This is a genomic window from Pseudoruegeria aquimaris, from assembly GCF_900172235.1.
In the GTDB taxonomy this organism is placed as follows: Bacteria; Pseudomonadota; Alphaproteobacteria; order Rhodobacterales; family Rhodobacteraceae; genus Pseudoruegeria; species Pseudoruegeria aquimaris.
Genome location: NZ_FWFQ01000006.1, coordinates 1 through 55,784, shown reverse-complemented (window position 1 = coordinate 55,784; position 55,784 = coordinate 1). Strand labels below are relative to the sequence as shown.

Genomic DNA, 55,784 nt, shown 5'->3' with positions numbered 1-55,784 from the left:
CCCGGACCGCGGAACCATCATCCCGCTCGCCAGCGCCCTGCTGATCATCTCGGGCTTCTTCCAGCTCGTGGACGGCGCACAGGCCGTGGCGCTCGGCCTGCTGCGCGGCGTGAAGGACACCCGCGCACCCATGGTGATCGCGGCCTTCAGCTACTGGGGCGTGGGGATGCCCGGCAGCTACGTCATCGGCTTCGTGCTGGGCTACGGCGTACACGGGGTCTGGTACGGGCTGGTGCTGGGGCTGGCTTCGGCCGCGGTGCTCCTGCTGGCGCGCTTCTGGATCTGGACGGTGCCGCGCCTCGCCGGGGCCGCGGCCTGACAATGCCCTGACACGGGCCGGGCCGATGCGAGGCTCTGCCTCGCGCTCCGGGATATTTGGAGAACAAAGTCGGCCGCTTCCTCTCGCCCCAAATACCTCGGGGGGAGGCGCGCCGCAGGCGCGACGGGGGGCAGAGCCCCCCATGGCGGGCTCAGTTCTTGCCGCCCATCAGGCGGTCGGCCTTCTTGCGCACCAGCACCGAGCGCAGATCGTGCATCGCCAGCAGCAGCGCATCGGTGACCGCTTCGAGATCCTCGTCGCTGGCCTTGCTCTGCACCCAGTGGGTGGTGGTGTTGAGGTAGTCCACCGCGCGCAGGATGTCGTCGATGTCGCGCTTGGCCAGGAGCGCGCGGCGGGCCTCGATCCACTCCCGGATCACGCGCTGGTCCTTCTCCGAGAGGCTGCGGTCGCCGTGGGGTTTGATCTGGCCGTTCTTCACGTTGGCCACGGCGATCTGATCCATTTCGATGCGCCGCTGCCGGTTCTCGGTGTCGACCCTGAAAACGGTGGCGCCGTTTTCCCGGATCCGGAAGTAGTACTCGGGCAGTTCCGCTGCCATGTGAACCCCTTAACTCAACGCAATGCCTTGCAGAATTCCTGAATGCGGCGGCAGGCCTCTTCCAGCGCCGCTTCCCCGGTAGCGTAGCTGACGCGGAAGTTGGGTGAAAGGCCGAAGGCGGCGCCGAAGACGACGGCGACGCCGCTTTCCTCCAGTAGCGCGGTGGCAAAATCCTCATCCGTCTCGATCCTGCGCCCGCCGGCGCTCACCTTGCCGATGCAGCCCGCGATCGAGGGGTAGACGTAGAACGCGCCTTCCGGCACCGGGCATTCGATGCCGTCGGCGGCGTTCAGCATCTCCACCACCAGATCGCGACGGCGGCGGAACAGCTCGGCATTGGGTGCGAGGAAATCCTGCGGCCCGTTCAGTGCCTCCACCGCGGCCCATTGGCTCACCGAGCAGGGGTTGGAGGTGGACTGGCTCTGGATCTTGCGCATGGCGGCGATCAGATGCTCCGGCCCGCCGGCATAGCCGATGCGCCAGCCCGTCATCGCGTAGGCCTTGGACACCCCGTTGACCGTGAGCGTGCGCTCGTAGAGCCCCGGCTCCACCTGCGCGGGCGTGCAGAATTCGAACCCGTCGAAGGTGAGGTGTTCGTACATGTCGTCGCTCATCACCCAGACGTGCGGGTGGCGCATCAGCACGTCGGTGAGCGCCTTCAGTTCGGCGTGGCTGTAGCCCGCGCCCGTGGGATTGGACGGGGAGTTGAAGATCAGCCATTTCGTCTTCGGCGTGATCGCGGCCTCAAGCTGCTCCGGCGTCATCTTGAAGGCGGTCTCCATGCCCGCTTCCACGACCACCGGCGTGCCGCCCGCGAGCAGCACCATGTCAGGGTAGCTCACCCAGTAGGGCGCGGGGATGATCACCTCGTCGCCCGGATTCAGCGTGGCCATCAGGGCGTTGTAGAGCACCTGCTTGCCGCCGGTGGAGACGGAGATCTGCTTCGGCGTGTAGGTGAGCCCGTTGTCGCGGGCGAACTTGGCGCAGATCGCTTCCTTCAGTTCCGGGATGCCGTCGGGCGCGGTGTATTTCGTCTTGCCCGCATCGATGGCGGCCTTGGCGGCGGCCTTGATGTTGTCCGGCGTGTCGAAATCCGGCTCGCCGGCACCCAGGGCGATGATGTCGGCGCCTGCGGCCTTGAGTTCGGCGGCCTTCGTCGTCACCGCGATGGTGGGCGAGGGTTTCACGCGGTCTAGTGTCGCGGAAAGGAAAGACATGGCGGCCTCCGGTTTGTATCTGCCGGAGCCATGTCTTAGGGTGCGCGGGAAGAGCGATCAAGCCGCCATTTCTTCAAAAGGAGATCCCATGAGCGACGCCGAACAGCCCGAGATGCAGGCCGCCGAGAGTAGCTGGTTCGGCGCCGATGCCGCCACCTTCGGGGATCGGCTGGCCGGCGCACGGGAGGCCATGGGCATGAGCCAGGGCGATCTCGCCAAGCGGCTCGGGGTGAAGCTCAAGACGATCCGCGTCTGGGAAGAGGATCTCCAGGAGCCGCGGGCCAACAAGCTGCAGATGCTGTCGGGCGTGCTCAACGTCTCCATGCGCTGGCTTCTGACGGGCGAGGGCGAGGGGCTGAGCGGCCCGGTCGAAGAGGCGGAGATTCCGTTCGAGGTCTCGGATCTGCTGGCAGAGCTGCGCCAGCTGAAGGCCGAGATGAGCCGCTCCGCCGAGAAGCTGGCGATGTTGGAGAAACGGCTGCGTGCCACGCTGAAAGGGCCTATGTGATGAGTGAGATCCGCGAAACCGCCGAAGCCCGCCTGAAGCGGATGAAGATGCGCTCATGGCGCCGGGGCATGAAGGAGATGGACGTGATCCTCGGCCCCTTCGCCGACAGCGAACTGGAGCGCCTCGGCGAGGCGGATCTGCAGCTCTATGACCAGTTGCTTTCGGAAAACGACCAGGATCTGCTGCGCTGGGTCACCGGCCAGGCGCCGACGCCCCCGGAATACCTCGATCTGCTGACGCGGATCTCCCGCCATGCGCGGGGCGAAGGCGCCGCAGGTGGCGCGGGCTGATCGGTCGGAATTTTCGGCACATTTTTCTCGGATTAACCGGATCTTCGGCTTTCCCTCCGATTCTCCTCCAGGACCGAAACTGGCGGGAGAAGAAGATGACGATGCACAATTCGGTGTCGGTGCCTGGCAATACGGGCTACGTCGCCGGCTACCTGGAAGCGCTTGCGCTGGTGGAACGGCTCCACCGCCTGCTGCTGGACGTGATCAAGGATGAGTTCGAGCGCGTCGGAATCCTCGAGATCAACGCGGTGCAGGCGTTGCTGCTGTTCAACATCGGCGACAATGAAGTCACCGCGGGGGAGTTGAAGAGCCGCGGCTACTACCAGGGCTCCAACGTCTCCTACAATCTCAAGAAACTCGTGGAAATGGGCTACATGCACCACCAGCGCTGCGAGGTGGACAGGCGCAGCGTGCGGGTGCGGCTGACGGAGAAGGGGCGGCGGATCCGCGATATCGTCGCGGCGCTGTTCAGCCGCCACGCCGATGGGCTGCAGGCGCGCGAAGTGCTCAGCCTTGAAGGACTGGAAGACATCAACACCGCCCTGCGGCGCGTCGAGCGCTACTGGAGCGAGCAGATCCGCTACATCTACTGAACGGGCGCCCCGGCTATCGCGCCGGCGCCTCGGCCGGCGATCGGCTCGGGGCTGGACCGCTGACGGGCAGGTGAAAGGCTTGGTGGGCGGTGTCCTTTCGTCCCGCGGCAGGCAGGGCGCCGAAGACGAAGCCGTCCAACTCCTTCAACAGTTTGCGCACCATCGCGGCCTCGAAATCCTCGAAGCCCAGGGCCGCCTCCACGAAGGCGCCGGGGCCGAGGATCACGTTGTGCTGGAAATAGGCGACGAGCTCTCCGATGGAGGCGGATCGGTCGTCCCGCGTGGAGGGGCTGTCGCCGCCGATGACGAGCCCGTTGATGCCCACGCCGGCGGCCGCGGCGAGGGCATGGGTATCGCGCGGCGGTGGCCAGCCGTTGTTCTTGCCGTCGCCCGAGAGATCCAGCGTGCGGCGAAAACAGCGGGGCCCGGCCTCGAAGGCGGCCACGGCGAACTGGATGGCGCTGCCGATCGCGGTGGTGCCGGCGGCCGGACGGCCGTCGGGGTTGGCAAGCTCGGTGGCGAGGGTCTCGATGTCGGCCTCGGTTCGGATCGAACGCCAGCCGGTGAGATCGTGCTGCGCGTCGGCGCCGCTCCATTCGAAGACCATCAGCGAGACGGGCAGGCCGGGCAGCTGGAGCAGGGCGGCGCGCACCTCGGGGTGGCGCAGGGCCCCGGCGAGGCCGCGGCGCTGTATGGCGTATTCGGTGGCGTCCACGGAGCCGGAGACGTCCAGCCCCAGCGCCAGAGCCTGCCGGCAGCCGTTGAACTGTGTATTGGTGGCCTGCGTCTTGGAGGCCTGCGTCTGGGCGGCCCGTGCCTTGAGCGGAAGTGCCGGGATGGCCTGCGCTGACTGGGCCGGCGTCGCCGTGGCCTGTGCGCTGGCCGGGGCGGCAAGGGGTGCCGCGCCGAGCAGAAGCGCCCCGGCCAGCACGGCCGGGGCGGAGGGCGCGCGCCGGCTCACCAATGGCCGGTGTTTTCCATGCTGGCCCAGGGCTCGGCCGGAGGCAGGGCCTCGCCCTTCTGCAGCAGCTCGATCGACACGTTGTCGGGCGAGCGGACGAAGGCCATGTGGCCGTCGCGCGGCGGGCGGTTGATGGTGACGCCGTTATCCATCAGGTGCTGGCAGGTGGCGTAGATGTCGTCCACCTCGTAGGCGAGGTGGCCGAAATGGCGGCTGTCCGAAGGCAGGCCCTCGTCACCGTCCCAGTTGTAGGTGAGTTCCACCGGGCATTCGGGCTGCTCCGGCGGCGCCATGAAAATCAGCGAGAACCGGCCGGCCTCGTTGTCGTACCGGCGGGTCTCTTCCAGCCCCAGCAGCTTGTAGAAGGCCATCGAGGCCTCCAGATCCTTCACGCGGACCATGGTGTGCAGATACTTGATACCCATCGGGGGCTCCCTTCGTTGGTTCGTTTCAGGCCGTCGACACGACAGCTAATCACTCCGCCGGCTCAAGGAAACCCGTTTCGCCGTCGCGCCGCAGTTTCCGCGGCTTCAGCAGATCGCGGTAGACGAGCGTGACCGTCACGAAGGAAACGTAGAGCAGCAGATACCAGCTGCCCATCTTGTGCAGCGAAACCATCTGCCACGGGCGCTGCCCGGTGTAGACCCAGGTTTCGCTCCAGGTGCCGATGTTCTCGGCCACCCAGAGCGCGAAGCTGCAGGTCAGGATCGCGACGGGCAGAGGCACCCAATGGGCGCGGCTGGAGGTGTAAAACCACATGCGGGTGCGCGCGAACAGCAGCACGGTGGCGGCAAAGAGCAGGTAGCGGGCATCCCAGATGAAGTGGTGGGCGAAGAAATTCACGTAGATCGCCGCCGCCAGCAGCACCGTGGCCCGGAAAGGCGGGTAGGGGGCCAGCTGCACCCGGAAGAGCCGGAACAGCCGCGCGATGGTGGAGCCGACGGAGGCATACATGAAGCCCGAGAACAGCGGCACGCCGAAGATCTGCATCACGGCGGGCTGCGGGTAGCTCCAGCTTCCGGCGTTCACCTTGAAGATCTCCATCACCGTGCCGGTGAGGTGGAAGAGGAAGATCACCTTTGCCTCCTCCCAGCTTTCCAGCCGCAGCCAGAGCATCAGCCCCTGCACCGTGAGCGCGTAGAGCAGCAGCGCATCGTAGCGGGTGAGCCACCAGTCGGGCTGCCAGATGGCCTGCGTCACCACCAGCGCGATCAGGAAGAGGATGCCGAAGAGCGCCGCCCAGAGGAATTTGAGCACGAAGACCAGCGGTTCGGCCAGCCCGCGCGGCAGGCGTGCGCGCAGCGGGCGGCTCACCCGTGCATCGAATGCGGCGTGGAGGTCTGTCGCCATGGGGCCTCGAGGCTCAGAACGTGGATCTCAACCCGATGTTGACCCCGATTTCCTCGGTGTCATAGAGCGAGATGTTCGATTTCGTCCGGGTATAGGACATGTTCAGCGTCGGCGCGAACCCATAATATTCAAGCCCGTCCAGAAGCAGGGTCACGCCGAGGCGCGTTCTGGTGTCTTCGCGCATGGTGCCGAACAGGGGCTTGTCGTAGCTGCGCTGCTCCACGTCGAGCGAGAGCACGCCCCGCGTGCCGAAGATCTCTGCCCGGGGCTGGTAGCTGATCCCGGCGATGAGCGCGTTGTGGGAAATCGTGGCGGACTGCGAGCGCATGTCGCGTGCGCCGAGGTTCCAGCCCAGTACGCCGCCGCTCTGCCCTGTCATCGCCCAGTTGCCCAGCACGAAGAGATCGGTGGAATCCTGGGTGGAGCTGTCGAGCCGCTGCTGGCTGGTGAGCGAGAGGCTGTAGGTGCCGGTGATGCTGCGGCCCAGCCGCTGGCGGTGCTCGATGGTGCCGCGCAGGAAGTTGGCGAGCGGATCGCCGCCATACCATGCCCGGCCGATGTCGAAGCTCAGGTCGGTGATGCCGAGGCGGGGATCGCGCAGTTGCGTGGCGCCGATAGTGGCCTCGATTTCAGTGTAGCTGTAATCGCTGGCGTCCTGATCGGGGGCCTGCGCCTTGGCCTCGGAAGAGAGCGCGTAGTGACGGGTTTCGAAGCGGCCGCCGAAGCGCAGCAGCCGGTTTTCCGACACCCGCCGCGTATAGGCCGTGCTGGCGCCGAGCACCACTTCCAGCCCTGAAAGCGCGCGGGCATCGCCGCTGATCACGAAGGGCAGGCCGTCGATGATCAGCGTGTCGGATTTCGAGCCGTTGTTGATGTTGGAGGAGGGGCGCGAGGTGAAGGAGAGCGTGGTGGAAAAGGGATTGCGCCCGCGCACGTAGCGGAAGTCGCGCATCGCCTGTGCCTTGCGGGCCTCGTCGGGCGCTTCCTGCGCGGCGCGGCGCAGCCAGAGCATGGCGCGGGTGCGCTTGCCCTCCGACGAAAGCGCCTGCGCCGTGACGAGCGCGGCGGCGAAGCGTTCCTCGTCGGTGTCGGCCAGCGCCCAGGCGGATTTGCCGGCCGCGGTGGCGGCTTCGAAATTGCCCAGAACCCGCTCCGCACGCGACAGCGCGAGGTGGGCTTCAAGATCGGACGGATCGCGTGCGATCAGGGCGCGGGCCAGGTCCGCCGCGGCCTGGGCGTAGCCGTTGTAGAGTAGGGTGAAGGCGGCGCGGGGGCCGTCCTCGGCCGAGATGCGCAGGCTCTGCGCCGAAAGCGGCTGCGCGGCGCAGAGGCAGAGGGCCAGCGCGGCGAGGAGAGGCGCGCGCCGGGCCATGTCAGTCGTAGACGAAGAAGCCGCCGGTTTCCTGCACGCCGTTGCCCGTTTGCGGATCCGACGACGTGACGACGATCACACCCGCGATTTCTTCGGCATCGTCGCCGGCGATCACGGCGTAGTAGTTGCCTTCCTCGAAAGTTGAGCTGGTGGTGCCGCCCGCCGGCACGCGCTCGCTGCTCGCTGTGCCCACGATCTCGCCCGCGGTGGTGATGGAGCCGGTGGCCAGAACAAGCGTCGGCAGCGAATAGGCCGTGACGCCGTCGTTCTCGAAGAGGGTCACCGGGTTGCCGTTCAGATCGAAGACCTGCCGGTTGATGATCGCGCCCTCAACGGCGTTGGTGGCCGCGAAATCGGAGAAATCCACTTCGAGAACGGCGTCGCCGGTGGTGTATTGCTGGCCGCCCATACCTTCGAACACACGTGTGCCGGCGTATTGGCCGGTGAAGGTGGCCTGCCCGGAGCGGGGCAGGTTCACGCGGCCGTCGCGGGTGTAGACGAAGCCACCGAAGCCGTAGCCGTTGTAGCTGCCGGTGCGGATGATCGATACGGAGGTCTTGCCGGAAGCGCTTGTGCCATGCAGAGCCTTGTAGGCGCGGCGCTCGGTCAGGTTGTTGTTCTCGTAGACGTTGAAGCCGTTGAGTGAGGCGACCACGTCGTCGCGGTCATAGACTCCGTCGCCGTCGAAGGGCAGATTGTCCACGGTGAAGGTGTCGGCGCCGGCATTGTAGCTGACCGTGCTGACGGAGCCGTCTTCCTCGTAGCGCAGGATGTCGGCGTCGGCCGTGGGGTTTTCGGTTCCGGGCAGCAGAAGGCCCTCGCCGGTGAAGGTGTCGCTGCTGCCGTCGCCATCCTCCGTGGAGGGGCCGGTGCAGGCCGTGACTGCCGCGAGCGCCGCGGCGAGGATCAGGGGTGCCCTGTGATGTGCCATGTGGTTTGTTCTTTTTGTGACTGCTGCCTCGGTTGCGTGAAGTATTGAGGCGCAAGCGCGCAAGTCAACGCCCGCGTGCCTCCGTGGCGCATTCCCGTTGCGCGTGTGGCAAATTCACCCTGCTGCGAAGCCACCCCATCCTGTGGTTCCCCTGCCAATCTCTGCCAGATATAGTATCCGGCGAGTCACCACCCTTGAGGAGCCCCCGATGCCGCTGACGCCCGAGCAACAGGAAGAAATCGACGCCCTGCGCGCCACGCCGCGCCAGACACTCCGCGCCGTTTCCGAAGGCATGGAAAAGCACCTCTACACCGCCTACCCGGTGCTGGATCACGGTTTCGTCCGGGTGATCGACTACATGGGCGATGACAACGCGATCACGCAGGCGGCGCGTGTCTCCTACGGCAAGGGCACGAAATCGGTGTCCAACGACGAGGGGCTGATCCGCTACCTGATGCGGCACTGGCACTCCACCCCCTTCGAGATGTGCGAGATCAAGCTGCACGTGAAGCTGCCCGTCTTCGTGGCGCGCCAGTGGATCCGCCATCGCACCGCCAACGTGAACGAATATTCCGCGCGCTACTCCATCCTCGACCGCGAATTCTACATCCCTCAGCCCGAGCAGCTCGCCGCGCAGTCGGTGATCAACAACCAGGGCCGGGGCGAGGCGCTTTCGGGCGAGGAGGCCGCGCGGGTGCTGGAGTATCTCAAGAGCGACGCGGCGCGCTGCTACGATCACTACGAGGAGATGATCGGGCAGGAGGGCCAGCAGGGGCTGGCGCGCGAGCTGGCCCGGATGAACCTGCCGGCCAACATCTACACGCAATGGTACTGGAAGGTGGATCTGCACAACCTGTTCCACTTCCTGCGCCTGCGCGCGGATTCCCATGCCCAATACGAGATCCGCGTCTATGCCGAGGAGATCTGCAGGATCGTGGCGGACTGGGTGCCCTTCGCCTACGCTGCCTTCGAGGATTACCGCATGGGCGGGGCGACGCTCTCGGCCAGGGCGCTGGACGCCCTGCGCCGGATGCTGGCGGGTGAGACGGTGACGCAGGAAACCTCCGGCATGAGCAAGGGGGAATGGCGCGAGTTCGAAACCCTTCTGTCGGCAAAGGGCTAAGGCGGGGCTTTCGGCTCTTCGCAAATTCCAAGTATGGGTATGGCCACCCGGACGGGCCCGCGATCTTCGCGGGCCTTCGTGTTTCGTGGGGTGCCGCAAGGTGGCGGTTGGGCGTTTTCTCTTTCTGCCACCGTCTTGCCCGGATCCGGCGGTGGCGCGCGCTGCCCGAAAGATTCGCGCGGGGGGCGCGGGGTGGGAAGTTGGGCTGCCATCTGCGACAAGGGTATAATGTATTCCAAATGGGAATACACGCCTTGCGCGAAAGGGTTGGCGCATTCAGCGCGTCATAGTGGCGGGCCGCGTGGGTGCGGGGCCGCAGAAATCGTTCAATGGCAATGAAATAGGGGTGTGTGGGGTATTGCTGCCACAGAAGTGCCGCATATTTGGCGGCCTCGCCACAATGGTTAACGCTGGGTCAATGCTCCGTGATACCATCGCAGTATTGAATTCAATGAATACCAAAGTTTTGTGTGAGGTGTGCCATGCGTGGCAAGGTGCTTGGAAATATTTTACAGATTGCGACAGGAGCAATCTTCCTCGGAACGACGGCGCTGTCCCAATCGGCGGACGTGATCTTCCTTGTGGACGAGTCCGGTTCGATGGGTGGAGAACATGCCTTCCTGCCGGGTTTCGTGACCGCGCTGGACACGCAGCTGGCCTCGGCCGGCGTGGTTGACCGAAATTATGGCCTTGCCGGCTTCGGCGGCGGCGGCCCCGGCAACCTCGGCCGCACGCTGCCCGTGGGCGGCGGCGATCTCGGGAGCGCGGCGGATTTCGGGACGGCGGCGGGCAGCCTCGTTCTGACGGGCGGCTTCGAGGACGGCTATTCGGCCATTGACTACGTGCTCAACAACTACACCCTCACACCCGGCGCGACGACGACCTTTGTGCTCGTCTCCGACGAAGACAGGGACAACGGCAACGCCGCGCTCACCTTCGGCTCCATTTCGGCGGATCTGAACGCGGCCGGAGTCACGCTCATCTCGATCGTCGATGCGAACATCATCGACACCAACGGCGATTTCGCCCTCGGATCGGACGGCACCAACGCCTTCGTCCAGGATGGCTCCTCCTTCGTGGTCACGCCGCTCGACAGCACCTCGGGCGTCGGCACCACGGATGCGGATTACATCCAGCTGGCCTTCTCAACGCCGAACGGCTGCGTTGGCGACCTCGGGTTCCTGCGCAGCGGCGGCGACGCCGCGACGGCCTTCGCGGAGTCGCTTTCGACCTGCGTCTTCGTGTCGGCGGTGGGCACGGGCGCGCTGACGCTTCCGCTGAACCAGTATCGTGACACGGCATCGGTGATCGCGCGCACCCACCACAGCGCAACGCGCCGCATGGCGATGGCCTCCGATACATACTACCCGACGGGCGGCTCGGTGGACGTGTCCTCCAATGCGCAGGTCTATGACGACATGATGGGCGTCGAAGGCCTGCGCGGCTACGCACAGGTCACGGGCTACAACGGCAACTACGATGCCTTCGGTGCCAACGTGGCGCTGGATTACTCCGGCGGTGGCATCCTTGTCGGGGTGGACCACACGCGCGCGCTGAATGGCGACGTGCTGAACGAGGGCGAAGTGTCGATGCTGCGCTACGGTGCGTCCGTGGCCTACAACAACTTCAGCACCGATCTCACGGGCTCCAGTTCGTCTCTCGATACGCGCAACTACATCCTCGAACTCTATGCCGTCTACGAGAACCGCGCCGGTTTCTACGGTATCGCCGATCTCCAGTTCGGCAGCTACGATTTTGAGAACCGCCGCGTGGCCGGGGCGACGGCCTACGTCGGCAATACCTCCGGCACGTCCTACCAGGCCGAGATCGAGATCGGCCGCCGGATGCCCAAGCACATGACGAACCCCGGTGTGCATGACGGCTCGATCCAGTTCACGCCCTTCGCGGCTCTGGGCTGGGAGAAATACGATGTGGACGGCTACACCGAATCCAACGGCGGCGTCACGGTCGACGGCTTCGACGAGGACACCGGCTACGGCCGCATCGGCTTCCGCCTTGCCAACAGCCGCACCCGCGGCGATACCCTCTACTTCGGCTCGATCGAAGTGGCGGCGGCGCGGGCGTTCAACGACACCTACCAGATGGTGCCTCTGAACGGTGGAAGCTCCTTCGCGGTGATCGAGGGCATCGATCAGAACCGGCTCGAGGTGATCCTTGAAGGCGGCGTGAAGCTGGACAACAACAGCAGCCTCTTTGCCAATTACGAAGGCCGCTTCAGCGACAATTCCGATCAGCACGCGCTTTCCGCCGGGTTGCGCATCCGGTTCTGACGCCGACGCCGGATCAGGAGCGAAAGGGGGCCACGCGGCCCCCTTTTTCATGTGCTGGGCGTGGGGTCAGGGCAGGGCCTTGGCCTTGGCCGAAAGGCTTCGGGCGGCATTGGCCAGAAGCGCCATGTCGGCGCCGACGGCCACGAAACTCGCTCCGAGCTGCAGGAAATGCGCCGCGCGGTCCAGATCGAACACGAGGATGCCCGCGGCCTTCCCGGCGGCAACAATGCGCGTGATCGCCTCGTCGATCGCGGCGGTGACCTCAGGGTGATCGCCCTGCGCGAGGTGGCCGAGGCTGGCGGCAAGATCGGCGGGGCCGATGAACACGCCGTCCACGCCCTCCACCGCGAGGATGGCATCGAGGTTTTCGAGCCCCTTTCGGGTTTCGACCTGCACGAGCAGGCAGATTTGCGCATCCGCCGTTTCACCGTAGTCGGGGATGGCGGCGAAGCCGGCGGCGCGGGCCACGGCGTAGCCGACGCCGCGGATGCCTTCCGGCGGGTAGCGGGAAGCGGCCACGAGGGCGCGGGCCTGTTCGGCGGTTTCCACCATCGGGATCAGCAGGGTCTGGGCGCCCACGTCGAGCGCCATCTTGATCATCCACGGCTCGCCCGCCGTCAGCCGCACCACCGGGTGCACGCCGGTGCCCCGCAGGGCCTGCAGCTGGGCCAGCGTGCTGCGCAGATCGTTTGGGGCGTGTTCGCCGTCGATCACCAGCCAGTCGAAGCCGGTGGAGGCCATCAGCTCGGCGGCGTAAGGATCGGCGAGGCTCATCCAGCAGCCGATCTGGCGCTCCCCGCGCTTCAGGGCCGTCTTGAAACCGTTCTCCGGGGCCGGCATCAGCCGATCCCGCCGAGGCAGACGTATTTCAGCTCGGTGAAGTCGTCGAGCCCGTGCCGGCTGCCCTCGCGCCCCAACCCGGAGGACTTGACCCCGCCGAAAGGCGCTTCGGTGGTGGAGACGAGCCCGGTGTTCACGCCCACCATCCCGTATTCCAGCGCTTCGGACACGCGGAAGATCCGCGCCATGTCGCTGGCGTAGATGTAGGAGGCGAGGCCGAACTCGGTGTCGTTGGCCGCCTTGATCACCTCTGCTTCGCTTTCGAACCGGAACAGGGGCGCGACGGGGCCGAAGGTTTCCTCGGTCGTCACCTTCATGTCGCTGGTCACGTCGGTCAGGATCGTGGGCTGGTAGAAGGTGCCGCCCCTTTCGTGCCGCGCGCCGCCGAGGATCACTTTCGCGCCCTTGGCCTTGGCGTCGGCCACGTGGTCCTCGACCTTGGCCAGCCCGTCTTCGTCGATCAGCGGGCCGAAGGTGACGCCGTCTTCGAAGCCGTCGCCGGTTTTAAGGGTGGCGATCTTCGCGGCCAGTTTCTCGGCGAAAGCATCATAGACGCCGGACTGCACGTAGATCCGGTTGGCGCAGACGCAGGTCTGGCCGTTGTTGCGGAATTTCGCGATCACCGCGCCTTCCACGGCGGCATCCACGTCGGCGTCGTCGAAGACGATGAAGGGCGCGTTGCCGCCCAGCTCCAGCCCCAGTTTCTTGATCGTCGGCGCGCACTGCGCGTAGAGGATCGCGCCCACTTCGGTGGAGCCGGTGAAGGTGAGCTTGCGCACCACGGGGCTGTCGGTCATCACCTTGCCGACCGTGGGGCCATCGCCGGTGACGACGGAGAACAGGCCCGCCGGGATGCCGGCGCGCTCGGCGAGAATGGCCAGCGCCACGGCGGAGAAGGGCGTCTGCTCGGCCGGCTTCAGAACCATGGCGCAGCCGGCGGCCAGCGCGGGGCCGGCCTTGCGGGTGATCATCGCGTTGGGGAAGTTCCACGGCGTGATCGCCGCCACCACGCCGATCGGCTGGCGCATCACCAGCAGGCGTTTGTCGGGCTGGTGGCCGGGGATGATCTCGCCATACATGCGGCGGGCCTCTTCCGCGAACCAGCGGATGAAGCTGGCGCCATAGGCGATCTCGCCCTTGGCCTCGGCCAGCGGCTTGCCCTGTTCGGCCGTGAGGATGCGGCCCAGATCCTCCTGGTTGGCCATCATCAGGCGGAACCACTCCATCAGGATGTCGGCGCGCTCCAGCGCGGTGCGCGCGGCCCAGGCCTTCTGGGCGGCCTCGGCGGCCTCGATGGCGGCGGTGACCTCGGCCTGCGTCAGCTCGGGCATCTTGCCGATCAGCGCGCCGGTGGAGGGGTTGCGCACCTCGGTCGCGTCGCGTCCTTCCGCGGCGATCCAGGTGCCGCCCACGCAGGCAGCTTCGCGCAGCAGGCTCGGGTCGGACAGGGTGAGGCTCATGGTGGTGTTCCCTTTCGTGGCGGCGCCCTTGGGCCGGGCCGCATCGTGATGTCGCACAAGGGGTAGCGCGCGGGTCAGCCCGCGTCCAGCGCCAGACGCCGCCGGCCCGCCGGTGCGGCTGGACTGCCCCGAGGGGCGGGCGGGCATAAAAAAACGGCGATGCCCGGGAGGAGGAGGGGGCATCGCCGTTCGTCATCACGCAGGCCCGAAAGGGAGGAGGAGCGAGCCACGCGTAACCTTGCGGGCCGGTGGGCCCAATTTTTTTGGAGCGGCGGCGCCAGGGAGGAGGAGGGCGCCGCCGCCCGGTTCACGTGGCCCAAAGGGAGGAGGAGGGGCCGCGCAACCTGTTCGGAGCCGAAGCCCCGGAATTTGTGCGATGGCGCCAGGGAGGAGGAGGGCGCCATCGCTGACATGCAGGCAGGCCTAGGGAGGAGGAGAGGGCCTGCCGCATACCGGTGGGGGCGTATCGCGCCCCCGAAACTTGTGCGGCAGCCCCGGGGAGGAGGAGGGGCTGCCGCGGTTCACGTCGGGCCCAAGGGAGGAGGAGGGGGCCCTTCGCAAGCATGTTCGGAGCCGCCGGACGCCCCGAGAAAACTGGCCGGTGACACCCAGGGAGGAGGAGGGGTGCCACCGGTGAGAGCTTGGGATCCCAGGGAGGAGGAGGGGATCCTTCGCGTTTGCGCGGGATCCCAGGGAGGAGGAGAGGATCCGTTGCATGACACGGGCCGAGGCCCGGTATTGGGGGCGGTGATGCAGGGAGGAGGAGGAGCATCACCGCCGATTTTCAGGGGCCCCAAGGGAGGAGGAGCGGGGCACCCGAAAGGAAACTCAGTGTTCGTAGGCCGCTTCGTAGGCCAGGCGCTTGATCATGGAGCGGCTGATGCCCAGATCGGCAAGCTCACGGTTGGAGAGCTCTTGCAGTTCGTTGATGGTGGCGCGGTACACCTTGTACTGGGCGACGCGCTCGGACAGGGCGCGGAAGGCAGCCTGGATGCGGTCGAATGCGCCAGCATTCGTGGTGGTGATGTTCGATGCGATGGCCATTGGCACGTCTCTCTCGATTTTGGCGGGTGCGCTCGGTGGCGCTAACGAGATTGAATTTAGGCGAATGCTGCGGATGCACAATCCCAATCCGGCTCAACGCTGCTATGCAGCAAATGCATATGTCGTGCTGACCTATTTTTTAATCGTCTGGTAGGAAATTTGCGCGCGTTCAGATTGCGGCCCTTGCTCTTTCACTGTCAGGTCGCAACTAAAGCGCGAAACAGTCGGAAGGGACTCGGAAATGGCGATCTCGCGGGAAGAAGTTGTCAAGGCATTACGCAGCGTTTCGGCTGGAGGCGTGAGCGATCCGGTTTCGGCGGATCTGGTGCGTGCGCTGCAGGTGGAGGGCGACTCGGTGCGCTTCGTGATCGAGGCGGAGACGGCGGAGGCCGCCCGTGCGCTGGAGCCGTTGCGCGCCGCGGCGGAGGCCGCGGTGCGGGCGCTGCCGGGGGTGGCGCATGTCTCCGCCGTGCTCACCGCGCATGGCCCGGCCGCGAAGCCTGCGCCCCAGCCCAACGCGCAGGGGGGCGCGCCGAGCCTGAAGCTGGGCCGCCATCCGACGCCGCAGCAGGGCCCCATGAAGGTGGCCGGCGTGGACCGCATCATCGCCATCGGCTCGGGCAAGGGCGGCGTGGGCAAATCCACCGTCTCCTCCAACCTCGCCGTGGCGCTGGCAAGGCAGGGCCGCAAGGTCGGCCTGCTGGATGCCGACATCTACGGCCCGTCGCAGCCGCGGATGATGGGGATCAACCAGCGGCCCGCCTCTCCCGACGGCAAGACGATCATCCCGCTCAAGGCCCATGGCGTCACGCTCATGTCGATCGGCTTCATGGTGGACCCGGATCAGGCGGTGGTCTGGCGCGGGCCGATGCTGATGGGCGCGCTGCAGCAGATGCTCACCCAGGTGGCCTGGGGCGAACTGGACGTTCTGCTGGTGGATCTGCCGCCGGGCACCGGCGACGTGCAACTGACGCTGTGCCAGAAGACCCGGCTCACCGGAGCGATCGTCGTCTCCACCCCGCAGGACGTGGCGCTGCTGGATGCGCGCAAGGCGCTCGACATGTTCGCCAAGCTCAAGACGCCCGTGCTCGGGCTCGTGGAGAACATGTCCACCTATGTGTGCCCCAACTGCGGGCACGAGGCGCATCTGTTCGGCCACGGCGGCGTGCGGGCCGAGGCCGAGCGGCTCGGGGTGCCCTTCCTCGGGGAGATGCCGCTGGATCTGGACGTGCGCCTGGCCGGGGACGGTGGGCGCCCCGTGGCGCTGGGCGACGGCGCCCCGGCAGAAGCCTACGCCCGGCTTGCCCACCGCCTGGTGGAAGGCGGCATGGCCTGAGCCGGCCGGATCTGGGAATTCATGGGCCGCGCCGCCGGTGCGGCCCATCCGTGGGAAATCGTGGGAGCGAGTGAGAAGCCGGCGCTGCTCCCGGCCCGAACAGGGTGATTTGCGCCGAAGCAGACGCGCAAATCAGTGTCTCTTCTCTGAATTCATGGGACTTGCTCCGCCAATTGCGGCGGAAATGTGGCGAAATGCGTGGCCTCGTCGCAACAGCCCGCCTGGGCACGGGTTGAAGTGGGAAAAAAATTGGGAAAAAGTGGCCGGATTCTCGGGCCCTACATCTAGGCGCGAGCAACCCTTCCGAATCATACATCTAGTGTAATTCCCCGGATTTTCGGGCGGTATCGGCGATTCCAGCCGAGTCTCCTGGGGCGAATCTTGGGCGGGTTTCCAAAATTAGGTGTTGATTGCCATGAATTCCCATGTCATTCCTAAACCCACGATGAGGACGGGCTCACAAGGGGCAGCAAAGAACCCCGAACAAGGCACCAAGTCAGGTTTCATACAGGCACCCGATTTCATCGAACCAAGAGATCCGGCGCGCGAGCGAGCAGACATCCCCCCCAGGTGGCGCGCGTAGCTGGACACCCCAGAAATGGGACGAGGGCGGCGGATTGGGCAGTGGCAGCAGCCCAACCCGCCGTTTTCCATTCAGGGCCCCGGAATGCGGGGTCGGGAAACAACAGTGAAAGGCCGCGAGGGACAGTGGCAGCGAGTTTTAGAGGCGAACACCTGAACAAGGTGGATACGAAGGGCAGGATGTCTATTCCGGCCCCGTTTCGTCGTGTGCTCGAAGCCTGTGACCCGGAATGGAAGAGCGGCGATGCGCCCCGGCTGATCGTTGTCTACGGCGACAAGCGCCGCAAGTTTCTCGAATGCTTCTCCGTCGAGGCGATGGACAGCGTGGAGCGCAAGATCGCCAAGCTCCCGCGCGGCTCCAAGAAGCGCAAGGCGCTGCAACGCCTCTATCTGACGCAATCCATCGAAACGACGATCGACGAAACCGGCCGTCTCGTGCTCCCCAAGGCGCTGCGCGAGAAGATCGGCCTGGAAAGCGGCGTCATGTGCGCCGGCAACGGCGATACCTTCGAAATCTGGAACCCCGATACCTACGAAGAGGAAATCTACGCGGGCCTCGAGGAAGACGAGGATTTCGACCCGGACGTGGATCCCTCCGAGTATCTGGAAGGTGACGAGGAGGATTGAGACGTGGCCGCCGCCGGATCCTCCGCCAACGCTCCCCACATTCCCGTTCTGTTGCGCCCGCTACTCGCGGCGGTGGCGCCGGTATCGGGCACCTGGCTTGACGGCACCTTCGGCGCCGGCGGCTACACGCGCGGCCTGATCGAGGCCGGGGCCGATTGCGTGATCGGCGTGGACCGCGACCCGATGGTCTTCGAGATGGCAAAGCCCTGGGCGGCGGGCTACGGCCCGCGCCTGAAGCTCGTGGAGGGCACCTTTTCCGAGCTCGACACCTATCACGACGCACCGCTCGACGGGGTGGTGCTGGATCTCGGCGTCTCCTCCATGCAGCTCGATCTCGCCGAGCGCGGCTTTTCCTTCAACAAGGACGGCCCGCTGGACATGCGCATGAGCCAGTCCGGCCTGTCGGCGGCGGATTTCGTCAACGAGGCCGAGGAGGCCGAGATCGCCGACGTCCTGTATCTCTACGGCGAAGAGCGCGCGTCGCGTCGGATCGCGCGGGCGATCGTGCGGGCGCGCGAGGCCGCGCCCTTCACCCGGACGCTGCAGCTTACCGAGGTCATCGAAAGCTGCCTGCCGCGCGCCAAGCCTGGTCAGAGCCACCCGGCGACGCGCAGCTTCCAGGCCATCCGCATCCACGTGAACGATGAATTCGGCCAGCTCGTTGAAGGGCTCGAAGCCGCGGAGCGCGCGCTGCGCCCCGGTGGCCAGCTCGCGGTGGTGACCTTCCATTCGCTCGAAGATCGCGTGGTGAAACGCTTTTTCCAGGCCCGCTCCGGCGGGGGCGGGCGGGCCAACCGCTACGCGCCCGAAGCCGAGGCCGCCGTGCCGCAATTCACGATGAAGACCCGGAAGGCCGTCGGGCCTGACGATCAGGAACTGGAAGAGAACCCGCGCTCCCGCTCGGCCAAGCTGCGCGTCGGGGTGCGCACGGAGGCGCCCGCCGGGCCGGTGGATCGCGCCGTGCTGGGGCTGCCGGGGGCGAAACGGAAATCAGGGGGGCGCCGTTGATGCGTATCATCATCATTTGCATGGCCGTTGTTTCGTTGGGCTGGATGGGCTTCAAGGCCTACAGCGAGACCTACGTCACCAAGCAGGCGCTCAAGGAGGTCGCGCGGCTGCAGCAGCAGATCGCCGCCAAGCGCGAACGCCTCGCCGTACTCAAGGCCGAATGGGCCTACCTGAACCGCCCCTCCCGGCTGCGCGAACTGGCCGATCTGAACTTCGACACCCTCGGCCTTCTGCCCCTGCAGCCGGCGCATTTCGGCACCGCCGACCAGGTGGCCTACCCGCTGCCCGACCTGCTGCCGATCACCGATCCGATCGAAGTGGCCGGCATCGTGGAGCAGCAGCAATGACCCGCATCCCCCTGCGCCCGCTGGCCCGCATCCTCCAGGCGCGGGAAAAGGGCGAGAACCCGGACGCGATCGAGAAGGAAAACATCCGCCAACGCCACGAGGAAATGCGCGACAAGGCCCGCCGCCGCGCCGAGGGCCGGCTGCTCGTGCTGGGGGTGGCCTTCGTCTGCGCCTTCGCCGTCGTCGGCCTGCGCATGGGCGCCATCGCCGCCAGCGAGCCGCGCGAGCCCCGCGCCGCGGCCAGCGGCTCCGAGATCCTCGCGCAGCGCTCCGACATCGTGGACCGCAACGGCAAGGTGCTGGCCACCAACCTGTTCACCCACTCGCTCTACGCCCAGCCGCCGGTGATGATCGACAAGGAGCGCGCGGCGCGCGAGCTGGTGAAGATCTTCCCCGACCTGAAGGAAGAACGGCTGGTCAAGGATTTCACGGGCAAGCGCAAGTTCCTGTGGATCAAGAAGAAAATCAGCCCCGAGCAGATGCAGGCCGTGCATGACATCGGCGATCCGGGCCTGATGTTCGGCCCGCGCGAGATGCGGCTCTATCCCAACGGGCGCCTCGCTGCCCACATCCTCGGCGGGGCCTCCTTCGGCCGCGAGGGGGTGCATTCGGCCGAGGTCGTCGGCGTGGCCGGGGTGGAGAAGGTCTTCGACGACTACCTGCGCGATCCCGCCAACGAAGGCGCGCCGCTGCAGCTGTCCATCGATCTCACGGTGCAGGCCGCCATGCGCCACGTGCTGGAAGGCGGAATGAAGCTGATGCAGGCCAAGGGCGCGACCGGCATCATCCTCGACGTGCACACAGGCGAAATCATGGCCATGGCGTCGCTGCCCGATTTCGACCCCAACAACCGCCCGCGGCCCGCCGTGGAAGGGGCTGCCTCCGACAGCCCGCTGTTCAACCGCGCGGTGCAGGGGCTCTACGAGCTGGGCTCCACCTTCAAGATCTTCACCGTCGCGCAGGCGATGGAGGAGGGGCTCGTGAACCCCTCCACCATGGTCGATACCAAGGGGCCGATGACCTGGGGCCGCTTCCGGATCCGCGATTTCAAGAACTACGGTCCGGAGCTCTCCGTCACCGACGTGATCGTGAAATCCTCCAACATCGGCACCGCGCGCATGGCGCTCATGGTGGGCACGCCGCGCCAGCAGGACTTCATGAAGAAGCTCGGTTTCTTCGATCCGACGGAGGTCGAACTGGTCGAGGCGCCCGGCGCCAAGCCTCTGCTGCCGAAGAAATGGTCCGACATCTCCACCATGACGATCTCCTACGGGCACGGGCTGTCGGCGAGCCCGCTGCACCTGGCCGCGGCCTATGCCAGCGTGCTCAACGGCGGCACCCGGATCACCCCGACGATTCTGCGCCAGGAAGGCCCGCAGCGCGGCGAGCGCGTGGTGAGTGAGCAGACATCCGCCGCCCTGCGCGACATGCTGCGCCAGGTGGTGGTGCGCGGCACCGCCAGCTTCGGCGAGGTTCCGGGCTATTTCGTCGGCGGCAAGACGGGCACCGCCGACAAGCCGAAGGAGAACGGCGGCGGCTACTACAAGGATCGCGTAATCGCCACCTTCGCCTCGGTTTTCCCCACGAACGATCCGAAATACGTGGTGATCGTGACGCTGGACGAGCCCAAGACCCACGCGCTCGGCGAGGAGCGGCGCACCGCCGGCTGGACGGCCGTTCCGGTGGCGGCGGAGCTGATCGAACGCACCGCGCCGCTGCTCGGCGTGCGGCCCCAGATTGCACCCCTGCCGGAAGTTGGGATAACACTCACCTCGAACTAACGAACAGGGGCGAGGGCATGGCCGGGCAGGCTGAGGCAAGATCGCTCGCGGCGCTGGGGCTGAATGCCCGCGGCGGGCGCGAGGCGCGGATCACGGGGCTGTCGGTGGACAGCCGCACCGTCAGGGAGGGCCATCTTTTCGCGGCCCTTCCGGGCAGCAAGGTCCACGGGGGCGAATTCATCCAATACGCGCTGCGCATGGGCGCCGCGGCGGTGCTGACCGATCCCGAGGGCGCCCGGATCGCCGAGCGGGAACTGGGCGAAAGCGGCGCGGCGCTCGTGGTGGTGGAAGATCCCCGCCTGGCGCTGGCCTATGCGGCGGCGCTCTGGTTCGGCGCGCAGCCCGAGAGCATGGTCGCCGTCACCGGCACCAACGGCAAGACGAGCGTGGCCACCTTCTGCCGCCAGATCTGGAACCTACTGGGCGAAGAGGCCGTGAACCTGGGCACCACCGGGATCGAGGGCAGCTTCACCGCGCCGCTCGCCCATACCACGCCCGAGCCGATCACCCTGCACCGGGCGCTTGCGCAATGCGCTGCCGCCGGCGTCACCCATGCGGCGATGGAGGCCTCCTCCCACGGGCTGGACCAGCGTCGGCTTGATGGCGTGCGGCTCACCGCGGCCGGTTTCACCAATTTCACCCAGGATCACCTCGATTACCACGAAAGCTTCGCGGCCTACTTCGAGGCCAAGATGGGCCTGTTCACCCGCGTGCTGCCGGAAGACGGCGTGGCCGTGGTCAACATCGACGATCCCAAGGGCGGCGAAGTCTGCGCCATCGCGGAAGGCCGCGGCCAGCGCGTGCTGCGCGTGGGCCGGGGCGAGGGGGCGGATCTGCGCCTGACGGGGCAGCGTTTCGACGCCACCGGGCAGGATCTGCTGTTCCAGTTCGAGGGCCGCGCCCATGCGGCGCGGCTCAACCTGATCGGCGGGTTCCAGGCCGAAAACGTGCTGCTGGCCTGCGGCCTCGTCATCGCCTGCGGTGCCGAGGCGGCGCGCGTGTTCGAGACGCTGGGCGATCTTGCCACCGTGCGCGGCCGGATGCAGCTTGCGGCCACGCGCGAAAACGGCGCCGCCGTCTTCGTGGACTACGCCCACACGCCCGACGCCGTGGCCACCGCGCTTCAGGCCATGCGCCCCCACGTGATGGGGCGGCTCGTGGTGATCGTCGGCGCGGGCGGGGATCGCGACAGGGGCAAGCGCCCGCTGATGGGGCAGGCGGCGGCGAAGCACGCGGATGTGGTCTTCGTGACGGACGACAATCCGCGTAGCGAGGATCCGGCCAGTATCCGGGCCGCGGTGATGGCGGGCTGCCCCGAGGCCAACGAGGTGGGCGACCGCGCCGAGGCGATCCTGCGGGCGGTGGACGTGCTTCAGCCGGGCGATGCGCTGCTGATCGCGGGCAAGGGCCATGAAACCGGGCAGATCATCGGCGACGATGTGCTGCCCTTCGACGATGCGGAACAGGCGAGCGTGGCCGTGGCCGCGCTGGAAGGCAGGTTGTGATGGACACTCCCCTCTGGAGCGCGCAGGACGCGGCGAAGGCCACCGGCGGGCAGGCGCTCGGTGGCGATTGGGCGGTCAACGGCATCTCGATCGACACCCGCTCGATTGAACCGGGCGAGCTGTTCGTGGCGCTGAAGGACGTGCGCGACGGCCATGATTTCGTGGCGCAGGCGCTGGAAAAGGGGGCCGGTGCCGCGCTGGTGTCGCGCATTCCCGAGGGCGTGCCCGAGGACGCGCCGCTGCTGCTGGTCACAGATGTGCTGGCTGCGTTGGAAGATCTGGGCCGGGCCGGGCGGGCCCGCAGCCGCGCCAAGGTGATCGGGGTGACGGGCTCGGTGGGCAAGACCTCCACCAAGGAGATGCTGCGCACGGTGCTGGAGCGTCAGGGCAGGGTGCACGCCGCGGAGAAGAGCTTCAACAACCACTGGGGCGTGCCGATCACGCTGGCGCGGCTGCCGGAAGATGCCGATTTCGCCGTGATCGAGATCGGCATGAACCACCCCGGCGAAATCGCGCCGCTGTCGCGCATGGCAGCGCCCCACGTGGCGCTGATCACCACCGTGGCGCCGGCCCACATGGAGGCCTTCGACTCGATCGAGGGCATCGCCCACGAGAAGGCGGCGATCTTCGACGGGCTCGGGCAGGGCGGCACGGCGATCTACAATGCCGACGTGGCCACCGCCCCGATCCTCGCGCAGGCCGCCGCCGAAAAGGCCGGCCGCGTGCTGCGCTTCGGGCGGCAGAGAGATGCGGACTACATGCTTGAAAAGGTGGATCTTTCCCCTGAGGCCACGGTGATCCGCGCCCGTGCGGAAGGGGAGCCCGTGCTGTTCAAGCTCTCGCTTCCGGCGCCGCATTTCGCGCTCAACGCGCTGGGGGTTCTGGCGGCGGTGGAGGCCGTGGGCGGCGACATCGGGCTGGCGGCCTCGGACATGGCGCTCTGGCAGCCCCCTGCAGGCCGGGGCACCAAGCAGACGATCATTCTCGACCCCACCGAAAGCGAGCTTTCGATCGAACTGATCGACGATGCCTTCAACGCCAACCCCGTTTCGATGGCGGCGGCTTTCGAGGTGCTGGCCGCGAGCAAGCCCAAGGATGGCGTCGGCAAAGTCGCCCGTGGTCGCCGCATCGCGATCCTGGGCGACATGCTCGAACTGGGCGAGGACGAGGCCGCCGAGCACGCCGCGCTGGCCCGCCACCCGGCGGTGGACTCCTTCACGCTGGTGCATTGCGTCGGCCCGCGCATGAAGCACCTTCACGAGGCCCTGCCGCCGCAGAAGCGTGGCCAGTGGGTGCCCGAGGCCGATGCGCTCGTTGCCGTGGCGCATCAACTGCTGGATGCCGGTGACGTAATCTTGGTAAAGGGATCCAAAGGGTCGTATGTGTCGCGCGTGGTCGAGGCGATCCGAAAACAGGGCCGTCAGGCCGCCAATGACTGACCGAGGGCGTTTGATTTGCTTTACTGGCTGACCCAATTTTCCGACGGCGGGGATGTGTTCAACCTCTTCCGCTACATCACCCTGCGCGCCGGCGGCGCCTTCTTCACGGCGCTGATCTTCGGCTTCCTCTTCGGCCGCCCGCTGATCAATCTGCTGCGCGCCAAGCAGCGCAACGGCCAGCCGATCCGCGAAGACGGGCCGCAGAGCCACCTCGAGACCAAGCAGGGCACGCCCACCATGGGCGGGGTGCTCATCCTCGGGGCGGTGATCGTCTCCACCCTGCTCTGGGCGCGGTGGAACAACCCCTACGTCTGGATGATCCTCTTCGTCACGCTTTCCTACGGGCTGATCGGCTTCATCGACGACTACCAGAAGGTCGCCCACAACAACCCCAAGGGCGTGCCGGGCAAGGTGCGGCTGCTGCTGGGCTGCGGGATCGGGGCCATCGCCGCGGTCTGGACGGCCTACGTGCAGCCGGCCGATCTCTCCAACCACCTGGCCTTCCCCTTCTTCAAGGATCTGCTGCTGAACCTCGGCATCTTCTTCGTGCCCTTCACCATCTTCGTGATCGTGGGGGCGGCCAACTCGGTGAACCTCACCGACGGGCTGGACGGGCTGGCGATCATGCCGGTGATGATCGCCGCCGGCACGCTGGGCGCCATCGCCTACGCGGTGGGTCGGGTCGATTTCACTGACTACCTCGAAGTGCACTATGTGCCGGGCACCGGCGAGATCCTGATCTTCTGCGCCGGGCTGATCGGCGGCGGGCTGGGCTTTCTCTGGTACAATGCCCCGCCGGCGGCGGTGTTCATGGGGGATACCGGCTCGCTGGCGCTCGGCGGCGCGCTCGGCGCCATCGCGGTGGCCACCAAGCACGAGCTTGTCCTCGGCATCGTCGGCGGGCTCTTCGTGGTGGAGACGCTCTCGGTCATCATCCAGGTCGGCTACTTCAAGATGACGGGCAAGCGGGTGTTCCTCATGGCACCGATCCACCACCATTTCGAGAAACGCGGCTGGGCGGAGAGCCAGATCGTGATCCGCTTCTGGATCATCTCGCTGATCCTCGCGCTGATCGGGCTGGCCACGCTGAAGATCCGCTGATGCGGGCGGTTGCCGGGGAGGGACATCGATGATTCCGGTTCTTGGATATGAAGGCCAGACGGTTGCCGTGCTGGGGCTGGGGCGTTCGGGCCTCGCCACGGCGCGGGCGCTGATTGCCGGCGGGGCCACGCCGCTCTGCTGGGACGACAGCGTCGAGGCGCGCGAGCGGGCGCAGGCCGAGGGATTTGCCTGTGCCGATCTGTCCCGCGACGCGAGCTGGGAGGGCGTGGCGGCGCTGATCACCTCGCCCGGCATCCCGCACCTCTATCCCGAGCCCAACCGCCATATCGCCAAGGCCTGGGAGATGGGCGTGCCGGTGGACAATGACATCGGCCTGTTCTTCCGCTCCTACGCGGCGCAGGGCTGGGGCGAGTTCGATACGCCCCCGCGCGTGATCGCGGTGACGGGCAGCAACGGGAAATCCACCACCTCGGCGCTGATCCACCACATCCTGAAGGTGGCCGGCCGTCCGACGCAGCTGGCCGGCAACATCGGCCGCGGGGTTCTGGACATCGCCCCGGCGCAGGACGGCGAGGTGGTGGTGCTGGAGCTGTCGAGCTACCAGACCGATCTCGCCCGCGCGCTGACGCCCGATATCGCCGTCTTCACCAATCTCTCCCCCGACCACCTGGACCGCCACGGCGGCATGGGCGGCTATTTCGCCGCCAAGCGCCGGCTGTTTTCCGAAGGCGGCCCCGAGCGGGCCGTGATCGGCGTGGACGAGCCGGAAGGGCGTTCGCTGGCCAACCAGATGGGCGAAGGCCCGGCGGACGACCGGGTGATCCGCGTCTCCGCCGAGCGCAAGCTGGGAGGAGCGGGCTGGTCCGTCTGCGTGCGCAAGGGGTTCCTGTCGGAAATGCGAAAGGGGCGGCAGGTGGCCGCGATCGACCTGCGCGCCGTCAGGGGGCTGCCGGGGGCGCACAACCACCAGAACGCCTGCTGCGCCTATGCCGCCACGCGGGCGCTGGGGATCGCGCCGCGCCTCATCGAGGAGGCCTTCGCCAGTTTCGAGGGCCTGCCGCACCGGTCCCAGATCGTGGCCGAGATCGGCGGCGTGACCTATGTGAACGACAGCAAGGCCACCAACGTGGACAGTGCCGAGAAGGCGCTCCTGGCCTTCGACAACATCCGCTGGATCGCGGGCGGCCTGGGCAAGGAGGGTGGCATCGAGGCGCTCAAGGGGGCGCTCGGGCATGTCCGCAAAGCTTACCTGATCGGGTTCTCGGCGCGCGATTTCGCGCTTCAGATCGGCGATCTGCCCTACGAGATCTGCGAAACCATGGAAGCCGCCGTGGCGCGCGCCGCCGAAGAGGCGGAGGCGGGCGACACCGTGTTGCTGGCACCCGCTGCCGCAAGTTTCGACCAGTATCCGAATTTCGAAAAGCGCGGCGAGGCCTTCATGGCCGCCGTGGCGCGGCTGGGCGAATGAGGCGGGGGGCGCTGCCCCCCGTCCCTGCGGACTCCCCCCGAGGTATTTTGCGTGAGAGGAAACCCGGCGCTGCGTCTTTCAGGGGGCACGCCCGGATTGCGGCGCGCGTGCGAAGGCACGATGCAAGTTTCGTCCGAAACGCTATAGCGCGGGGGCGCGTTTCGGGCTACAGTTTTGCCTAGACCCGGAAAACGGGCGATCGAAGAGGCATAATTGGGCGGTTTCCCATGACGGAAATGGTGTACGGCGCTGCGCCGGTGAAGAGCGGCGAGCCGGTTCTTCCACGTTGGTGGCGGACGGTGGACAAGTGGTCTCTGTCCTGCATTCTCATCCTGTTCGGGATCGGGCTTCTGCTCGGACTGGCGGCCTCGGTGCCCCTGGCGGAGCGCAACAACCTGCCGCAGTTCCACTACGTGCAGCGACAGATCGTCTTCGGCCTGATGGCCTTCGCGGTGATGTTCGTGGTTTCCACCTTTTCGCCGTTGATGGTGCGCCGGATGGGGGTGCTGTTCTTCTTCGCCGCCTTTCTCGCGCTGGCGATGCTGCCCTTTTTCGGCACCGATTTCGGCAAGGGGGCGGTGCGTTGGTATTCGCTCGGCTTCGCCTCGGTGCAGCCATCGGAATTCCTGAAACCCGTCTTCGTGATCATGGCGGCCTGGCTCATGGCCGCGAGCCAGGAGATCAACGGCCCGCCGGGCAAGTCGATTTCGCTGGCGCTGGTGCTCACGATCGTCGGGCTGCTGGCGATGCAGCCGGATTTCGGGCAGGCGTGCCTCGTGCTTTTCGGCTGGGGCGTGATGTATTTCGTGGCCGGGGCGCCGATCCCGTTGCTCATCGGCCTGGCCGGCGCCGTCGTCCTGGCGGGCATGGTGGCCTACAACGGCTCCGAGCATTTCGCGCGCCGCATCGACGGCTTCCTGAGCGCGGATGTCGATCCGACGACGCAGATGGGCTACGCGACCAACGCCATCCGGGAAGGGGGCTTCTTCGGGGTGGGCGTCGGCGAGGGGCAGGTGAAATGGTCGCTGCCCGATGCGCATACGGATTTCATCATCGCGGTGGCGGCGGAGGAATACGGCCTGATGCTCGTGCTCGTCATCATCGCGCTCTACGCCACGATCACCTTCCGTTCCCTGATGCGGCTGATGCGGGAACGCGATCCCTTCATCCGGCTGGCCGGCACCGGGCTGGCCTGCATGTTCGGCGTGCAGGCGCTGATCAACATCGGGGTGGCGGTGCGGCTGCTGCCTTCCAAGGGCATGACGCTGCCGTTCGTCTCCTACGGCGGCTCCTCGCTGATCGCGGGCGGGCTGGCGCTCGGCATGCTGCTGGCGCTGACGCGCACGCGGCCGCAGGGCGAGATCGGCGATCACTTCCTGCGCCGGGGGCACGGCGGATGAGCGCCGCGCCGCTTCTGGTCATCGCCGCCGGCGGCACCGGCGGCCACATGTTTCCGGCCCAGGCGCTCGCGGAGGCGATGCTGGATCTCGGCTGGCGGGTGAAGCTTTCGACCGATGCGCGCGGCGCGCGCTACACGGGCGGCTTTCCTGCGGCGGTGGAAATCGAGGAGATCCCCTCGGCCACCTTCGCCCGCGGCGGCCTGGCGGCCAAGGCGGGTGTGCCCTTCAAGCTCGCGCGCGGGGTGATGGCGGCCATGGGCCGGATGCGGCGGGATCGCCCGGCCGTCGTCGTCGGGTTCGGCGGCTATCCGTCCTTCCCGGCGATCGCGGCGGCCTGGCTGATGCGCCTGCCGCGCATGATTCATGAACAGAATGGCTTTCCCGGCCTCGTGAACCGCACTTTCGCGCGAAAGGTGGACGCCTTCGCCTGCGGCATCTGGCCGACGGAACTGCCTGCGGGGGTGGAGGGCATCCACACCGGCAACCCGGTGCGCGCCGCCGTGCTCGCGCGGGCGGGCGCGCCCTACATCGCGCCGGGCGATCACCCGATGAGCGTGCTGGTCATCGGCGGCTCGCAGGGCGCGCGCATACTGTCTGAGGTGGTGCCCCAGGCGATGGCCCGCCTGCCGGAGGAGATCCGCCGCCACCTGCGCATCTCGCACCAGGCCCGCGCCGAGGATCTGCCCGAGGTCGAGGCTTTCTACGCCGCCCACGGCATCAATGCCTACGTGCAGCCCTTCTTCACCGACATTCCCGACCGCATGGCCGAGGCGCAGCTCGTGATCAGCCGGGCCGGGGCCTCTTCGGTGGCCGACATCTCCATCATCGGGCGGCCCTCGATCCTCGTGCCCTTCGCCGCCGCGACCAACGATCACCAGACGGCCAACGCCCGCGGGCTGGTCGAGGCGGGGGCGGCGGTGCTCATCCCCGAATCCGCTCTTGATCCCGACACGCTGGCGGAGCAAACAGGCGCGATCCTCGGGGATCCGCAGGCGGCCGGCCAGATGGCGCAGGCGGCGCTGGGGCAGGGGCGCCCGGACGCCACCGGGCGGCTCGTGGAAATGGTGAAGGAACTGGCCGGTCAGGGCCGGCAGAAAGAGACAGCATGAGCGCAGCAACGAAACTTCCGCTGGAACTAGGGGCCATTCATTTCGTCGGCATCGGCGGGATCGGCATGTCGGGCATCGCGGAGGTGCTGCTGAACCACGGCTACACGGTGCAGGGCTCCGACCTGAAGGAGAGCAAGATCACCGAACGCCTCGCGCAGCTGGGCGCGCGGATCTTCATCGGCCAGAGGGCCGAGAATCTCGAGAATGCCGAGGTGGTGGTGATCTCTTCCGCGATCAAGCCGGGCAATCCCGAGCTCGACGCCGCCCGCGCCCGTGGCCTGCCGGTGGTGCGCCGCGCCGAGATGCTGGCCGAACTGATGCGCCTGAAATCCAACGTTGCCGTCGCCGGCACCCACGGCAAGACGACGACGACGACGATGGTCGCCACCCTGCTCGATGCCGGCGGGATCGATCCGACCGTGATCAACGGCGGCATCATCCACGCCTACGGCTCCAACGCGCGCATGGGGCAGGGCGAGTGGATGGTGGTGGAGGCCGACGAAAGCGACGGCACCTTCATCCGCCTGCCGGCCACCATCGCGATCGTCACCAACATCGATCCCGAACACATGGAGCATTGGGGCGATTTCGACACGCTGCGCGCGGGCTTCCTGCAGTTCGTCTCCAACATCCCCTTCTACGGGCTCGCCGTCTGCTGCACCGATCACCCCGAGGTTCAGGCGCTGGTGGGCCGCATCACCGACCGCCGCGTGGTGACCTTCGGCTTCAACGCGCAGGCCGACGTACGCGCGGTCAACCTGACCTACAAGGCGGGTGTGGCGCATTTCGACATCCTGCTTCAGGCCGAAGACGCGAAGATCGAGGGGTGCACCCTGCCGATGCCCGGCGATCACAACGTCTCCAACGCGCTGGCGGCCGTGGCCGTGGCGCGGCACCTCGGCATGAAGCGCGAGGAGATCCGCGAGGCGCTGGCCAATTTCGGCGGCGTGAACCGGCGCTTCACCAAGGTGGACGAGGTGAACGGCGTCACCATCATCGACGATTACGGCCACCACCCGGTGGAGATCGAAGCGGTGCTGAAGGCCGCGCGGCAGGCCAGCGAAGGCCGGGTGATCGCCGTGCACCAGCCGCACCGCTACTCGCGGCTGGCCTCACTGTTCGAGGATTTCTGCACCTGCTTCAACGAGGCCGACGTGGTGGGGATCTCGGAAGTCTTCGCCGCCGGCGAGGATCCGATCCCGGGTGCGAGCCGGGATGACCTGGTGGCCGGCCTGATCGGCCACGGGCACCGACACGCCCGCGCCGTGAACAGCGAGGAAGATCTGGAGCGCCTCGTGCGCGAACAGGCCGCGCCGGGCGACATCGTCGTCTGCCTCGGGGCGGGGACGATCTCGGCATGGGCCCATGCGCTGCCCGCGCGGCTCCGGAAAGCGGACGCAACGTCATGAGCGCGGCGCTGCTGGCGGGCTGCCTCTGGGTGCTGGCGGCGGCGGGTGTGGCCATGCTGCCGATGCGCCACCAGTTCGCGCCCGGCGTGATCCTGCTGGCGCTGGCGCCGGTGGTGATTGTCTGGCTGGCGCGGGTGCATGGGGTCTGGATCGGCGTCGCGGGCTTCGCGGCTTTCGTCTCCATGTTCCGCAGGCCATTGAAATACTACGGAAACAGGCTCTGGGCCCGGGTGAGGGGGGTGCCGCAGTGACGCTCTCTCTCACGCTTGCCTGCCTGTGGGTGGTGGTCGCCAACGTGATCGCCATGTTCCCCAGCAAACATAGCCATTGGCCGGCCGCCTACGGGCTGATCGCCGTGGGGGTGCCGCTTCTGGGCTGGGTGACCTACCAGAACGGCCCCTGGATCGGGCTGGCCGTTTTCGCCGCAGGGGCTTCGACTCTGCGCTGGCCGTTGCTATATCTGTGGCGGTGGCTGAAACGGCAATTTACGCCCGCCCCGAAATGAAACCTTAACGAAACAAGTGCATCGACACGGTATGACCCGCGAGAAGAACGTTTTCCTGTTCGCCTTCTTCTACCTGCTCTTCGGGATGCAGAAGCTCGGCCACGCGCTGGCCATAGGCGCCGCCCGCCTCTGCGCGGCCATGATGCGGCTGCTGCATGGTTTCTGGCATGGGGTCACGGCGCTCGTCTCCTCGCTGATCGACGCCCTAGCCCACGGCCGCGCCGAGAGTGAGGAGATCCGCAAGCGCAACGTGGAATACCTCGGTTACGTCGGCTTTGCCTCCTGGGCCACCTCGATGGCGCTTTACATCCTCACCGCCGGGCCGCTGGGCCGCTATCTCGCCTGGCTCTGGGCGACGCGCGTGTCGCCCTGGATGCGCGGCCTGTGATGGCGGCGCAGGCCCTGCCGCAGGTGCGCGGCACCTTGCAAAGGGATCGCCGGCTCGACAGCCTGACGTGGCTGCGCGTCGGCGGGCCCTGCGATCTGTTCTTCCAGCCGGCGGACCTCGAGGATCTTCAGGCCTTCCTGCGGGCGCTGGATCCGGCGGTGCAGGTGTTCCCGATGGGCGTGGGCAGCAACCTGATCGTGCGCGACGGCGGCCTGCGGGCCGCTGTGATCCGCATGGGGCGGGGCTTCAACCACATCTCGATCGAGGGCACGCGGGTGACGGCCGGCGTGGCCGCGCTGGATGCCCACGTGGCGCGCAAGGCCGCCGACGCGGGCGTGGATCTCACCTTCCTGCGCACCATTCCCGGCGCCATCGGCGGTGCCGTGCGGATGAACGCCGGCTGCTACGGCAGCTACGTGGCCGATCACTTCGTCTCGGCGCGCGCGGTGACGCGGGCAGGGGATCTGGTGACCCTCACGGCGGAGGATCTGAATTTCCGGTATCGCCAAAGCGATCTGCCCGAAGGCTGGGTGCTGGTGGAGGCCACGTTCGAGGGCGCCGCGGGGGATCCTGCCGCATTGCACGCGCGCATGGAAGAGCAGCTGGCCAAGCGCGATGCGACGCAGCCCACGAAGGAGCGCACCGCCGGATCCACCTTCCGCAACCCGGCGGGATTCAGCTCCACCGGCAGGGCCGATGACGTGCATGATCTGAAGGCCTGGAAGGTGATCGACGACGCCGGGATGCGCGGTGCGCGCATCGGCGGGGCGCAGATGTCGGAAATGCATTCCAACTTCATGGTCAACACCGGCGGTGCCACCGCGGCCGATCTCGAAAACCTTGGCGAGCTTGTCCGAAAAAAGGTTTTCCAAAACAGCGGAATAACGCTAGACTGGGAAATCATGCGCGTCGGTGATCCGGCGCCGGAATGACTGCCTGAAAAAGGCGGTGTTTCACAACAGAACGGGCCGTCCGAAAAGGCCCGCGTGAACGAGGCGAAGAGTGGGCATGTCGAGCAGGACGGCCCCGACAGTGGTGGTACTTTTGGGTGGACCCTCCGCGGAGCGGGAGGTTTCCCTGTCATCGGGGCGTGAATGCGCCGCCGCGCTGCGGGGTGAAGGTTTCAACGTTATCGAACTGGATGCCGGTCCGGATCTTGCAGCGCGCCTGCAGGAGATCGGCGATTGCGTCGTGTTCAACGCCCTGCATGGCCGCTGGGGCGAGGATGGCTGCGTGCAGGGCCTGCTCGAATGGCTGCGCATCCCCTACACCCATTCCGGCGTGCTTGCCTCCGCGCTCGCGATGGACAAGGAACGCAGCAAGGCCGCCTTCCGCGTCGCCGGCCTGCCGGTGGTGGAGAGCGTGCTGGCGCCGAAGGCCGAGGTCTGCGCCCGCCACGTGCTCCCGCCGCCCTACGTCGTCAAACCCAACAACGAAGGCTCCAGCGTCGGCGTCTACCTCGTGCATGAGGCCAGCAACGGCCCGCCGCAGCTGGATGACGCCATGCCCGAGGTGGTGATGGTGGAAGCCTTCGTGCCGGGCCGCGAGCTGACCGTCACCGTGATGGGAGATCGGGCGCTGGCCGTGACCGACATCATCACCGACGGCTGGTATGACTACGACGCGAAATACAAGCCGGGCGGGTCGCGCCACGAGGTGCCGGCCGACATCCCCGCAGAGATCGCCGAGGCCTGCCGCGACTACGCGCTGCGGGCGCATCGTGTGCTGGGGTGCCGGGGCGTCTCGCGCACGGATTTCCGCTGGGACGAGCCGCGCGGCCTCGCCGGGCTGTTCCTGCTGGAAACCAACACCCAGCCGGGCATGACGCCCACCTCGCTGTCGCCGGAGCAGGCGAAGCACGCCGGGTTCGATTTCGGCGCGTTCTGCCGCTGGATGGTGGAGGATGCCTCATGCGATCGCTGAGCCGACGGATCACCGGGCCGCTGCCCGCCCAGCAGGCCGCCGCACCGCGCGATCCCGCGCCGAGCCGCGTGGCCTACCGGATGCAGCGGCTCTGGCTCACGCCCTCGTTCCGCAAGTTCACGATGGTCGGCATGCCGCTGATCCTGGTGGCGCTCGGCACCACGATCTTCTTCGCCGGGCAGGAGCGCCGCGACGCCGTGGCCGACCGGATCGCGGAGATCCGCCGCAGCATCGAGGAGCGGCCGGAGTTCATGGTCAAGCTGATGGCCATCGACGGAGCGTCCAAAGAGGTCAGCGAAGACATCCGCGAGGTGCTTCCGATCGATTTCCCGATTTCCTCCTTCGATCTGGATCTCGAAACCATGCGCCGGACGGTCGAGGGCCTCGACGCCGTGGCCGATGCCGAGTTGCGCGTGCGCAGCGGCGGCATCCTCCAGGTGGAGATCGAAGAACGCGTGCCGGCCGTCGTCTGGCGCGGGCGCGACGCGATCGAGATCCTCGATGCCGAAGGCCATCGCGTGGCGCATCTGGTGGCGCGGGCCCAGCGGCCCGACCTGCCGCTGATCACCGGCGATGGCGCGAACGAGGCGGTGCCCGAGGCGCTGGCCATTCTCGCGGCGGCGGAGCCGATCGGGGACCGGCTGCGCGGGCTCGTCCGGATGGGCGAGCGGCGCTGGGATCTGGTGCTGGACCGGGGGCAGCGGGTGATGCTGCCCGAAACCGGCGCGGTGCGGGCGCTGGAGCGCGTCATCGCGCTGAACCGGGTGCAGGATCTGCTGGCGCGCGATCTCGTGGCGATTGACATGCGAAATGAAAAGCGTCCCACGCTGCGGCTGTCCAAACCGGCGGCCGATCAGTTGCGGGAAGCCAAACTCCAGCAAATGGGAGTGACGGGGCAATGAACGATCTTTACGCGCAACAACGGGCGATGCGGAACATGCGCCAGGCGGCGATGCAACGCGGGGTGATCGCGATCCTCGACGTGGGCACCTCCAAGATCGCCTGCCTGATCCTGCGGTTCGACGGGCCGGCGAGCTTCAGCGAGACCGACGGCGTGGGCAGCATGGCGGGGCAGTCGAGCTTCCGGGTGATCGGCGTGGCGCACACGCGCTCGCGCGGGGTGCGCTTCGGCGAGGTGGCCACCCTGCAGGAGACCGAGCGCGCGATCAGAACGGCCGTTCAGGGCGCCCAGAAGATGGCCAACGTGCGGGTGGATCACGTGATCGCCTGCCTTTCGGGGGCGCGTCCGCGCTCCTACGGGCTGGCGGGGGCCGTCGATCTGCATGACGACGTGGTCACCGACCAGGACGTGGCGCGCGCGCTCGCAAGCTGCGACGTGCCGGATTTCGGCGCCGGCCGCGAGGTGCTCCATGCCCAGCCGGTGAACTTCGCGCTGGACCACCGCACCGGGCTGAGCGATCCGCGCGGGCAGGTGGGCAACCGCCTCGCAACCGACATGCATCTGCTCACCGTGGATGCCGCCGCGATCCAGACCCTGCTGCATTGCATCAAGCGCTGCGATCTGGAAGTGGCGGGGCTGGCCTCCTCGGCCTACGTCTCCGGCGTGTCCTCGCTGGTGGAGGACGAGCAGGAGCTCGGCGCCGCCTGCATCGATCTCGGCGGCGGCACCACCGGCATCTCGATCTTCATCAAGAAGCACATGATCTACGCCGACAGCGTGCGGCTGGGCGGCGACAGCATCACCTCCGACATCTCCAAGGGCCTGCAGATCCCGCTCGCGCAGGCGGAGCGGATCAAGACGGTGAACGGCGGGGTGATCGCCACGGGCATGGACGATCGCGACATGATCGACATCGGCAGCGATTGCGGCGACTGGGAGCGCGACCGGCGCACCGTCAGCCGGGCCGAGCTGATCGGCATCATGCGCCCGCGCGTAGAGGAAATCCTCGAAGAGGTGCGCGCCCGGCTCGACGCGGCCGGCTTCGAGCACCTGCCCAGCCAGCAGATCGTGCTCACCGGCGGCGGCAGCCAGATTCCGGGGCTGGACGGGCTGGCCTCGCGTATCCTCGGGCAACAGGTGCGGCTGGGCCGCCCGCTGCGCGTCCAGGGCCTGCCGCAGGCGGCCACGGGCGCGGCGTTCTCCTCGGCGGTGGGGCTGTGCCTCTTCGCGGCGCATCCGCAGGACGAGTGGTGGGATTTCGAGATCCCGACCGATCGCTACCCGGCGCGTTCGCTGAAGCGCGCGGTGAAGTGGTTCAAGGACAACTGGTAAACGCTAGATGTCGTAGAACGAGCGAAATCTCGCGAAAACGGCCTATTTCCCTGCCATATTTGGCGGGGAAATTGCGTTTTTTTAATGACGTTACAGAAATCTGCAGCTAGGATTGGTGCAGATCAGGCACAGATGCCGGGGAAAACCGGCCCTCGACAAAAACAGGCGGACATAGCAATGACATTGAATCTCACCATGCCAGAGACTGAAGAGTTGAAGCCCCGGATTACTGTATTTGGCGTCGGTGGGGCCGGCGGAAACGCCGTCAACAACATGATCGAAAAGCAGCTCGACGGGGTCGAGTTCGTGGTGGCCAACACCGATGCTCAGGCGCTTCAGCAGAACAAGGCGCCGGCCCGCATCCAGATGGGCGTGAAAGCCACCGAGGGCCTGGGCGCCGGGGCGCGCCCCGCCGTGGGGGCCGCCGCCGCCGAAGAAACCATCGAGGAAATCGTCGATCACCTGGCCGGTGCGCACATGTGCTTCATCACCGCCGGCATGGGCGGCGGCACCGGCACCGGGGCCGCGCCGATCATCGCGCAGGCCGCCCGCGAACTGGGCGTTCTCACCGTCGGCGTGGTGACGAAACCCTTCCAGTTCGAAGGGGCCAAGCGGATGCGTCAGGCCGAGGAGGGCGTCGAGGCGCTCCAGAAGGTCGTCGATACGCTGATCATCATCCCGAACCAGAACCTGTTCCGCCTCGCCAACGAGAAAACCACCTTCACCGAGGCCTTCTCGATGGCCGACGACGTGCTCTACCAGGGCGTGAAGGGCGTGACGGACCTGATGGTCCGCCCGGGCCTCATCAACCTCGACTTCGCCGACGTGCGCGCGGTGATGGACGAGATGGGCAAGGCCATGATGGGCACCGGCGAAGCCTCCGGCGAGGATCGCGCGGTGCAGGCCGCCGAGAAGGCCATCGCCAACCCGCTGCTGGACGAGATCTCCCTGCGCGGTGCGCGCGGCGTGCTGATCAACATCACCGGCAGCCACGATCTCACCCTCTTCGAACTGGACGAGGCCGCCAACCGCATCCGCGAAGAGGTCGATCCGGACGCCAACATCATCGTCGGCTCCACCCTCGATCCGTCGATGGAAGGCACCATGCGCGTTTCCGTCGTTGCCACGGGCATCGATGCCACCGCCAAGAGCGACGACATGCCGGTGCCGCGCCGCCGCATGGCCGAGCCGCTGGCCCCGGCCGTGGAAGAAGAGCCTGCCGTCGAAGCGCAGCCGGCCGCCGCCGTGGCCGCCGATCCGGCCCCGGTGGAAGAGCCCTCGCTGTTCGGCGAACTGCCGGCCGAGGAATTCGCCGCCACCGAGCAGGCCGAGGACATCTTCGACGACGTGGCCGATGCAGAGCTGCCGCCGCCGGCCTACCAGCCGCAGGCGCGGGCTCCGCAGCCGGCCCCGCAGCCGGCCGCTCCGCGGGCGTCGCTGGATACCCCGGCGCAGGATTTCGTGGCGCCGCGCGCCCCGGCACCGGGCACGCCTTCGCCTGAAGCGCTGGCCCGCCTGCGCGCGGCCGTCGCCAAATCGCCCGACGGCGCCGCCGCGCCGCGCCCGGCCGCCGCGCCGCGCCCGGCCGCCGCGCCGCGCCCCGCGGCCCCGGCGCCTTCCGCGGAAAAGCCGCGTTTCGGCATCAACAGCTTGATCAACCGCATGACGGGCCACGCCTCCGAAGCGGGTGCGCATAGCCCGGCGCGCCAGCAGCCGCCGATGCATTCCTACGAGGAAGAGCACGAGGCGGACCCGGAGCAGGAGCGCATCGAAATCCCCGCGTTCCTGCGCCGCCAGGCCAACTGATGCGGGCGTGACGCAAGGTCACAAATCACCCTGATACCCCAGAAAGAGCCGGCCGAACGCCGGCTCTTTTCTTTTGAAAACAGTGCTTTGCCGGGTGCTGGCGCTAACGGTGGCAAGATTCCGCCCATGGCGGATTCCGATGTTTCAGATGGTTGCAAAGATTGAGTTGTGAATAAGCGCCACGGTCTCTACTTCGAGGGTGCCGGACAGGCAGACCCGTCAGGACGCCGCCGCAAGGCGGGGCTGAAAGGGCAAAAGAGCCGGTGGCAATGTTGGGTGACTACGTGCAAACCACGATCAAATCTGCAGTCCAGTTCAAAGGTGTCGGCCTCCACTCCGGCGCCCCCGTTCGCATGACGGTGCACCCGGCCTCGGCCGAATACGGCATCTGGTTTCGCCGGACGGACCTGGACTTCGAGCCGCTGATCCCGGCCCGGTGGGATGCCGTGGGCGAGGCCCGCCTTTGCACCCGCATCGACGGCCCCTCCGGCGCCTCGGTGCAGACGATCGAACACATCATGGCCGCGCTGGCCGGCTGCGGCATCCAGAACGCCCTGATCGAGATCGACGGCCCGGAGGTCCCGGTGATGGACGGCAGCGCCGCGCTGTTCGTGGATGCGCTGCTGGCCGCCGGCGTGCGCAAGCTGGACGCCCCGGTGCGCGCCATCCGCATCCTGAAGCCGGTGGAATACCGCGAGGGCAAGGCCTTCGCGCGGCTGGAGCCCTGCGACACCTTCATGATCGATTTCCACATCGAGTTCGAGGATGCCGCCATCGGCCGCCAGGAGAAGGTCCTGAACATGGCCAACGGCGCCTTCGTGCGCGAGCTGTGCGACAGCCGCACCTTCTGCCGCCAGTCCGACATCGAGTTCATGCATGCCAACGGCCTCGCGCTGGGGGGCTCGCTGGAGAACGCCGTCGTGGTGGACGGCGACCGGGTGCTCACGCCGGGTGGTTTGCGCCACGAAGACGAGGCCGTGCGCCACAAGATGCTGGATGCGCTCGGCGATCTGGCGCTGGCCGGGGCGCCGCTTTTGGGCCGCTACGTGGGCCATCGCGCCGGCCACATGATGACGAACCGCCTGCTGCGTGCGCTCTTCGCGGATCCGACCGCATTCGAGATGATCACCTGCGACGAACGGATGGCCCGCCGGCTGCCGGGCGTGGGTGTCCACCCGGCCGATGTGCCGCTTCACGCCTGAGCCCCGCAGATTTGCGCTCAAAGGCGTTTTGCCCCGGATTTTTCTGTGCTAGGAACATCCTCAAACAGGGGGTGGATTGCGCCCCCCGCAGAGAGAATTACAGGGTAGGGGCTACATGACTCGCGTCAGGTCTCGAGCAAAATCAACGCTACTTCTCGCTTCGGTTACGCTTCTGGTGGCATGCAGCCGCTTGGGCATTGGCGGCGGCGGCGACCGCACCGAAGAGGTGGCGATCGAAAGCCTCGACGCCGAAGCGATCTACAAGCGCGCCGAATTCCAGCTGGCCGCCGACAACCCGGACGAGGCCGCCGTGCTTTTCGGCGAGATCGAGCGCCTCTATCCCTACTCCGAATGGGCCAAGCGCGGCCTGATCATGCAGGCCTTCGCCTACCACCAGGATCGGGACTACGAGAACAGCCGCTCCGCGGCGCAGCGCTACGTGGATTTCTACCCGGCCGATGAAGATGCCGCCTACGCGCAGTATCTTCTGGCGCTGAGCTACTACGACCAGATCGACGCCATCGGCCGCGACCAGGGGCTCACCTTCCAGGCGCTGCAGGCGCTGCGCACGGTGATCGAACGCTACCCGGACAGCGAATACGCCCGCTCCGCGATCCTGAAATTCGATCTCGCCTTCGATCACCTTGCCGCCAAGGAGATGGAAGTCGGCCGCTACTACCTGAAACGGGGCCATTACACGGCCGCCATCGCCCGCTTCCGCGTGGTGGTGGAACAGTTCCAGACGACGACCCACACGCCGGAGGCGCTCTATCGCCTGATCGAGGCCTATCTCTCGCTCGGCCTCGTGCAGGAGGCCCAGACGGCGGGCGCGATCCTCGGCTACAACTTCCGCTCTTCCGACTGGTATGAAGACGGCTACAAGCTGCTCACCCAGCAGGGCGTGGAGCCGGGTGTCTTCAGCGATGGCTGGCTGCGCCAGATCTATCGCCAGATGATCAAGGGCGAATGGCTCTGACCATCGGCGGGAGTGCGGCCTGATGCTGCGGGCACTGGACATTCGGGACATGCTGATCATCGACCGGCTGGAGCTTGCCTTCCAGCCGGGGCTGAACGTTCTGACCGGGGAAACCGGGGCGGGCAAATCCATCCTGCTGGATTCTCTCGGCTTCGTTCTCGGCTGGCGCGGGCGCGCCGAACTGGTGCGCGCGGGCGCCGAGAAGGGCGAGGTCACGGCGGTCTTCGAACTGCCCGAAGGCCACCCGGCGCTTTCGGTGCTGGAGGAGGCCGGGCTGCCGGTGGAAGGCGGGGAGCTGATCCTGCGCCGCACCAACACCCCGGACGGGCGCAAGACGGCCTGGATCAACGATCGCCGCGCCTCGGGCGAGGTGCTGCGGAAGGTCTCCGAAACCCTGGTGGAACTGCACGGCCAGAACGATGACCGGGGCCTGCTGAACGCGCGCGCCCACCGGGGGCTGCTGGATCGCTACGCCGGGCTCGAACCGGCCATCGCCCGAACCCGCGAGGCCTGGGCCGGGGTGCGCGCGGCGCGCAGGGCGCTGGAGGCCGCCGAGGCCGAACTGGCGGAAGTCGCCGCCGAAGAGGAGTTCCTGCGCCACGCGGTGGGCGAACTGGACGCGCTCGATCCGCAGCCGGGCGAGGATGCGGCGCTGGATGCCCGCCGCCGCCAGATGCAGGCGGCGGAAAAGATCCGCGAGGACATCGCCCGCGCCCACCATGCGCTTGGCTACGAGGGCGCCGAGGGCCTGTTCAACGATGCCACCCGCTGGCTGGAAGGCGCGGCGGCGGCCGCGGAGGGCGGGTTGGACGAGGCGCTCTCCGCGTTGAGCCGGGCCATGGTCGAACTGGGCGAGGCACAGCAGGCTGTGGAAGCCTTCCTCGACGGCCTGTCCTTCGATCCCTACGAACTGGAGCAGGCCGAGGAACGGCTCTTCGCGATCCGCGGGCTGGCGCGCAAGCACGGGGTTCTGCCCGATGACCTGGGCGAATTCGCCGAGGGGCTGCGCAAGCGGCTTGCGGCGCTGGATCAGGGCGGCGCGAACATCGGCCGCCTGAAGGCCGAACTGGCCGAGGCTGAGGCGGCCTACGCGGCGCAGGCCGAGGCGCTCTCGGAAGGGCGCAGGGCGGCGGCCAGCGCGCTGGACGCGGCCATGGCGGCGGAACTGGCCCCGCTCAAGATGGAGCGTGCGCTCTTCACCACGCAGATCACCGCCGGAACGCCGGGCCCGGAAGGGCAGGATGAGGTCGCCTTCGTGGTCGCCACCAACCCGGGCGCCCCGGCCGGCCCGCTAAACAAGATCGCCTCGGGCGGGGAGCTATCGCGCTTCCTGCTGGCGCTGAAGGTCTGCCTCACGAAAGGCAGCGCCGAGCGCACGATGATCTTCGACGAGATCGACCGCGGCGTGGGCGGGGCCACCGCCGATGCCGTCGGACGCCGCCTTGCCGCGCTCGCCGCGCGCGGGCAGGTGCTGGTGGTGACGCATTCGCCGCAGGTCGCCGCGCTGGCAGGCCATCACTGGCGGGTGCAGAAATCCGTCTCCGGCGAGCAGACGCTCTCCGAGGTGGTGCCGCTGGCCTCTGACGAACGCGTGGACGAGATCGCCCGGATGATTTCCGGCGATCGGATCACGCCCGAGGCGCGCGCGGCAGCACAGGCGCTTCTGGCCGGGTAATCAAGCAGAGCTGAGCGGCGTTTGAAAGAGCCGTTTTACCGCATGACGCCCGACAGGCACTGTCGGGCCGCGCCGTTCCGCCCCCACGGGGCGGCGCGATTGCGCCACCCCTCGGAACGGCGCTACCGAAGCTCTTTTGAGCAACGCTTTCTGCACGAAGTTGAGCGGCCGCTTTGCGCCTAGTTCCGCTGAACCAGCTTGCCGGGGTTGAGGATGTTCTTCGGGTCCAGCGCGGCCTTGATGTCGCCCATCACCGCCCAGGCCTCCCCGTGTTCGCGCGGCATGTAGGCCAGCTTGCCCATGCCCACGCCGTGCTCGCCCGTCACGGTGCCGCCCATGGCCAGCGCCCGTTCCGTCATCCGGGAGGAAAGCCGCAGGGCCTCGGCAAGCTCCGCCTCGTTGCCCGGCTCCACCAGCAGGATCGCGTGGAAGTTGCCATCGCCCACATGGCCGAGGATCGGCCCCTCAAGCGGGCTTTCGGCGATATCGGCGCGGGTGGCCTCCACCGCTTCGGCCAGCCGCGAGATCGGCACGCAGACATCCGTCACCAGCGCCGTGGCGCCCCTGCGCAGGCCGAGGCAGGCGTAATAGGCGTTGTGGCGCAGCGCCCAGAGCGCGTTGCGCTCCTCGGGCCTGCTGGACCAGGCGAAATCGCTGCCGCCGAACTCGGCCACCAACTCGCCCAGCCGCTCGGCATCCTCGGCCACGCCGGCGGGCGAGCCGTGGAACTCCACCAGAAGGTGCGGCTTCTCCGGCATCTCGCGCCCGGCATAGAGGTTGAAGGCGCGCGCGGTGCTGGCATCCACGAATTCGATGCGCGCCATCGAGATGCCGCTCTGGATGGTGGCGATCACCGTGTCGACGGCGGCCTCCACGCTTTCGAAGGCGCAGACCGCGGCGGAGATCGCCTCGGGCTGGCCGCGCAGGCGCACGGTCAGCTCGGTGATGATGCCGAGCGTGCCCTCGCTGCCGACGAAAAGCCCCGTCAGATCGTATCCGGCCGCCGATTTGCGCGCGCGCGTGCCGGTGCGGATCACGCGGCCGTCCGCCAGCACGACCTCCAGCCCCGTCACGTTGTCGCGCATGGTGCCGTAGCGCACGGTGGTGGTGCCGGAGGCGCGGGTCGCCGCCATGCCGCCGAGCGAGGCATTGGCGCCGGGATCGACCGAGAAGAACAGCCCCGTGGCCCGCAACTCGGTGTTCAGCGCCTCCCGCGTGATGCCGGGCTGGACCACGGCGTCCATGTCTTCGGGGTGGACGGCCAGCACCCGGTTCATGCGCGACAGATCCAGCGAGATCCCGCCCCGCGCCGCGAGCGCGTGGCCTTCGAGCGAGGTGCCGGTGCCCCAGGCCACCACCGGGCAGTCCTGCGCGTGGCAGGTGGCGAGGATGCGGCTCACCTCCTCGGTGGATTCCGGGTAGGCGACGGCATCCGGTAACATGTTGGCAAAATACGTTTCACTGCGCCCGTGCTGGGCCAGATCACCCTTGGAACGGCTCAGGCGATCGCCTAGGAGTGGGATCAGTTCGGAGATCGCGGCCTCGATGCTCATGGGGCGCCCTTGTGCTGTGGTCTTGACGCCGGAACCCTAGGCGAGGCGCGCCGCGAGGGGAAGCGGCCGGGAGCGTGCGAGAAGGAAAGGGCGAGCGGAGAATGGCCGAAGCGGGGGGCAACCCGATCACGCGTCAGATCAACGCCGCCGCCACCGCCTGCCGCGATGGCTGGGCGGTGCTGCGGCGCAAGGGGCCGGGCGAGATCCAGTTCTGGTTCATCGCGCTTCTCGTCGGCATCGCCGGGGGCTTCGTGGCCGTCGGCTTCCGCATCGCCATCGCCGAGCTTCAGACTTTCGCCTACGGCACCGACGACGTGCACGGGCTGCACACGCTGGTGAGCCGCCTGCCGTGGTACGTGGTGCTGGGCCTGCCGATCCTCGGCGGGCTCGCCGTCGGCATCATCCTCAATCTCTTCACGCCGGACGGGCGGGTGCGCTCGGTGGCCGACGTCATCGAGGGCGCCGCCCTGCATGACGGGCGGGTGGAGCGACGGGCCGGGATCGCCTCGGCCCTGGCCTCCCTCGTGACGCTCTCAACCGGTGGCTCCACCGGGCGGGAGGGGCCCGTCGTGCACCTGGCCGGGGTGGTGTCCACATGGGTCTCCAACCGCATCCACGCCAACGGCGTCACCGGGCGCGACCTGCTGGGCTGTGCCGTGGCGGCGGCGGTGTCGGCCAGCTTCAACACCCCGATCGCCGGCGCGCTCTTCGCGCTGGAAGTGGTGCTGCGCCACTTCGCCGTGCATGCCTTCGCGCCCATCGTCATCGCCTCGGTGGCGGGCACGGTGGTGAGCCGGCTGCAATACGGCGACGTGACGGAGTTCGACCTGCCGGTCATCAACGCGCTGGCCTTCTACGTGGAGCTTCCGGCCTTCCTGCTGCTCGGGCTTCTGTGCGGCCTCGTGGCCGTTGCCCTGATGAAATCCATCTTCTGGGCCGATGCGCTCGGCAGCAGCCTGCAGCAACGGCTGCACGTGCCCAACGTGCTGCGGCCGGCCGTCTCGGGCGCGATGCTGGGGGCCATCGCGATCTGGTTTCCCCACATCATCGGCGTGGGCTACGAGACCACCGTGGCGGCACTCTCGGGCAACCTGCTCCTGGGCAGCGCGGTGATCTTCGCTGTGGTGAAGGCCGCCGCCGTATCGATCACCATGGCCGGACGCATGGGCGGCGGCGTGTTCTCGCCCTCGCTCATGGTCGGCGCGCTCACCGGGCTGGCCTTCGGGATCATCTCCACCGGGCTGCTGCCCAATGTCTCCGGCTCCGAAACCATCTACGCGCTGGCCGGCATGGGGGCCGTGGCCGCTGCCGTTCTGGGGGCGCCGATCTCCACCACGCTGATCGTCTTCGAACTGACGGGCGACTGGCAGACGGGGCTTGCGGTGATGGTGGCGGTGTCGCTCTCCACCGCGCTCTCCAGCCGGCTGGTGGACCGCTCCTTCTTCCTGACTCAGCTCGAAAACCGGGGCGTCCATCTCGCCGCCGGACCGCAGGCCTATCTGCTGGCCACCTTCGGCGTGGGCAAGCTCATGCGCCCGGCCGGCTCCGATCACGCGGCCCCGGAAGAGGCCTGCTGGGAACTGGTGGAGCAGGGCACCTACCTGAACGAAAGCGCCACGCTGGAGGCGGCGATGCCGATCTTCGAGGCCACGCGCGCGGGCTTCATTCCGATCGTGCGGCTCGCCGGGGAGGGCCAGCCGCCCGAGCTTCTGGGGGCGCTCTTCCACGTGGATGCACTGCGCGTGTTCAACCGGGCGCTGGCGGCGACGGCCGCCGAGGAACACTCCTGAGATGAAAACACCCGCGGCGCTCTCGGCGCGGCGGGTGCGGTCCTGCAGCGAATGGCGGGGTGCGGGCGGGCCTCAGAGCTGCTCCACCGTCACCTTGTCGGGGTAGAAGGCGAGGCAGTCGCGGATCGCCGCCACCTCGGCTTTCGGATCCTCGTAGCTCCAGGCGGCGTCTTCGATGATGCCGCTCTTGGCATGGATCGAGTAGTAGTTGGCCACGCCCTTGTGCGGGCAGGTGGTTGTCTTGTCGGACTTCTCGAGGAAGGCCATCGCGATGTCGTCGCGGGGGAAGTAGATGACGGCGGGATAGTCGCCTTCCTTCAACTCCAGCGCGCCGATGGTTTCGGCCAGAACGGCGCCACCGGCCCGCACGACCCAGGTGCCCGGCAGGGGGGCGATGGTGATGTGATCGGCCATGGTGTTTTCCTTCGGGTGGGAGAATCGTTTCGCGCTCAGGTTAGAGGGGTTTGCCGGCATCCGTAAGCGTCAGATGGGCGCACAGGCGCGGCGTAACCAATCCGCGGCTTCCGGCTCCAGTCGCGGCGCGACGCGGGCGAGCACCTCGGCGTGATAGCCGTTCAGCCAGGCCTTTTCCTCCGCGCTGAGCATCCGGGGCTCCACCAGGCGGGTGTCGATCGGCACCCAGGTCAGGGTTTCGAAATCCAGCATGTCGCGGCCGTCGCCCAGCGTCTCCGCCTCGCGCACGACGATCAGGTTCTCGATGCGGATGCCGAAGGCGCCCTCGCGGTAGTAGCCCGGTTCGTTCGACAGGATCATGCCCGGCTCGAACGGCACGTGGCTGACGCGGGAGAGCCGCTGCGGCCCCTCGTGCACGCTGAGATAGACGCCGACGCCGTGGCCGGTGCCGTGATCGTAGTCCTGCCCGGCCAGCCAGAGCGGATAGCGCGCCAGCGCATCCAGATCGCGGCCCGCCAGCCCGCGCGGGAAGCGGGCGCGCGAGATGGCGATCATGCCCTGAAGCACGCGGGTGAAGCAGGCCTTCTGCTCGTCGGTCGCAGGCCCCGTGGCGACGGTGCGGGTGATGTCGGTGGTGCCGTCCACGTATTGCCCGCCCGAATCCACCAGCAGCAATTCGCCCGGCGTTATGGTGCGGTTGCTCTCCTCGGTCACGCGGTAGTGCACGATCGCCCCGTTCGGCCCGGCGCCGGAGATGGTGTCGAAACTGATCTCGCGCAGGGCGTTGTCGGCGCGGCGGAAGGCTTCGAGCCTGCGCACCACGTCGATCTCGGTCAGCCCGCCCTTCGGCGCGGCGCCGTCGAGCCAGGCGAGGAAGCGCACCATGGCCACGGCATCGCGCAGGTGGGCTTCCCGCGTGCCGGCGATCTCGGCGGCGTTCTTGCATGCCTTGGGCAGCAGGCAGGGATCGCCGTCGTAGACGATTTCGACGCCGCTGTCGCGCAGGATGCGGCTGACCTCCAGCGGCGCGCTGCCGCGGTCCACCCGCACGGGGCCCGCAAGATTGGCGAGGAAGCCCGCAAGCGCGTCCTGCGGGTAACAGGAGACGAGCGGGCCGAAGTGATCGCCGAGATCGGCGATCTTGCCCGGATCCATGAACAGCGCCACGCGGCCGTCGGAGAACAGCACGCAGAAGCCCTGCGCCACCGGGTTGCGGGCGATGTCGCTGCCGCGGATGTTGAGCAGCCAGCAGAGGCTATCGGGCAGGGTGATGACGCAGGATTTCTGGCCGGCGCGCAGCAGCTCGTCCGCCAGGCGCGCGGCCTTGCTTTCGGCGCTTTCACCGGCGTTTTCGATCGGCTGCGCGAACACCTTTCCGTTCGGGCGCGCGGGGCGGTCGGGCCAGATCGCGTCCACGAGGTTGCGGCAGGGCACGAGGGAGATGCCGGTGCCCGCGAGATCGGCCTCGATCGCCTCGATCTCGCCGGCCGTGTGCAGCCAGGGATCGAAACCCACCTTGCCGCCGTCCGGCAGCTGCTCGGCGAGCCATGGGCCGGGCTGGACCTCGGGCCAGTGCACCGGGGTGAAGGCCGTTCCGTCCACCTGCTGGCGCACCTGCACCCGGTAGCGGCCGTCGATGAACACGCCGGCGATGCCGGTGAGCGCGATGCAGAATCCGGCCGAGCCGGTGAAGCCGGTGAGCCAGGCCAGCCGCTCGTCGCAGGGGGCGACGTATTCGCCCTGGTGCACGTCGGCGCGGGGCACGAAAAAGCCGTCCAGCCCTTCGGCGGCCATTTCGGCGCGCAGGCGGGCGAGGCGCGGCGGGCCCTGGTCCGGGCGCGTGGGGGCATCGAAGGTCTGGAACATGGCCGGGCTCCTTGAGGCGGTCGCAAGGCGGGAGGGGGAAGCACGCGCGCCGGGCCGCGACGGGCCCGGCGTGCGCGAAGGGCGTGGATCAGCTGGCGCGCTTGATGCCCATGATCTTGGCGCGGGCACGGGGATCGCTGTCGAAGAGGGCGGCGAGCTGCTCCGTCATCGCGCCGGCCAATTGTTCGACATCTGTAATCGTCACCGCGCGCTCGTAGTAGCGGGTCACGTCGTGGCCGATGCCGATTGCGAGCAGTTCGACCTGCTTTTTCTTCTCAACCATGGCGATCACGTCGCGCAGGTGTTTTTCGAGATAATTCGCGGGGTTGACGGACAGAGTTGAGTCATCCACCGGGGCGCCGTCGCTGATCACCATCAGGATCTTGCGCGCCTCAGGCCGGCCCACCATGCGGCGGTGCGCCCATTCCAGCGCCTCGCCGTCGATGTTCTCTTTCAGCAAGCCCTCCTTCATCATCAGCCCGAGGTTGGCGCGGGTGCGGCGCATCGGGGCATCGGCCTGCTTGTAGATGATGTGGCGCAGATCGTTGAGGCGGCCGGGCTGCTGCGGGCGGCCGTCAGCGAGCCATTTCTCCCGGCTCTGCCCGCCCTTCCAGGCGCGCGTGGTGAAGCCGAGGATCTCCACCTTCACCTGGCAACGCTCCAGCGTGCGCGCCAGAACGTCGGCGCAGATCGCGGCGATGGAGATCGGGCGGCCGCGCATGGAGCCGGAGTTGTCCAGCAGCAGCGTCACCACCGTGTCGCGGAATTCCATGTCCTTCTCGACCTTGAAGGACAGCGGCGTCGTCGGGTTGGCGACGACGCGTGCGAGGCGGCCGGCATCCAGCACGCCCTCTTCCTTGTCGAATTCCCAGCTGCGGCTCTGCTGCGCCTGAAGGCGGCGCTGAAGCTTGTTGGCAAGCCGCGAAACGGCGCCCTTCAGCGGCTCAAGCTGCTGATCGAGGTAGGCGCGCAGCCGTTCGAGCTCCGCCGGTTCGGCAAGCTCTTCGGCGCGGATTTCCTCATCGAATTCCGTGGTATAGACCTCGTAGTTCGGGTCTGCGTCCGAGATCGGGGCAGGGGGCGGCGGCTCCATCGGGGCATCGCCCTCGGGCATCTCGGCCTCGTCGCCCAGTTCCATGTCGGCGAGATCATCCATGGAAACCTGCGCCTCGGCGGAGTCCATCTGCTGATCCTGGCTGCGCTCCGGGCTGGCCTCTGCCTCGTCGGTCTCGCTGTCATCCTGGCCCTGGCTGTCGGGGTTTTCCTGCTCGTCGGGCTGCTGCTCGGCCTCGTCGCCCGAGTCGTCGTCCTCGCCGTCGGGGTCCTCGCCGAGCTGATCGCCGTAGCCCAGATCGGTGATGATCTGGCGGGCGAGGCGGGCGAAGCTGGATTGATCCCGCAGCGCGGCTTCGAGGCCGTCCAGGGTGCCGGAGGCCTGCTGTTCGATGTAGCCGCGCCAGATGTCCATCACGTTCTGAGCGCCGGGCGGCAGATCGCGGCCCGTGGCGAGATGGCGGATCAGGTAGCCCGCGGCTACGGGCAGCGGCACGTCGGACTGCGATTTGGCCTGCGAATAGCCCTTGCGCTCGGCCTCGTGGGCGATCTGGGCATCGATGTTGGTGAGTGTGCCGGGCATGTCGCGGGCGCCGACGGCCTCGCAGCGGGCGTTCTCCATCGCGTTGTAGAGATCGCGGGCCATCTGGCCCTCGGGCATGAAGCGGCCATGGGTCTCGGCGTCGTGGAACTTGTGGCGCAGGGCCAGCGCGTCGGCGGTGCCGCGCGCGAGCATGACCTCCTGCCGGCTCATGCGGCGGGAGACCTGCGGCAGGCGCATCGAATCCCCGGATTGCCCCGGCGGATCCACCGTGTAGCTGACGGAGAGATCCGGATCGTCGGCCATCACCTTGGTGGCTTCGGCGAGCGCTTTCTTGAACGGTTCTGCCGGGTTGTCGGATGTCGTCATCGGGCCTGCGCCTTCGCTTGGTCTTGCAGCCTGCAACCTAGGTGGATTTTCCGGCGATGGCCAGTGGGGCGGGGCGGAATCTGGCGTGAAAGGGCGGGGCTCAGCCCAGCAGCAGCGCCTCGCACTCCGCGGCCAGCCGGACGGCGGTGGCTTTCGCCCAGGCGGCATCCTCGGTGTCGTCGTTGAAGGTGGCTCGCGTGAGCAGCGCCGCATGGGCCATCTTGGCCTCGATCCGCATCGCCAGCACGTCCCGCCCGCGCTCCGGCGGCATGAGCGCGTCCAGAATGTCGATCACGCTGTCGCGGTGGGCCATGGTGATCTCGGACGCCGCGCCGTCGAACATCCACTGGTGTTCCATCTGGGCCGAGAGCCGCCCGGCGCAGGTGGCGAAGAAGCGCAGCTGCTGATCGGGCGTGGCCTGAAAGGCCGGTGCCGGTGTGGCACGGGCCAGCAGGACGAGAACGGCCGAGACAAGAGATGTTCGCGCGATGCCCATGATTTGAGCCTAGGTGCGAATTTCATGCCTGCCAATCGGGCGCTGCAAAAACTTCGGCTGAAATTTCGGGAGATGCGCCCAAGTCTTGTGCGCCGGGTGCCGCCGGACACAAGGGCCGCAAAGAAAAAGGGGCCGAAAGGCCCCTTTGTCATGTTGCATGTGTGAGAAGTCGCAGGCGCCCGCAGGCCGGGCGGCTCAGCCGAGGCTCATGCTCGCCGCGCTTTCCGGCAGCTCTTCGTCGAAACAGCGCTGGTAGAACTCGGCCACGGTCTGGCGTTCCAGCTCGTCGCATTTGTTCAGGAAGCTCAGGCGGAAGGCGTAGCCCACGTTGCGGAAGATCTGCGCGTTCTGGGCCCATGCGATCACGGTGCGCGGGCTCATCACGGTGGAGAGATCGCCGTTCATGAAGGCGGTGCGGGTGAGATCGGCGACGGTGACCATCTGGCTGATGGTGCGGCGGCCGGCCTCGGTGTTGTAGGTCGGGTTCTTGGCCAGCACGATGGCGGTCTCGGCATCGTGGCTGAGGTAGTTCAGCGTCGCCACGAGGCTCCAGCGGTCCATCTGGCCCTGGTTGATCTGCTGGGTGCCGTGGTAGAGGCCCGTGGTATCGCCGAGGCCCACGGTGTTGGCGGTGGCGAAGATCCGGAAATAGGGGTGCGGCTTGATCACCTCGTTCTGGTCCAGCAGCGTGAGCTTGCCGTCGGTCTCCAGCACGCGCTGGATCACGAACATCACGTCGGCGCGGCCGGCATCGTATTCGTCGAAGACGATGGCGCAGCGGTTGCGCAGGGCCCAGGGCAGGATGCCTTCCTGGAACTCGGTGACCTGCTTGCCGTCCTTCAGCTTGATCGCGTCCTTGCCGATGAGGTCGATCCGGCTGATGTGGCTGTCGAGGTTCACGCGCACGGCGGGCCAGTTCAGGCGCGCGGCAACCTGTTCGATGTGGGTCGATTTGCCGGTGCCGTGGTAGCCCTGGATCATCACGCGGCGGTTGTGGCTGAAGCCGGCGAGGATGGCGAGCGTGGTGTCGGGATCGAACTTGTAGGTCGGATCCAGCTCGGGCACGCGGTCGGTGGCTTCGGCAAAGCCCTTCACGACCATGTCGGTGTCGATACCGAAAACATCGCGGACCGAGATTTCCTCGGTCGGTTTTTCATTCAAATCCATCGTGCCGTCCGCCATTCGCTACCTGTGCCGTTTCAAGCTGGCCCCTGCGCGCTCGGACGCGCGCGGGCAACCCGCATGTGGTGCAACATATCCGGCGCGGGCGCAAGGCCAAGTGGCAAAGCACCGCGCAGGGGGCGGAAATGAAGAAAGGCGGCCCGCGAAGGCCGCCTCGCCGGGGCAGTGCCTGCCCGCCGGTCTCACTTGAAGTTGCGGCTGTCCTTGATCTGGTCCCAGGCCCATACGACCTCCTGCAGCTGCTCTTCCTGGCTGCGGTCGCCGCCGTTCATGTCGGGGTGCAGAACCTTGATGAGCGCCTTGTACTGCTTGCGCACCTCGGCCTTGGTCATCGTGTCCTTGGCATCGAGAATCTCGATCGCGCGGCGTTCGGTGGGCGGCAGCTTGCGCCCGCCGCCGGCGGATCTGCCGGGGTTGCGCGTGGCGTTGCCGCCCAGCACCTCGTGGGCGTCGCTGATGCCGAGCCGCTCCCAGGCCTGCTGTTCCACGCTTTTCTTGAAGGGTTTGGTTTCCCGGCCCCAGACGCGATCCTTGTTGATCTGCTTGTCCATTTCCTCTTCGGTCGCGCCGTTGAAGAAATTCCATTTCAGGTTGTATTCGCGCACGTGTTCCTTGCAGAACCACAGGTATTCGTCGAGGTGGTCGGGCGAGCGGGGCGCACGATACTTGCCGCCTTCCTCGCAGCCGGGGTGTTCGCATTGGCGGGTCGACGTCTCGAACGCACCGGACATGCCGCGCTTGCCGCGCGTCCGCTTTTTCTTGTCCGAAGAGACTGACATGTCGAAACCGAAGGGATCGCTTTTGCTCATTGCCCACACCTTTTCTAGTCGAGCGGGAGAGTTTAATGTTTTGGCGCGCGAGCGGAAGAGGAAAAACACCCGAAATGACAGTCGCAGATGAAATTCGCAGCAAACTGCTCAAGGCCTTCACGCCGGCAACGCTGGAGGTGATCGACGAGAGCGAGCAGCACCGTGGCCATGCCGGCTACCAGGAGGGCGGACAGAGCCATTTCCGCGTGCGCATCAGCGCCGAATCCGTGCAGGGCGCCACGCGGCTGGCCCGGCACCGGGCGGTGCATGCGGCCATCGGCCCCGAGATCATCGGGCGCATCCACGCGCTGGCCATCGACATGGTGTAGCGCCCGCCGTCCGGCCGCCGGGGCGGTGCTCAGCGGTCGTTGGCCGCCGGGCCGACCTTGGGTGCCTTGCCTTCCGCGGCATCGGGAACGGCGGCGAGTTTGGGCGTCAGCGAGGCGCCCAGGGATTCCGGCGTCTGCACGGCGAGCGGCGGCGTGTCGGCGGTGTCCTCACCCGTGGCCTCCCCGGCCTCCTCGCGCGGCTCGGGCGAGGCGGGCGCGTTGGCGGGGGTGTCGGCAGGGTTGATCGGGGCGGCGATCGCCTTGGGGGCCTCGACGGGCGCCACTTCGGCCACCTCGCGGCGGAACACCAGCATGTTCTGGTAGGTCGTCGTCTTGCCCGTCAGGCCCGAGCGTTCCTCGCAGGGCAGGGTGTCGGCGCGCAGGTATTCCCAGCCGTCCCGCCCGAGGTCGTTCATCAGCCCCATGAGGGCATGGGCAAAGCGCTCGCCCGAGGTTTTCAGGCCTTTCGCCTTCTCGCCGCGCTGGGGTGCCGGCACGACCTTGTACTCATACTTGGGCATCACGGATTCCTTCCTCTGCGACGGTGCAACCTATCCGATTCGTTGCGGATCGTCCAAATCGTTGAGAATGCGTAAATCTCTCGGGAGCCCCGGTGCGGGCGGCGTCAGCTCCAGGGTTCCACCACCACCTTCCCCGTCGAGGCGCGGCTGCGGAGCAGCTCCAGCGCCTCCTCGGCGCGGGTGAGCGGCAGGCGGTGGCTGACATGGGGCCGCAGCCGCCCCTCGCCATACCAGCCGAACAGCGTGTGCAGGCTGGCCGTCAGGGTGTCGGGGGCGAACTTGAGGTAGCCGCCCCAATACAGGCCGATGACGGTGATGTTCTTCACCAGCAGGTGGTTGGCGGGGATCTGTGGTACCTCGCCGCCGGCAAAGCCGATGGGGATCATCCGCGCCTCGGGGTTGCAGGCGCGCAGGGCGTCCTTGAAGGTCTGGCCGCCGACGGCCTCGTAGACGACATCGGCGCCGCCGAGCGCCTTCACTTCGGCGCGCAGATCGCCGGTGGTGCTGTCGATCAGGTGATCGGCCCCCGCGGCGCGGGCGATGGCCAGCTTGTCGGGGCCGCGCGCGCAGGCGATCACCCGGGCGCCCATCAGCTTGCCGATCTCCACGGCGGTGAGGCCCACGCCCCCGGCCGCCCCCGTCACCAGCAGGGTTTCGCCGGGCTGCATCCGCGCCCTGTGCTCCAGCGCCAGGTGGGAGGTGCCATAGGCGACCTGGAAGGCCGCCGCCTCGTGGAAGGGCATGGCCTCGGGCAGGGGCACGCAGAGTTCGGCGGGCACGCAGGCATGTTGCGCCAGCCCGCCGCGCCCCGGGAAGCAGGCCACGCGGTCGCCCGGTTGCAGGCCGCTCACGCCCGCGCCGAGGGCCTCCACCACGCCGGCCACCTCCATCCCCGGCGTGAAGGGCAGGGGTGGGGTGTCCTGGTAGGTGCCCTTGATCATCAGCAGATCGGCGAAGTTCAGTGCGCAGGCCGCAACCTTGAGGCGAACCTCTCCGGCGGCGGGTTCGGGCATCTCGACCTCGGCCAGCGCCGTTTTCCCGGTTTCGGCAACCAACAATGACAACATCCGACTCACCTCCCATGCGCTACCCGCTGATAACACACCACTTTTTCGTGGCCTCTGTGACCCTGCGTCCCTCCTCGGTGTCATATTACCGCGCGCCAAAAATCGAACACGCTAGGATAGTTTTTGAGTGAAAAGACGCACGTTCTGAGCTAGGGTTGCAAGGCTCGTCGGAGTGGCGCGTTTTCGCAGGGGATGGCAGAACGGGGCAGGATGGCTGGGCAACGGGCCCCAGGGGTGGGGCCTGACCACTCGTGAAACAAACAGGACTAGTACATGAAACATCCGGTAGATGTGCATGTTGGCAAGCGCATCCGTCACCGTCGTTGGATGGTGGGTATGACGCAGCAGCAACTTGCCGAGAACGTGGGAATCAAGTTCCAGCAGATCCAGAAATATGAAACGGGCATGAATCGTGTCAGCGCCTCCCGCCTTTGGGACATCGCTGAAACGCTGGATGTTCCGGTCAGCTTCTTCTTCGAGGGCTACGAAGGCGAAGCAGGCGCGGAACGGTCCGCCAAGACCTCCGTGCAGGGGGATATCCTGGCCGACAAGGAAGCGCTGGAGCTCGTGCGCTCCTACTACGCGATCCCCGAGAACCAGCGCCGCAGGCTCTTCGATCTGGCGCGCGTCCTGAGCGACGCCGCCTGAGATCGATCCCGCAAGGCGCCGGGTCAGGGCCATTTGCCTTGACCCGCAACGCCCTGCCGCGCTACCGCCTGCGCCATCACTGGCGCAGGTCTTTTCATGTTCACACCCGATCCGAAAACGAAATCCGAACTTGTCGAAACGGCCCATGCCATGGCCGATGCGGCGCGGGCGGCGATCCTGCCCCATTTCCGCGCCCGTGGTCTGGCCGCCGACAACAAGGAGGCCAGCGGCTACGATCCGGTGACCGAGGCAGACCGCGCCGCCGAGCGCGCGATGCGCGCGGTGCTGGCCGAGCGGCGCCCGCAGGACGCCATCCTCGGAGAGGAATACGGCGCGCAACCGGGCGAAAGCGGCCTGACCTGGGTGCTCGATCCGATCGACGGCACCCGCGGCTTCATCTCCGGCACGCCCACCTGGGGCGTGCTGATCGCGGTGGGCGACGCGGCGGGCCCCGCCTTCGGCGTGATCGATCAGCCCTTCATCGGCGAAAGGTTCACCGGCGGCTTCGGGCTGGCGCATGTCGAAGGACCCACCGGGCGCCACGCCCTCGGCACGCGGCGCGGCCGCGCGCTTTCGGAGGCCACCGTCTTCACCACCTTTCCCGAAGTGGGAAGCGCGCGGGAGCGGGCGGGCTTCGAGGCGGTTGCCGGCAAGGCCCGGCTCACCCGCTACGGCATGGACTGCTACGCCTACGCGCTGCTGGCGGCAGGGCAGGTGGATCTCGTGATCGAGGCTGGGCTGAACGCCTATGACATCCAGGCGCCGATCGCCGTGATCGAGGCCGCGGGCGGCATCGTCACCGACTGGTCCGGCGGCCCGGCCCACGCCGGCGGCCGCGCGCTCGCCGCCGCCAGCCCCGAGATCCATGCCGAGGCGCTGGCGATCCTTTCCGGCTTTTCCGAGGGCTGAGGGCTTGCGGCGCGGCGGCGACGGACGCTAACCTGTGCCGGCTGCGCGCCGGGTCCTTCCCGCTTTCTGCCGGCGCGGGCGTTTCCCTGACATTTCCGAAGGCGGCGTGAACCCGGTAGGAGCGCTGGAGATGACGGCCCGACCCCTGTTGATCCGCAAGGCGGATGCCATTCTCACGATGGACGACGCGCGCCGCGAGCTGCGTGGCGCGGACATCCTGATCGAAGACGGAAAGGTGCAGGCTCTGGGGCAGGGGCTCACGGCGCCCGGCGCCGAAGTGGTGCTGGCCGAAGGTTGCCTCGTGACGCCGGGGCTCGTGAACACCCATCACCATCTCTACCAGAGCCTGACCCGCGCCGTGCCCGGCGCGCAGGACGCGCTGCTCTTCGGCTGGCTGCAGCGGCTCTATCCGATCTGGGCGCGCTTCGGGCCGGAGCACATGCATGTCTCCACCCTCACCGGGCTCGCGGAACTGGCGCTCTCGGGCTGCACGCTCACCTCCGATCACCTCTACCTCTACCCCAACGGCGCAAGGCTGGACGACACCATCGCCGCGGCGCAGGACATCGGGCTCAGGTTCCACGCCACCCGCGGCGCCATGTCGATCGGCGAGAGCGACGGCGGCCTGCCGCCCGACGGCCTGGTGGAAGGCGAAGCCGCCATCCTCGAAGACTGCATCCGCGTGGTGGACGCCTTCCACGATCCGCGCGAGGGCGCGATGCTGCGCGTGGGGCTGGCGCCATGCTCGCCTTTCTCCGTGAGCCGGGACCTGATGCGCGAGGCCGCCCTGCTGGCCCGCGACAAGGGCGTGATGCTGCACACCCACCTCGCCGAGAACGAAGAAGACATCGCCTATTCGCTGGAGACATTCGGCTGCCGCCCCGGCCAATACGCCGAGGATCTGGGCTGGACGGGCGATGATGTCTGGCATGCCCATTGCGTCAAGCTCGACGCGCGGGAGATCGATCTCTTCGCCCGGTCCGGCACAGGCGTGGCACATTGCCCCTGTTCCAACTGCCGCCTCGGCTCCGGCATCGCCCCGGTCCGCGTGATGCGGGATGCGGGCGTGAAGGTCGGGCTCGGGGTCGATGGGTCCGCCAGCAACGACACCGCCAACATGGCGCTCGAAGCGCGGCAGGCGATGTTGTTGCAGCGGGTCGCGAAGGGCGCCGACGCCATGGGCGCGCGGGAGGCGCTGGAGATCGCTACGCGCGGCGGCGCCGATGTGCTGGGCCGCCCGGAGTGCGGCCGCCTCGCGCCGGGAACACAGGCCGACATCGCCATCTGGGACATGCGCGGCGTCGAGGCCGCGGGCAGCTGGGATCCGGCGGCCTTGCTGCTCGCCGGCCCCAGCAAGGTGCGCGACCTGTTCGTGCAGGGTCGCCGCATCGTCGCGGACGGGCGCCTCGTGACGATCGATCTGCCGCGCGTGCTGGAGCGCCAGCGCGTCTTGGCCGAGGGGCTGGCAAACTAGGTCGTGAACTCATAAACGGGATTCCGTTTTTGGCGGTGTGATGATTCACTTTCGGAAACGGAGGTGAGCATGACGGGCAGACACGATGTGAGCGATGCGGAATGGGCGGTGATCTCGCCGCTGT

General features: G+C 67.6%; 53 protein-coding genes (1 of these 53 running past the window's edge). 34 read left to right on the top strand and 19 right to left on the bottom strand.

Annotated features, from left to right (window positions below; genetic code table 11):
• Window positions 1-319: the 3' portion of an MATE family efflux transporter gene (locus PSA7680_RS05775; RefSeq protein ID WP_245824480.1), read on the top strand. 1,016 nt of this gene lie to the left of the window's left edge; the window shows 319 of its 1,335 coding nt (coding positions 1,017-1,335); its start codon lies off the left edge, out of view; the stop codon is at window positions 317-319.
• 151 nt (window positions 320-470) lie between these two features.
• Here PSA7680_RS05775 and PSA7680_RS05770 read toward each other — a convergent pair whose 3' ends face one another.
• A complete protein-coding gene (locus tag PSA7680_RS05770; protein ID WP_085867717.1) occupies window positions 471-878 on the bottom strand; it encodes a hypothetical protein in 408 nt (135 codons plus the stop codon).
• A gap of 14 nt (window positions 879-892) precedes the next feature.
• Window positions 893-2,095 carry a pyridoxal phosphate-dependent aminotransferase gene (locus PSA7680_RS05765; RefSeq protein ID WP_085867716.1) on the bottom strand — a complete coding sequence of 401 codons (1,203 nt, stop codon included), beginning with the start codon at window positions 2,093-2,095 and terminating at the stop codon, window positions 893-895.
• Between the two features lie 88 nt (window positions 2,096-2,183).
• Here PSA7680_RS05765 and PSA7680_RS05760 point away from each other — a divergent pair, with 88 nt between their 5' ends.
• The 3 genes from PSA7680_RS05760 to PSA7680_RS05750 all read left to right on the top strand — a co-directional run bounded on the left by PSA7680_RS05760 (window position 2,184) and on the right by PSA7680_RS05750 (window position 3,486).
• Window positions 2,184-2,603 carry a helix-turn-helix domain-containing protein gene (locus PSA7680_RS05760; protein WP_245824478.1) on the top strand — a complete coding sequence of 140 codons (420 nt, stop codon included), beginning with the start codon at window positions 2,184-2,186 and terminating at the stop codon, window positions 2,601-2,603.
• Complete coding sequence (locus PSA7680_RS05755) at window positions 2,603-2,893, top strand: succinate dehydrogenase assembly factor 2 (protein ID WP_370738531.1); 291 nt, start codon at window positions 2,603-2,605, stop codon at window positions 2,891-2,893. The genes PSA7680_RS05760 and PSA7680_RS05755 overlap by 1 nt, the downstream gene beginning before the upstream one ends.
• Before the next feature lie 95 nt (window positions 2,894-2,988).
• Complete coding sequence (locus PSA7680_RS05750; protein WP_085867715.1) at window positions 2,989-3,486, top strand: MarR family winged helix-turn-helix transcriptional regulator; 498 nt, start codon at window positions 2,989-2,991, stop codon at window positions 3,484-3,486.
• Window positions 3,487-3,499: 13 nt separating this feature from the next.
• Here PSA7680_RS05750 and PSA7680_RS05745 read toward each other — a convergent pair whose 3' ends face one another.
• The 5 genes from PSA7680_RS05745 to PSA7680_RS05725 are packed head-to-tail and all read right to left on the bottom strand — an operon-like array spanning window position 3,500 to window position 8,100.
• Entirely contained in the window at window positions 3,500-4,447 is a 948-nt protein-coding gene (locus PSA7680_RS05745) for a DUF1194 domain-containing protein (RefSeq protein WP_245824476.1), read from the bottom strand.
• Window positions 4,444-4,872 (bottom strand): VOC family protein, encoded by a 429-nt coding sequence (locus PSA7680_RS05740; protein ID WP_085867714.1) that lies wholly within the window; start codon window positions 4,870-4,872, stop codon window positions 4,444-4,446. The genes PSA7680_RS05745 and PSA7680_RS05740 overlap by 4 nt, the downstream gene beginning before the upstream one ends.
• 49 nt (window positions 4,873-4,921) lie before the next feature.
• A complete protein-coding gene (locus tag PSA7680_RS05735; protein ID WP_085867713.1) occupies window positions 4,922-5,797 on the bottom strand; it encodes a DUF817 domain-containing protein in 876 nt (291 codons plus the stop codon).
• Window positions 5,798-5,810: 13 nt separating this feature from the next.
• The gene (locus tag PSA7680_RS05730; protein WP_085867712.1) at window positions 5,811-7,169 is read right to left on the bottom strand and encodes a surface lipoprotein assembly modifier; all 1,359 of its coding nucleotides are present in this window, start codon (window positions 7,167-7,169) and stop codon (window positions 5,811-5,813) included.
• A gap of 1 nt (window position 7,170) precedes the next feature.
• Entirely contained in the window at window positions 7,171-8,100 is a 930-nt protein-coding gene (locus tag PSA7680_RS05725) for a hypothetical protein (protein ID WP_085867711.1), read from the bottom strand.
• Between the two features lie 208 nt (window positions 8,101-8,308).
• On the opposite strand from PSA7680_RS05725, the gene thyX reads away from it, so the two are divergent.
• Window positions 8,309-9,223 carry an FAD-dependent thymidylate synthase gene (gene thyX, locus PSA7680_RS05720; protein WP_085867710.1) on the top strand — a complete coding sequence of 305 codons (915 nt, stop codon included), beginning with the start codon at window positions 8,309-8,311 and terminating at the stop codon, window positions 9,221-9,223.
• A gap of 482 nt (window positions 9,224-9,705) precedes the next feature.
• Window positions 9,706-11,514 (top strand): autotransporter outer membrane beta-barrel domain-containing protein, encoded by a 1,809-nt coding sequence (locus PSA7680_RS05715; RefSeq protein ID WP_085867709.1) that lies wholly within the window; start codon window positions 9,706-9,708, stop codon window positions 11,512-11,514.
• A gap of 66 nt (window positions 11,515-11,580) precedes the next feature.
• Here PSA7680_RS05715 and PSA7680_RS05710 read toward each other — a convergent pair whose 3' ends face one another.
• The 3 genes from PSA7680_RS05710 to PSA7680_RS05700 all read right to left on the bottom strand — a co-directional run bounded on the left by PSA7680_RS05710 (window position 11,581) and on the right by PSA7680_RS05700 (window position 14,858).
• Window positions 11,581-12,354 (bottom strand): aldolase/citrate lyase family protein, encoded by a 774-nt coding sequence (locus PSA7680_RS05710; protein ID WP_085867708.1) that lies wholly within the window; start codon window positions 12,352-12,354, stop codon window positions 11,581-11,583.
• On the bottom strand, window positions 12,354-13,814 hold the full coding sequence (locus PSA7680_RS05705; RefSeq protein WP_085867707.1) for an NAD-dependent succinate-semialdehyde dehydrogenase: 1,461 nt from the start codon (window positions 13,812-13,814) through the stop codon (window positions 12,354-12,356). Before PSA7680_RS05705 ends, PSA7680_RS05710 begins: the two co-directional genes overlap by 1 nt.
• Window positions 13,815-14,642: 828 nt before the next feature.
• A complete protein-coding gene (locus PSA7680_RS05700) occupies window positions 14,643-14,858 on the bottom strand; it encodes a DUF1127 domain-containing protein (RefSeq protein WP_085867706.1) in 216 nt (71 codons plus the stop codon).
• 241 nt (window positions 14,859-15,099) lie between these two features.
• Between PSA7680_RS05700 and PSA7680_RS05695 the strand changes: the two genes are divergently transcribed.
• The 23 genes from PSA7680_RS05695 to recN all read left to right on the top strand — a co-directional run bounded on the left by PSA7680_RS05695 (window position 15,100) and on the right by recN (window position 40,639).
• A complete protein-coding gene (locus PSA7680_RS05695) occupies window positions 15,100-16,194 on the top strand; it encodes an Mrp/NBP35 family ATP-binding protein (protein ID WP_085867705.1) in 1,095 nt (364 codons plus the stop codon).
• Between the two features lie 708 nt (window positions 16,195-16,902).
• Complete coding sequence (mraZ, locus tag PSA7680_RS05690; protein WP_176244084.1) at window positions 16,903-17,403, top strand: division/cell wall cluster transcriptional repressor MraZ; 501 nt, start codon at window positions 16,903-16,905, stop codon at window positions 17,401-17,403.
• Window positions 17,404-17,406: 3 nt separating this feature from the next.
• Window positions 17,407-18,411 carry a 16S rRNA (cytosine(1402)-N(4))-methyltransferase RsmH gene (gene rsmH / locus PSA7680_RS05685; RefSeq protein ID WP_085867703.1) on the top strand — a complete coding sequence of 335 codons (1,005 nt, stop codon included), beginning with the start codon at window positions 17,407-17,409 and terminating at the stop codon, window positions 18,409-18,411.
• A complete protein-coding gene (gene ftsL / locus PSA7680_RS05680) occupies window positions 18,411-18,758 on the top strand; it encodes a cell division protein FtsL (RefSeq protein ID WP_085867702.1) in 348 nt (115 codons plus the stop codon). Before rsmH ends, ftsL begins: the two co-directional genes overlap by 1 nt.
• Window positions 18,755-20,539, top strand: a complete 1,785-nt coding sequence (locus PSA7680_RS05675; protein ID WP_085867701.1) for a peptidoglycan D,D-transpeptidase FtsI family protein — start codon at window positions 18,755-18,757, stop codon at window positions 20,537-20,539. Before ftsL ends, PSA7680_RS05675 begins: the two co-directional genes overlap by 4 nt.
• 17 nt (window positions 20,540-20,556) lie before the next feature.
• A complete protein-coding gene (locus PSA7680_RS05670; protein WP_085867700.1) occupies window positions 20,557-22,044 on the top strand; it encodes a UDP-N-acetylmuramoyl-L-alanyl-D-glutamate--2,6-diaminopimelate ligase in 1,488 nt (495 codons plus the stop codon).
• Window positions 22,044-23,483 carry a UDP-N-acetylmuramoyl-tripeptide--D-alanyl-D-alanine ligase gene (locus PSA7680_RS05665; protein WP_085867699.1) on the top strand — a complete coding sequence of 480 codons (1,440 nt, stop codon included), beginning with the start codon at window positions 22,044-22,046 and terminating at the stop codon, window positions 23,481-23,483. The genes PSA7680_RS05670 and PSA7680_RS05665 overlap by 1 nt, the downstream gene beginning before the upstream one ends.
• A 15-nt stretch (window positions 23,484-23,498) precedes the next feature.
• The gene (gene mraY / locus PSA7680_RS05660) at window positions 23,499-24,584 is read left to right on the top strand and encodes a phospho-N-acetylmuramoyl-pentapeptide-transferase (RefSeq protein ID WP_085867698.1); all 1,086 of its coding nucleotides are present in this window, start codon (window positions 23,499-23,501) and stop codon (window positions 24,582-24,584) included.
• A gap of 28 nt (window positions 24,585-24,612) precedes the next feature.
• A complete protein-coding gene (gene murD / locus PSA7680_RS05655; protein ID WP_085867697.1) occupies window positions 24,613-26,013 on the top strand; it encodes a UDP-N-acetylmuramoyl-L-alanine--D-glutamate ligase in 1,401 nt (466 codons plus the stop codon).
• Window positions 26,014-26,240: 227 nt separating this feature from the next.
• Window positions 26,241-27,413, top strand: coding sequence for a peptidoglycan glycosyltransferase FtsW (locus PSA7680_RS05650; protein WP_085867696.1), 1,173 nt, complete (start codon window positions 26,241-26,243; stop codon window positions 27,411-27,413).
• Complete coding sequence (gene murG, locus PSA7680_RS05645; RefSeq protein ID WP_085867695.1) at window positions 27,410-28,522, top strand: undecaprenyldiphospho-muramoylpentapeptide beta-N-acetylglucosaminyltransferase; 1,113 nt, start codon at window positions 27,410-27,412, stop codon at window positions 28,520-28,522. The genes PSA7680_RS05650 and murG overlap by 4 nt, the downstream gene beginning before the upstream one ends.
• A complete protein-coding gene (murC, locus tag PSA7680_RS05640; RefSeq protein ID WP_085867694.1) occupies window positions 28,519-29,931 on the top strand; it encodes a UDP-N-acetylmuramate--L-alanine ligase in 1,413 nt (470 codons plus the stop codon). The genes murG and murC overlap by 4 nt, the downstream gene beginning before the upstream one ends.
• Window positions 29,928-30,182: a DUF2484 family protein gene (locus PSA7680_RS05635; RefSeq protein WP_085867693.1), complete on the top strand. Its 255-nt coding sequence runs from the start codon at window positions 29,928-29,930 to the stop codon at window positions 30,180-30,182. Before murC ends, PSA7680_RS05635 begins: the two co-directional genes overlap by 4 nt.
• Window positions 30,179-30,436, top strand: a complete 258-nt coding sequence (locus PSA7680_RS05630; RefSeq protein ID WP_085867692.1) for a DUF2484 family protein — start codon at window positions 30,179-30,181, stop codon at window positions 30,434-30,436. The genes PSA7680_RS05635 and PSA7680_RS05630 overlap by 4 nt, the downstream gene beginning before the upstream one ends.
• Window positions 30,437-30,467: 31 nt before the next feature.
• Window positions 30,468-30,824 (top strand): hypothetical protein, encoded by a 357-nt coding sequence (locus PSA7680_RS05625; protein WP_085867691.1) that lies wholly within the window; start codon window positions 30,468-30,470, stop codon window positions 30,822-30,824.
• On the top strand, window positions 30,824-31,756 hold the full coding sequence (gene murB, locus PSA7680_RS05620; protein WP_085867690.1) for a UDP-N-acetylmuramate dehydrogenase: 933 nt from the start codon (window positions 30,824-30,826) through the stop codon (window positions 31,754-31,756). Before PSA7680_RS05625 ends, murB begins: the two co-directional genes overlap by 1 nt.
• A 76-nt stretch (window positions 31,757-31,832) precedes the next feature.
• Window positions 31,833-32,747 (top strand): D-alanine--D-alanine ligase, encoded by a 915-nt coding sequence (locus PSA7680_RS05615; protein WP_085867689.1) that lies wholly within the window; start codon window positions 31,833-31,835, stop codon window positions 32,745-32,747.
• Window positions 32,735-33,649, top strand: a complete 915-nt coding sequence (locus tag PSA7680_RS05610; RefSeq protein ID WP_085867688.1) for a cell division protein FtsQ/DivIB — start codon at window positions 32,735-32,737, stop codon at window positions 33,647-33,649. Before PSA7680_RS05615 ends, PSA7680_RS05610 begins: the two co-directional genes overlap by 13 nt.
• Window positions 33,646-34,980 (top strand): cell division protein FtsA, encoded by a 1,335-nt coding sequence (ftsA, locus tag PSA7680_RS05605; protein ID WP_085867687.1) that lies wholly within the window; start codon window positions 33,646-33,648, stop codon window positions 34,978-34,980. Before PSA7680_RS05610 ends, ftsA begins: the two co-directional genes overlap by 4 nt.
• A 177-nt stretch (window positions 34,981-35,157) precedes the next feature.
• Entirely contained in the window at window positions 35,158-36,786 is a 1,629-nt protein-coding gene (ftsZ, locus tag PSA7680_RS05600) for a cell division protein FtsZ (protein WP_085867686.1), read from the top strand.
• Between the two features lie 284 nt (window positions 36,787-37,070).
• Window positions 37,071-37,988 carry a UDP-3-O-acyl-N-acetylglucosamine deacetylase gene (lpxC, locus tag PSA7680_RS05595; protein ID WP_085867795.1) on the top strand — a complete coding sequence of 306 codons (918 nt, stop codon included), beginning with the start codon at window positions 37,071-37,073 and terminating at the stop codon, window positions 37,986-37,988.
• A gap of 115 nt (window positions 37,989-38,103) precedes the next feature.
• Entirely contained in the window at window positions 38,104-38,964 is an 861-nt protein-coding gene (locus tag PSA7680_RS05590; protein WP_085867685.1) for an outer membrane protein assembly factor BamD, read from the top strand.
• 22 nt (window positions 38,965-38,986) lie between these two features.
• The gene (recN, locus tag PSA7680_RS05585; protein ID WP_085867684.1) at window positions 38,987-40,639 is read left to right on the top strand and encodes a DNA repair protein RecN; all 1,653 of its coding nucleotides are present in this window, start codon (window positions 38,987-38,989) and stop codon (window positions 40,637-40,639) included.
• Between the two features lie 179 nt (window positions 40,640-40,818).
• Here the strand turns inward: recN and PSA7680_RS05580 are convergent, their stop codons facing one another.
• The gene (locus tag PSA7680_RS05580; protein ID WP_085867683.1) at window positions 40,819-42,192 is read right to left on the bottom strand and encodes an FAD-binding oxidoreductase; all 1,374 of its coding nucleotides are present in this window, start codon (window positions 42,190-42,192) and stop codon (window positions 40,819-40,821) included.
• Between the two features lie 101 nt (window positions 42,193-42,293).
• Between PSA7680_RS05580 and PSA7680_RS05575 the strand changes: the two genes are divergently transcribed.
• The gene (locus tag PSA7680_RS05575) at window positions 42,294-43,982 is read left to right on the top strand and encodes a chloride channel protein (protein WP_085867682.1); all 1,689 of its coding nucleotides are present in this window, start codon (window positions 42,294-42,296) and stop codon (window positions 43,980-43,982) included.
• A 72-nt stretch (window positions 43,983-44,054) separates the two neighbouring features.
• Here PSA7680_RS05575 and PSA7680_RS05570 read toward each other — a convergent pair whose 3' ends face one another.
• The 6 genes from PSA7680_RS05570 to PSA7680_RS05545 form a co-directional block, all read right to left on the bottom strand.
• Window positions 44,055-44,396 carry a DUF427 domain-containing protein gene (locus PSA7680_RS05570; RefSeq protein ID WP_085867681.1) on the bottom strand — a complete coding sequence of 114 codons (342 nt, stop codon included), beginning with the start codon at window positions 44,394-44,396 and terminating at the stop codon, window positions 44,055-44,057.
• A 69-nt stretch (window positions 44,397-44,465) separates the two neighbouring features.
• The gene (locus tag PSA7680_RS05565) at window positions 44,466-46,262 is read right to left on the bottom strand and encodes an aminopeptidase P family protein (protein ID WP_085867680.1); all 1,797 of its coding nucleotides are present in this window, start codon (window positions 46,260-46,262) and stop codon (window positions 44,466-44,468) included.
• An 88-nt stretch (window positions 46,263-46,350) separates the two neighbouring features.
• The gene (cobT, locus tag PSA7680_RS05560) at window positions 46,351-48,225 is read right to left on the bottom strand and encodes a cobaltochelatase subunit CobT (RefSeq protein WP_085867679.1); all 1,875 of its coding nucleotides are present in this window, start codon (window positions 48,223-48,225) and stop codon (window positions 46,351-46,353) included.
• A gap of 100 nt (window positions 48,226-48,325) precedes the next feature.
• On the bottom strand, window positions 48,326-48,721 hold the full coding sequence (locus PSA7680_RS05555) for a hypothetical protein (RefSeq protein ID WP_085867678.1): 396 nt from the start codon (window positions 48,719-48,721) through the stop codon (window positions 48,326-48,328).
• A gap of 195 nt (window positions 48,722-48,916) precedes the next feature.
• On the bottom strand, window positions 48,917-49,903 hold the full coding sequence (cobS, locus tag PSA7680_RS05550; protein WP_085867677.1) for a cobaltochelatase subunit CobS: 987 nt from the start codon (window positions 49,901-49,903) through the stop codon (window positions 48,917-48,919).
• Window positions 49,904-50,085: 182 nt separating this feature from the next.
• Window positions 50,086-50,712, bottom strand: coding sequence for a J domain-containing protein (locus tag PSA7680_RS05545; RefSeq protein WP_085867676.1), 627 nt, complete (start codon window positions 50,710-50,712; stop codon window positions 50,086-50,088).
• Between the two features lie 74 nt (window positions 50,713-50,786).
• Here PSA7680_RS05545 and PSA7680_RS05540 point away from each other — a divergent pair, with 74 nt between their 5' ends.
• Entirely contained in the window at window positions 50,787-51,041 is a 255-nt protein-coding gene (locus PSA7680_RS05540; RefSeq protein WP_085867675.1) for a BolA family protein, read from the top strand.
• Between the two features lie 29 nt (window positions 51,042-51,070).
• Here PSA7680_RS05540 and PSA7680_RS18480 read toward each other — a convergent pair whose 3' ends face one another.
• Together PSA7680_RS18480 and PSA7680_RS05530 are read right to left on the bottom strand one after the other, a co-directional pair.
• Window positions 51,071-51,562, bottom strand: a complete 492-nt coding sequence (locus tag PSA7680_RS18480; protein ID WP_139838563.1) for a DUF4177 domain-containing protein — start codon at window positions 51,560-51,562, stop codon at window positions 51,071-51,073.
• 104 nt (window positions 51,563-51,666) lie between these two features.
• Window positions 51,667-52,629: an NADPH:quinone oxidoreductase family protein gene (locus PSA7680_RS05530; protein ID WP_085867674.1), complete on the bottom strand. Its 963-nt coding sequence runs from the start codon at window positions 52,627-52,629 to the stop codon at window positions 51,667-51,669.
• Window positions 52,630-52,902: 273 nt separating this feature from the next.
• On the opposite strand from PSA7680_RS05530, the gene PSA7680_RS05525 reads away from it, so the two are divergent.
• The 3 genes from PSA7680_RS05525 (at window position 52,903) to PSA7680_RS05515 (ending at window position 55,660) form a co-directional block, all read left to right on the top strand.
• Window positions 52,903-53,277 (top strand): helix-turn-helix domain-containing protein, encoded by a 375-nt coding sequence (locus tag PSA7680_RS05525; protein ID WP_085867673.1) that lies wholly within the window; start codon window positions 52,903-52,905, stop codon window positions 53,275-53,277.
• Window positions 53,278-53,373: 96 nt separating this feature from the next.
• Window positions 53,374-54,186: a histidinol-phosphatase gene (gene hisN, locus PSA7680_RS05520; protein ID WP_085867672.1), complete on the top strand. Its 813-nt coding sequence runs from the start codon at window positions 53,374-53,376 to the stop codon at window positions 54,184-54,186.
• 130 nt (window positions 54,187-54,316) lie between these two features.
• Window positions 54,317-55,660, top strand: a complete 1,344-nt coding sequence (locus PSA7680_RS05515) for an 8-oxoguanine deaminase (RefSeq protein WP_085867671.1) — start codon at window positions 54,317-54,319, stop codon at window positions 55,658-55,660.
• Window positions 55,661-55,784: the final 124 nt, after the last annotated feature.

Coding starts and splice junctions, on each gene's coding strand:
- thyX (WP_085867710.1), top strand. CDS start 8,309: ATGCCGCTGACGCCCGAGCAACAGGAAGAAATCGACGCCCTGCGCGCC.
- murB (WP_085867690.1), top strand. CDS start 30,824: ATGGCGGCGCAGGCCCTGCCGCAGGTGCGCGGCACCTTGCAAAGGGAT.
- cobS (WP_085867677.1), bottom strand. CDS start 49,903: ATGGCGGACGGCACGATGGATTTGAATGAAAAACCGACCGAGGAAATC.
- PSA7680_RS05695 (WP_085867705.1), top strand. CDS start 15,100: ATGGCGATCTCGCGGGAAGAAGTTGTCAAGGCATTACGCAGCGTTTCG.
- PSA7680_RS05715 (WP_085867709.1), top strand. CDS start 9,706: ATGCGTGGCAAGGTGCTTGGAAATATTTTACAGATTGCGACAGGAGCA.
- murG (WP_085867695.1), top strand. CDS start 27,410: ATGAGCGCCGCGCCGCTTCTGGTCATCGCCGCCGGCGGCACCGGCGGC.
- PSA7680_RS05540 (WP_085867675.1), top strand. CDS start 50,787: ATGACAGTCGCAGATGAAATTCGCAGCAAACTGCTCAAGGCCTTCACG.
- PSA7680_RS05545 (WP_085867676.1), bottom strand. CDS start 50,712: ATGAGCAAAAGCGATCCCTTCGGTTTCGACATGTCAGTCTCTTCGGAC.
- ftsZ (WP_085867686.1), top strand. CDS start 35,158: ATGACATTGAATCTCACCATGCCAGAGACTGAAGAGTTGAAGCCCCGG.
- murD (WP_085867697.1), top strand. CDS start 24,613: ATGATTCCGGTTCTTGGATATGAAGGCCAGACGGTTGCCGTGCTGGGG.
- PSA7680_RS18480 (WP_139838563.1), bottom strand. CDS start 51,562: ATGCCCAAGTATGAGTACAAGGTCGTGCCGGCACCCCAGCGCGGCGAG.
- PSA7680_RS05565 (WP_085867680.1), bottom strand. CDS start 46,262: ATGTTCCAGACCTTCGATGCCCCCACGCGCCCGGACCAGGGCCCGCCG.
- PSA7680_RS05670 (WP_085867700.1), top strand. CDS start 20,557: ATGGCCGGGCAGGCTGAGGCAAGATCGCTCGCGGCGCTGGGGCTGAAT.
- PSA7680_RS05770 (WP_085867717.1), bottom strand. CDS start 878: ATGGCAGCGGAACTGCCCGAGTACTACTTCCGGATCCGGGAAAACGGC.
- PSA7680_RS05740 (WP_085867714.1), bottom strand. CDS start 4,872: ATGGGTATCAAGTATCTGCACACCATGGTCCGCGTGAAGGATCTGGAG.
- PSA7680_RS05705 (WP_085867707.1), bottom strand. CDS start 13,814: ATGAGCCTCACCCTGTCCGACCCGAGCCTGCTGCGCGAAGCTGCCTGC.
- PSA7680_RS05665 (WP_085867699.1), top strand. CDS start 22,044: ATGGACACTCCCCTCTGGAGCGCGCAGGACGCGGCGAAGGCCACCGGC.
- PSA7680_RS05675 (WP_085867701.1), top strand. CDS start 18,755: ATGACCCGCATCCCCCTGCGCCCGCTGGCCCGCATCCTCCAGGCGCGG.
- PSA7680_RS05625 (WP_085867691.1), top strand. CDS start 30,468: ATGACCCGCGAGAAGAACGTTTTCCTGTTCGCCTTCTTCTACCTGCTC.
- PSA7680_RS05650 (WP_085867696.1), top strand. CDS start 26,241: ATGACGGAAATGGTGTACGGCGCTGCGCCGGTGAAGAGCGGCGAGCCG.
- PSA7680_RS05530 (WP_085867674.1), bottom strand. CDS start 52,629: ATGTTGTCATTGTTGGTTGCCGAAACCGGGAAAACGGCGCTGGCCGAG.
- PSA7680_RS05515 (WP_085867671.1), top strand. CDS start 54,317: ATGACGGCCCGACCCCTGTTGATCCGCAAGGCGGATGCCATTCTCACG.
- PSA7680_RS05710 (WP_085867708.1), bottom strand. CDS start 12,354: ATGCCGGCCCCGGAGAACGGTTTCAAGACGGCCCTGAAGCGCGGGGAG.
- PSA7680_RS05590 (WP_085867685.1), top strand. CDS start 38,104: ATGACTCGCGTCAGGTCTCGAGCAAAATCAACGCTACTTCTCGCTTCG.
- PSA7680_RS05635 (WP_085867693.1), top strand. CDS start 29,928: ATGAGCGCGGCGCTGCTGGCGGGCTGCCTCTGGGTGCTGGCGGCGGCG.
- PSA7680_RS05555 (WP_085867678.1), bottom strand. CDS start 48,721: ATGGGCATCGCGCGAACATCTCTTGTCTCGGCCGTTCTCGTCCTGCTG.
- PSA7680_RS05570 (WP_085867681.1), bottom strand. CDS start 44,396: ATGGCCGATCACATCACCATCGCCCCCCTGCCGGGCACCTGGGTCGTG.
- ftsL (WP_085867702.1), top strand. CDS start 18,411: ATGCGTATCATCATCATTTGCATGGCCGTTGTTTCGTTGGGCTGGATG.
- cobT (WP_085867679.1), bottom strand. CDS start 48,225: ATGACGACATCCGACAACCCGGCAGAACCGTTCAAGAAAGCGCTCGCC.
- PSA7680_RS05750 (WP_085867715.1), top strand. CDS start 2,989: ATGACGATGCACAATTCGGTGTCGGTGCCTGGCAATACGGGCTACGTC.
- PSA7680_RS05760 (WP_245824478.1), top strand. CDS start 2,184: ATGAGCGACGCCGAACAGCCCGAGATGCAGGCCGCCGAGAGTAGCTGG.
- PSA7680_RS05610 (WP_085867688.1), top strand. CDS start 32,735: ATGCGATCGCTGAGCCGACGGATCACCGGGCCGCTGCCCGCCCAGCAG.
- PSA7680_RS05765 (WP_085867716.1), bottom strand. CDS start 2,095: ATGTCTTTCCTTTCCGCGACACTAGACCGCGTGAAACCCTCGCCCACC.
- PSA7680_RS05615 (WP_085867689.1), top strand. CDS start 31,833: ATGTCGAGCAGGACGGCCCCGACAGTGGTGGTACTTTTGGGTGGACCC.
- PSA7680_RS05725 (WP_085867711.1), bottom strand. CDS start 8,100: ATGGCACATCACAGGGCACCCCTGATCCTCGCCGCGGCGCTCGCGGCA.
- PSA7680_RS05525 (WP_085867673.1), top strand. CDS start 52,903: ATGAAACATCCGGTAGATGTGCATGTTGGCAAGCGCATCCGTCACCGT.
- hisN (WP_085867672.1), top strand. CDS start 53,374: ATGTTCACACCCGATCCGAAAACGAAATCCGAACTTGTCGAAACGGCC.
- PSA7680_RS05755 (WP_370738531.1), top strand. CDS start 2,603: ATGAGTGAGATCCGCGAAACCGCCGAAGCCCGCCTGAAGCGGATGAAG.
- murC (WP_085867694.1), top strand. CDS start 28,519: ATGAGCGCAGCAACGAAACTTCCGCTGGAACTAGGGGCCATTCATTTC.
- PSA7680_RS05700 (WP_085867706.1), bottom strand. CDS start 14,858: ATGGCCATCGCATCGAACATCACCACCACGAATGCTGGCGCATTCGAC.
- PSA7680_RS05730 (WP_085867712.1), bottom strand. CDS start 7,169: ATGGCCCGGCGCGCGCCTCTCCTCGCCGCGCTGGCCCTCTGCCTCTGC.
- PSA7680_RS05575 (WP_085867682.1), top strand. CDS start 42,294: ATGGCCGAAGCGGGGGGCAACCCGATCACGCGTCAGATCAACGCCGCC.
- ftsA (WP_085867687.1), top strand. CDS start 33,646: ATGAACGATCTTTACGCGCAACAACGGGCGATGCGGAACATGCGCCAG.
- PSA7680_RS05580 (WP_085867683.1), bottom strand. CDS start 42,192: ATGAGCATCGAGGCCGCGATCTCCGAACTGATCCCACTCCTAGGCGAT.
- recN (WP_085867684.1), top strand. CDS start 38,987: ATGCTGCGGGCACTGGACATTCGGGACATGCTGATCATCGACCGGCTG.
- PSA7680_RS05735 (WP_085867713.1), bottom strand. CDS start 5,797: ATGGCGACAGACCTCCACGCCGCATTCGATGCACGGGTGAGCCGCCCG.